This is a genomic window from Chryseobacterium sp. RU37D (assembly GCF_900156075.1).
In the GTDB taxonomy this organism is placed as follows: Bacteria; Bacteroidota; Bacteroidia; order Flavobacteriales; family Weeksellaceae; genus Chryseobacterium.
The window spans coordinates 1-57671 of record NZ_FTMM01000009.1 but is presented as its reverse complement, the minus strand read 5'-3'; the positions used below and the strand labels follow the sequence as shown (position 1 = coordinate 57671).

The following is a 57671-nucleotide window of genomic DNA, read 5'->3' as shown; positions in this document are numbered from 1 at the left end:
TCAAAAATATTGTCGTCCAGCCCTTCGATATCTTCAAAATAGCCAAGATCGTACAATGTTGCCAGATCAATGACCTGATCGCCGATCCTTGTGCAACATCCGATATACTCTTTGTTGAAAACCGCCACTCCGAAAGGAATATTATGTATAGAAAAATCTGAATTTGAGGAATATTCTACAAATGATTTCATAAGTTTAGATTTAATTTGAATGTAAGTTTAAACACAGATTCCACTATTTTGTGAAAATATTGGTGACTTTCGTGTTTAAAATATTAAAATGCTTTATTTTTTAGCCTTGGCTTTAGAAAAAGATGCTTCGTCGATCCATCTGGCTTTGGTGTTTACATCGATCAGATACAAGATATCATCCTGCTTTGTCAGCAGTAAGGTTTTAGCAACAGGAATCGGAACTTTCTTGTTTTCAAGCATATCTGCTCTCAGAGAAACAATATTTTTCTTTCTGATAATATCGCCGGTAAAAATATTCGAGCTGCTTTCCCCGGTTGCCTTATCATCGAAAACTTCTACGTAAGTAGCTGTTTTTCCTTTGATTACAATAAAGTCTCTTTCCGTGTGGTCTGCCTCATCTTTTATGAAAACAAATTTCTTGTTGTCGATGTTTACAGATTCCAGATTTTGGTTGACTCCTTTTCTTTCTTCAAGTCTTCGGAGGATTTCATATAATGAACCGTATTGTGCTTTTAATCCAAAAGTTGCTCCAAGAAATAAAATTCCAATTAAAAATTTTCTCATAATAATGTGTTCCTTTAAAAAAAGTTTTGTCAAGATTCTTCATCCTGACAAAACCCGATATTGTTATTTAAATTAAAGATTTCCTCTTTTTTCCTGTTCTCTTTCCAATGCTTCGAACAATGCTTTGAAATTACCGGCACCGAAGCTTTGAGCACCGTGTCTTTCAATGATTTCAAAGAAAAGAGTAGGGCGGTCTTCTACAGGTTTTGTAAAAATCTGAAGTAAATATCCTTCTTCATCGTGGTCGATAAGAATACCCAGCTCCTGAAGTTTTTTAAGGTCTTCACCGATGTGGCCCACTCTTTCAGGAACCATGTCGTAATATGCTTCGGGCGGAGCTGAAAGGAATTCCACACCACGTTTTTTTAATTCAGTTACAGTGTGGATAATGTCTTTTGTAGCTACTGCAATGTGCTGTACACCTTCCCCTTCGTAGAAATCAAGATATTCTTCTACCTGAGACTTCTTTTTACCTTCTGCCGGCTCATTGATAGGGAATTTTGCATATCCGTTTCCGTTTGACATTACTTTAGACATCAAGGCAGAATACTCTGTGTTGATTTGTTTGTCATCAAAAGAAAGAATATTCACAAATCCCATTACTTTTTCGTACCATTCTACAGTTGGAAGCATTCTATTCCAGTCTACATTTCCTACGCAATGGTCTACGTACAATAAACCAGTTTCTCCAGGATTGTAGTCGCTTTCCCATTTTTCGTAACCAGGTATGAAGGTTCCTGTGTAATTTTTTCGTTCTACAAACATGTGAATGGTTTCTCCGTAAGTATAGATTCCGGACATTCTTACTTCACCGTTTTTGTCTGTCAGAGTTATTGGCTCGAGATAAGGTTTTCCGCCTCTTTTTGTAGTTTCTTCAAATGCTTTATATGCGTCATCTACCCAAAGTGCCAAAATTTTTACCCCATCACCATGCTTTTTTACGTGTTCATTGATTAGTGAATCAGACTTAAGCCCTGTTGTAAGAACCAATCTTATTTTCCCCTGCTGAAGAACATAAGATGCTCGATCTCTCACTCCTGTTTCCGGACCAGCATAAGCCACAGACTGAAAACCGAAAGCGGTCTTATAATAATGAGCAGCCTGTTTAGCATTTCCTACATAAAACTCAATGTAATCTGTACCGTTGATCGGTAAAAAATTCTCTGCTTGAGCAATTTTTTCGGCAAATGTAAGTGTTGACATATTTTCTATTTTTACTTTTAAATTTATAAGTATGCAAATTACAAATTTCTTACTAATACGAAAAATATTCACGAACAAACATTAGCTTGACTTAATAGAAATTTAATGAAAAGTTTATTTAAGTATGCTTAAGTTTATTATGTTTTACCTAAGATTTCTAATTTTGAAATACAAAGACAAGTGAAAAAAAAATATTTCGAAACAGAGAGCCATAGAATTTTCTATGGTTTTCTGTTTTTATATGAATTATTTTATGTTATTTAACCTTCCAGCATCGGGATTGTAATTGTCCCAAATCTTCCAAACATTGTTTATTTTTCGGATGAAATAAATTTGGGTATTAAGCTGATTTACAAAATGCTTTTCACCAGATTCTCCTACTTTAAATAGAAGGTTCCAGAATTCCTGAGATTCTAAGATTTTTTTATCCGGATCATCTGTTAAAATCCTAATATCAAAAACTTCGTAATTTGACCTGTTGTTTTTTGTCACCAATTGAAATTCTCGGTCACACAATTCTTTGCTGAAATGTGAAGCTCGTTCAAGAAATGGAGAGTCATCAAAAACAAGATTTTTAAGAAGTTCCATTTTATAATTGGGGAATTGCTTATAGAATTCGAAAACTGTTGCACAGTAATCATAAATCATTTGAGGGAACTTTTGAACGTCGTTTTCTTCGTCTTCCTGTCTTTTCTCCTTTATAAACTGAATGTAAGTATTCAAATCCCTATATCCAAGGAAAATACATATTTTATCAAGGGTTTTTAAAAATCTTAGATCACTATGGGTTTTGTTCTGATAATCATTTTCGAAAAAACGTTGTAGTGTAACATATGAAATAGTATTTCCTATCTCAAATTTTTTTCTGCCTTTTAATTCCTCAGCTTCAGATAATTCTTTTTTAATGATTTCGGAAAGAATAATATAATGGCTTCTCTTCCATTCATCAACATTTCCTAAAACAGAATTCTTTACTTTAAAATGTTTTATAACTTCTTCCCTTATAGCATTATATATAGTCTTCAATTTCCAATATTTAATAAGCTTTTTATCAAATGTCTTGTGTTTTGCTAAAAGCCTGCGGTTTTGTACTGTTTTTCTTATATTAAAATTACATTTTTTTAAATTAACACAAAACTTATAATGAATTTTTTAACATTAATTACCATTAATTCTTAAATCTTTCATAAGCTGCCCTTTCCAGCATTTCCCTGTCATCAGGATGTGCGATACTGATCAGCTCCTGTGCTCGCTGGCGAAGATTTTTCCCATACAGATAGGCTGTTCCGTATTCTGTAACTACATAATGAATATGACCCCTGGTTGTCACAACCCCTGCACCTTGCTTCAGGTACGGGACGATTCTTGAAGCTCCTTTTTTGGTTCTAGAAGTAATGGCAATAATAGGCTTTCCGTCTTCACTCAGAGCTGCACCTCTCATAAAATCCATCTGCCCGCCGATTCCACTGTACTGTATAGTTCCGATAGAATCTGCGCAAACCTGCCCTGTAAGATCAATCTCTATGGCTGAATTGATGGCTACCATTTTTTTATTTTTCATGATATTAATAGGAAAATTAACGGCGCTTACGTCATTAAAGGCAAAAACCGTGTTGTCATCTACGTAATCATATAATTTTCTTGTACCGAAACAGAAGCTGGTAATCGTCTTATTGTTGTGATAGCCTTTATATTTATTATTGATAATATCATTCTGAATCAGATCTACTACACCGTCACTGAGCATTTCTGTGTGAACGCCAAGGTCCTTATGATTTCCCAGACATTTTAAAACCGCATCAGGGATAGTCCCGATTCCCATCTGAAGGGTGGATCTATCGTCGATCAATTCGGCCACGTTTTTTCCGACTTCCATTTCTTCCGGACCGACTTTTGAACCATAATCTACAGTCGGCAGCTCTTCTTCATGCCATACCAACTTGTGAATTTTACTGATATGAATCATCCCATCACCGTGGGTTCTCGGCATTCTCGGATTGACAATGGCTACAATAATTTTAGCAGTGTCAACGGCAGATCTTGCCACATCCACAGAAGTTCCCAAAGTACAGAAACCATGCTTATCGGGTGGTGAAACGGTTACCAGAGCCGCGTCCAGCGGAAGAATATTTTTTCGGAACAGAATAGGAATTTCACTTAAAAATACAGGAACAAAATCTCCCCATTCAGAATTTACTGCATTACGTACCGGTGTGGAAACAAATAATGAATTAATGAAAAATTTATCCCGATATTCAGGTTTTGCAATTTCCACATTTCCCTGCTGGGTAATGGAAACCATTTCAATATTATCTAAACGGTATGATTGTCTCGCTAATTCATCTATTAAAAAATTCGGAGTACAGGCGCTTCCATGAAAAAAAACACGATTTCCGCTTTTTATAGTATAAATGGCTTCTTCTGCACTGATATAATTATACATATCAAACTTTTTGATTTCTTATCTTAAAGATAGAGTATATTATGTTTATTTATTTCAGCTTTTAAGAAACATTTATCATGTTTTGAAGATTCTAACGAAAAAAGACCGAATGTCTATCATTAAATCCTTTAATTATTTTATTAAAATTTATGTTAATTATTCCTGAGAGCGGTCTTCCATCATTTTATCCTGTTCTTCAAGCCATGAAGTTTTATAAGAAGGGTCTTCCACCTTTAAAGCTTCTTCAGTAATTTTTAAAGGTCGGAAAGGGTCTACCATTACAGCATATTCTTCCGTGAATTTTTTTCCGATACTTCTTTCCATTGCTCCCGGATGTGGGCCGTGGACAATTCCCCCAGGGTGAAGGGTAAAATCCATCAGATCGATATGGTTACGGCTCATGAAATCACCTTCTGTATAGAAAAGAACCTCGTCAGAATCAATATTTGAATGGTTATAAGGTGCCGGAATTGCCATCGGGTGGTAGTCATACATTCTTGCACAAAACGAGCAAACCACAAAATTGTGCCCCTCAAAATTTTGGTGTACCGGTGGCGGCTGATGAATTCTTCCTGTAATTGGCTCAAAATTTTTGATATTAAATTTATAAGGATAAAAATATCCGTCCCAGCCTACAACGTCAAACGGGTGTGTTGCATAAATGAAATCTGTGATCTGATTTTCTTTCTTTACTTTAATTAAAAATTCTCCCTTTTCGTCTTTTGGCTCAACAAAAGTTGGGGTGATGATGTCTCTTTCGCAGAACGGAGAATGCTCAAGAAGCTGCCCGAACTCATTTCTATATCTTTTTGGAGTGTAGATCGGGGAGTGGCTTTCCAGTACAAAGAAAATCGTGTCATCAGATTTTAATTCAACCTGATAAATCGTACCTCTCGGAATGATTAAATAATCACCTACAAAAAACTCCAGATTTCCTACAAAAGTTTTTAAAATTCCGCTTCCGCTGTGGACATACAGAAGTTCGTCACACTCTGCATTTTTGTAAAAGTAATCCATTGATTTTCTTGGCTTTGACAATCCCATTTTCAGGTCATTGTTTACCATTAGAAACTTTCTGCTGTCCAGAAAGTCGTTCTCGGGAGTCACATTCATTCCTTTGAACATCCTCGGAGTAACGTTTTTATCAACGGCAATTTTTGGTGCCACATCCTTTGGCTCGCCGATGGATTTAATCTGAGTAGGGCGGTGAATGTGGTACAGCAATGAAGAAATCCCGTGAAAACCTTCTGTTCCGAAAAGCTGTTCGTAGTAGAATTTATCTTCAGGAGATTTGAAAATCGTATGCCTTTTCTGTGGGATATTTCCCGACTGATGATATCTCATTTTTCTCTTAATCTTGTTTCTCAAATTTAATATTTTTTAATGAATTGGCTAAAAACATTTTTTATCAGGAAAAACTGACTTTGTTTTTTAATCATTTAATTAAATAAAAAATAAAAGTTTTGTTATTCTAAAATTAATTGTTAGTTTTGTCTAACAATTTTATTTCATGCAACGAATATTGTTTTCTGTACTCCTTTTTTCGACTTACTGTTTTTCACAGCAAGCAGACAGTTTAGATATTAATCAATCAAAAATAACTGATTCGGTAAAAATTGTAAACAAGCAGGAAATAAAAACAAAGATGATTGATGATGTTGTCATTACAGGAACAATAAAGCCCATAAGTAAATCAAAAAGCCCGGTTGCCGTAGAGATATACAGTCAGAAATTTTTCCAGAAAAATCCCACTCCTAATATTTTTGAGGCAATTTCTATGGTGAATGGGGTAAAGCCCCAGCTGAATTGCTCTGTTTGTAATACAGGAGATATCCATATCAACGGGCTGGAAGGTCCTTACACCATGATTCTGATTGACGGAATGCCGATTGTAAGCTCATTGTCAACAGTTTATGGGTTAAGTGGAATTCCTAATAGCCTGATCGACAGGATAGAAGTGGTAAAAGGCCCGGCTTCATCCCTTTATGGCTCCGAGGCTATGGGCGGGGTTATTAATATTATTACAAAAAATGCGTTGGCAGCTCCCAAGTTAAGTGTTGATCTGATGACGACTACCTGGAGTGAAAATAACCTGGATTTGTCAACAAAATTTAATTTAGGTAAAAAAGCAGCTTCTTTATTAAGCCTGAATTATTTTAACTATACCAAAAGATTTGACGAAAATAAAGACAATTTCACTGATGCCGCTCTTCAGAACAGAATCTCTGTTTTTAATAAATGGAATTTCCAGAGGAAGGAGAACTGGCAGGCCAGCTTTGCCCTAAGATATTTGTATGAAGACCGATTCGGTGGCGAAATGCAATGGAATAAATCATATCGTGGAAGTAATGAAGTGTACGGCGAAAGCATTTATACGAACAGGATAGAGGCTTTCGGGGTTTATCAGTGGCCTTTGAAAGAGAATATTGTCACCCAGTTGTCTTATAATTTCCACGATCAGAATTCTTTTTACGGAGCCAATCCTTTTACTGCAACGCAGAAAGTAGCTTTTGCACAGACCTATTGGGATAAAAAATTGGGAAATCATGATCTGATTGTAGGATTCACTTTTAAAAAGACGTTTTATGATGACAATACGCCCGGAACCTTATCTGCGGATGGCTTGACAAATTCACCCATGAAATCACCTATTTTTGGAGCGTTTATTCAGGATCAATGGGAAATTAACGAAAAAAATATGCTTTTGGTTGGGTATAGATTTGATTATGATAAAATTCATCATGCTGTTCATTCCCCTCGTTTTGCATGGAAATTTTCCCCCAATCCTTATCATACATTACGATTCAATTTTGGAACGGGTTTTCGGGTGGTGAATTTATTTACGGAAGATCATGCGGCGCTTACCGGCTCAAGGGAAGTTGTGATTAAATCAAGTTTAAAGCCTGAAAAATCGATTAACGGAAATATAAATTATGTGTGGAAAATTCCTGTAGGAGATCGCTTGATCAATCTTGACGCTTCTGCATTTTATACTTATTTCAGCAATAAAATCGTGGGTAATTTTGATACCGATCCTGAGAAAATTATTTATGATAATCTACATGGGTACGGAATTTCAAGAGGTATTTCTATGAATCTGGATTATAATTTTACCTTTCCTTTGGGTGTTAATATCGGAGTGACTTATCTTGATGTTTATCAGAGATTTGATGGAGAAAATGAAAAATCGCAGCAGCTTCACGCGCCAAAATGGAGTGGGACTTATAATTTGAGTTACAAATTGAAGAACAATCTGACGATTGACTTTACGGGACAGTTTTATGGACCGATGCGCCTTCCGGTACTTCCCAATGATTACCGCCCGGAATATTCCCCGTTTTATTCGCTGGCCAATATTCAGGTTTCAAAAAGTTTCAAATCCGGATATGTGGTGTATGCAGGAATTAAAAATCTATTCAATTTTACTCCAAAAGATCCATTAATGCGCCCGTTTGACCCTTTTGACAGATATGTAGATGATCCTGTCAATAATCCTTATCATTACACCTTTGATACAACGTACGGATATGCTCCGATGCAGAAAATCAGAGGTTTTTTGGGAGTGAAATATATTTTGAAATGAAAAGTTTAATCATATTTTTATTTCTAATATCAGTGCCTTATTTTTATTTTTCACAGATAAAAACAAGCACTTTTTCTGATCTTGAACAATTCCATAAAGAAAGTCCGAGACCGACCATTATTCATATATATACAAGCTGGTGCACGGTTTGCAAAATCGAATCTTTTGAACTTAATAAAGATAAAGATTTGATTAAATTAATCAATAACAACTTCTATTTCATCAATTTTGAAGCGGAAAAAACAAAAGAAAAAATCCGTTTTCAGGGAAAAGAATTTAATTATCTGCCTAATGGAAATTCGGGAATTCATGAGTTAGTGCTGGCTTTGTCGAAGAATAAAAATCAGCCTGTTTATCCGTTGTGGATTATTATAGATAAAGACCAGAATTTGGTTGAATATCACGAAGGTCAATTTCAAAGTGAAAAATTAAAAGGAAAATTGTTAAAGGTTTTTGGATTTTAATTATTCTGTAGATTTAGCGGATTATTTGAATTTAATTTTGATTTTTTACTAAATCTGTTTAAACTTTTAATTTTCAAAGATCTTTACTATTGCTTAAATAGGGGACAATAACCATAGCCCCGATTGTAACGGCATCCTTTTGTGTAGCGAAGCGAAACAAAAGATATAGTGAAAAGCGGGAAATTGCTCCTAAAAACTTTAAAAAAGTTTAAATTTATTACAAACTTCTGTATAATTCGCTAAATCTGCGAGATCAAATTTATTTTAAAAGCACAACAACAATAGCTAAAATCGCCGGCAAAGCTTGAACAAAAAATATCTTTTTCGTTGCAGAGATAGCACCGTAAATTCCGGCAATGGCAACACATCCCAGGAAAAATAATGCAATATTCGTCTGCCATTTCGAATCTTCAATTAAAAATGACCATATCAGTCCCACGGCAAGAAAACCGTTATATAGCCCCTGATTGGCGGCTAAACCTTTTGTCGGCTTAAACATTTCTGCTGGCAAGGCAGATTTGAAAACCTCCTTTCCTTTGGTTTCCCACGCAAACATTTCCATCCAAAGAATGTAAAGATGTTCAATGGCTACAATAGCAATTAATATTTTTGAAATGATTTCCATGATTTCCTGTTTTTGTCATTGTAAAACTAAAAAAATAAAGTTAAGTTTGATTAATTAATTTCAAAAATGGAAACTTTCAGAGCACATTTAGATAAATTTATTAGTATAAATGATGAAGAATTTTCTTCAATACTCTCTTTTTTTCAGGTATGGGAAGTTAAAAAAAAACATAATCTAATGCTTGATGGTGAAATTTGTAAATCCATGTATTTTGTTGTAAAAGGTTGTCTTCGAAAGTTCTTCGTTAATGAAAAAGGAGTGGAGCAGACCACAGAATTCGCCATTGAAAACTGGTGGATTACCGATACTTTTGCTTATGAAAGACATTTAAAATCAGATTTTTATATTCAGTCGGTAGAGCGTTCTATCATTTTGGAGATTGATTTTCAAAGCCAGGAAAAATTATTCAGGGAACATCCTTTGATGGAAAAATATTTCAGGATAGTTTATCAGAGGGCCTATGCGGCTTCAGAGAGAAGAATCCGTTTTTTATATGAGATGAGCAGGGAAGAGCTCTATGTGCATTTCAGCACGCATTACCCCGAATTTATCCAGAGAATTCCACAATATCTTGTCGCCTCTTTTCTCGGTTTTACCCCGGAATATTTGAGTGAAATCAGGGCCAAATTACGTTCTTAAACCAGTTTAAGATTTTTACCAATCCCAAATCGGAGCTTTGTCATGTTATTAAAATTCAATATTATGACAGGCAAAAGAAATCTATATTCACAATTATTTTTAAGGATTGCAATTGCTGTGACCATGCTGTCCGCGGTTGCTGATCGGCTCGGATTCTGGGGCAAAAATTCCGCATGGGGAAATTGGGAAAATTTTGAAAAATATACCGGGCAATTGACATTTTTTCTCTCGAAGGGTTTGCAGATTTTCTCAGCATATGCAGCTACATTTTTAGAAATACTTTTGCCTTTGCTTTTACTGATCGGGTTCAAAACCAGGTTAGCAGCCTGCGGAGCCGGATTTTTACTGCTGATTTTTGCTTTATCAATGACCATTGCGTCGGGGGCTAAAGCTCCCTTAGACTATTCTGTATGGGTAGGAAGTGCGGCGGCTTTCCTGTTGGCTAATCAGGAAAAATATTCATTAACTATAGATAATTTAACGAAAAAAATATAAAAATTATGAGCACAAGATTCGATATGGCAACGACCGATAAGGCAGCCTACAAAGCAATGCTTGGACTGGAAAGTTACTTACAGAACGTTTCACTAAGTCCTATTCAGAAAGAATTAATCAAAATAAGAGCTTCTCAGATCAACGGGTGCGCGTTCTGCCTTGATATGCATACAAAAGATGCCCTCAAATACGGTGAAACTCCTCAGAGAATTTTTATTTTGAGCGCCTGGAGAGAAGCGAAAAACTTTTTCACTGAAGAAGAGCAGGCGCTTTTGGAAATGACTGAAGAAATCACTCTCATCAGCCAGAAAGGCCTTATGGAAGAAACGTATTACAAGGCAAAACAGCTTTTTGACGAGCTCACCATTTCACAGATTATCATGGCAATTATCACCATCAATGCATGGAACAGAATCGCAATAAGTACCTATGCTCCGATTGAAAAATAAACTCAACTATCTAATAAAGTTATTTACAAAAATCGCTTCCTAATATTGAGAAGCGATTTTCATTCTTATGAGGTTTATATAAGCCAGATTTTTGTAAGATTAAATATTTATTGAATTCATTTAAAATAGCTTCACCAAGACTTTTTGCAGATTGAGGGTTTTGCCATGTGATTACTCTTCGGTCGGTTACAACGTGATTCTGCCAAAGACATAATTTTCAAATTTTGCCTCTCTTTCTTTTAATTTATCTTCCAAAAGGAAAGGGGCTTTAATATACGGCTGTTGAGACAAATTACATTGAAGAAATTGATCATATCAAAGTTTTATTTAGAAAAATGATGAATAAAAAGAGTTTGGCTTATTAAAATCCGGTTAACGTTTCATGGAATATCAATTGGAAATTTAATCATTATCTGGATGAAGTTTAAAAGCAGGTAAAAATGGTAACAAGAAATTCAAAAATTTTATCGGAAATTTGTTAGACTTTACATTAAAATTTAATTATGGAACAAAAAAAATACACAGAACAGCCAGTAATTACATTGAATAACGGTATTGATATCCCCGCATTGGGTTTTGGGGTATGGCAGATGGAGGATTTGAAAGAATGTGAAAATGCTGTGATCAAGGCTATTCATACCGGATATAGAATGATTGATACTGCTGCAATTTATCTTAATGAAAATGCAGTGGGAGATGCAATCAGAAATAGTGGTGTGGATAGAGACAAATTATTTATCACGTCAAAACTTTGGGTTCAGGACACAACATACGGAGAAGCAAAATCTGCATTCCAGAGAACGCTAGACAGATTACAGCTGGATTATCTAGATATGTACCTCATTCACTGGCCTTACGCGGATTTCACAGGAGCCTGGAAAGCAATGGAAGAATTATATGAAGAAGGAAAAATTCAAGCAATTGGCGTTTGTAATTTTACGATTGAAAAAATGGAGGAGCTAAAGGCAAATGCAAAGGTTCTTCCGGTAATTAACCAAATTGAATTACATCCGATTTTTCAGCAAAAAGAACTTCAGATGTACAATAAAGAAAATAATATTATTACCCAACCCTGGAGCCCGCTTGGAAACGGAAATGCAGGCCTCTTGGATAATGAGAAACTAAAATCTATCACAGGAAAATACAGCAAAACTGTTGCTCAGATTATCCTTAGATGGCATTTACAGGAAGGGTTCTGCGTGATCCCGAAATCTGTAACATCATCAAGAATTGAGGAAAATTTCAATGTTTTTGATTTTGAACTTACAGACGATGAAATGAATACTGTCCGTTCTCTGGATACTGGCAAAAGGCTATTTTTTGACCCGAAAGATATAGCTTGGGAAAAGAAAATGTTGAGCTCAGTAGCGGATATCTGATAGAATAAATATTAATTTTTCTCTCACAGATTTGGCGGATAACGCAGATTATTACTTTAAAAGTCTGCGTTATCTGCCAAATTTGCGAGAGATTTTCTTTGGATGTAATTTTTTAATCATATTTGAAATAAATTTTAACCTTAATCAATCATATCTAAAAAATTAATACCATGTCAGAAGAAGGGAAACTGACAGAAAATGCTGTTCTAATGTAAAAAACGACAAAAGTACAAACGAAAAGACGCAGACTACTGTAAACAATCTACCTGAAACTCCGGCTTTCGCTTTTGGAAGTGCCACCCATTCTACAGGAATTATGTTTGAAAAGGCTATCAATACTCAAAATCAGCAGAATATTCTGGGGCCAGGCTGCGGCAACAGGGTGTGAATCAGACTTATAATCAGGAAACTGTTAATGATAATATTTCGATAGTCAATATGATGAATCCGGATTTAGCCATTCGTCTCCCACAAAATCGTCCGCTTCCTAATGATAAAGATGATAAAAAATAAGAAGAGACTGTCTCAAAAGTACCACTCTCTCGGGCTCCTGTCTGACAACTTTTGTCGTTTAGGAGGCTCTCACAGCATTATTTTACCTTTTGAGACATCCTCTTTTTTATAGTGAAATTTATTTGGTCAAATCCAGGCCGCCGAAATTTCCGGAGCTCATCATCAGATAAACGCCATTCGTTTTATCCAACGTATTCCAGTAAGCGTGAAGATCTTCTGCATTGGTAAAGACCCTGAGATTTTTATTTTTAAATTTTTCTTTGATCAGCTCAGGAGATATAGGCTCCATTCTTTTGATTTTCAAAGCATCTTCAGAGTAGAAAACTACTGCCTCGTCAAGCCAGTCCATTGCATGGTCATATTGTTCAAGAAAAACAGGATTCAGGCTTGAATAGGTATGAAGTTCCAGAAAGCCGTATTTTTTTTCATCTTTAAATTGTTCCTGAAAAGCCTTTACTGTTGCTTTTACCTTGCTTGGAGCATGGGCAAAATCTTTATAAAGTGTTCCTTTGTCTTTTCTTTCTACTTTTTCAAGACGCTTTGAAGCTCCTTTAAAGCTCATGATTGCTTCATAGAAATCTTCGTCCATAATTCCCAATTGCTGGCAGATGTGTCTTGCCCCTTCCATATTCAGCAGATTGTGTGCTCCGAAAACGGAAAGAGGAATATCGCCCATTTCGGTTTTTAAGTGAACTTTTCCATTGATAATCAGATATTCAGGCGTTTTGTAAGGTATTTTTCTGAAATAATTTTCAGCATCTTCAACAACTTTTACCACCTCAGCATCTTCTTCATTATACACTAAAACCCCGCCTGGCGTAATGCTTGCTATAAATTTTCTGAACTGCTTTACATAATCATCAAAAGTTTTAAAAACATTGATGTGATCCCAGGCGATACCGCTCATCAAAGCAATATTTGGCTGATACAGCAAAAATTTTGAACGGAGATCAATGGGTGAGGAAAGATATTCATCTCCTTCCAAAACCATAAAATCGTTGTCTTTGGTTAATTTAACCATACAATCAAAACCTTCCAGCTGAGCTCCTACCATGAAATCCACATCTTTCTGATGAAAATTCAAAACATGAAGAATCATGGAAGTAATTGTGGTTTTCCCGTGAGAACCTGCAATAACAACTCTGGTTTTGTTTTTCGATTGTTCGTATAAAAATTCCGGATACGAATATATTTTCAGGCCAAGTTCCTTAGCTCTTGCCAATTCAGGATTGTCCTGGTGGGCATGCATACCGAGAATTACGGCATCAATATCCGAAGTGATCTTTTCCGGAAACCAGCCCATTTCTGCGGGTAAAATTTCTTTTTTTTCAAGTCTGGATTTTGACGGCTCAAAAATGGCATCATCCGAACCTGTCACCTGATATCCTTTATCCTTTAATGCAATGGCTAGATTGTGCATGGCGCTTCCGCCTATGGCTATGAAATGGGTTTTCAATTTTATCTATTGTTTTTTACATTATTATTAATAATTTCCTGAAAGACATTTGTGATGTTTGTCCAATTGGATTTATAATTTTCCATAATTGAGCTTGCATCTGTTTTGCTGCCCTCATTTACTCCTTTTTTTATATTAATAGAAACGGATACATTGTCATAGATCTTCTTATGATCTTCCTGTATTTTTCTAAAATTATTTTGGAAAAGCGTATTGTTCAAATTTTTAAGATCTTCGTCTGAGATCTTAAAACTCTGTTTATACTTTTTTCTTTGGCTTTCGAAAGAATAATGTACATTATTTCCTTTAATTAATAAATTTTCATAAATCGGAACATGCCCCCCGTTTTTAGAGTAGCTGATCTCAAAATTCGAATATACTTTCTGGCTGTTACATGATACTAATACTATGATTGCGAATAAGATTCCTATTATTCTTTTCATATGTAATTTACTTTAATTATCTGAATCTTTTTGTTCTAATTTTTTAGCTTTAAGTTCTTCATCATAATTGTGTAGTAAATTGAAATCTTCTGTCTGCTCTATGGCTGTCATGATTTTATATAGGATTTCCTGAGCATTCTCTTTATCATAATCAATATTCAGAGGAGGCTTAAACTCCATGGTAGGTTTTACGCCTGTTACCTTTACGCGGAGGCCTTTTTTGTCGAACGCTCTTCGGAATCCGTTGATTTTAATTGGAATCACGATCGGACGCTGATTTTTTACCAGCTTCGCCGTACCTCTTCGTCCTTGTGCAAAAGCAGATGTAGTACCCTGAGGGAAAGTAGCTACCCAGCCGTTGTCTAAGGCTTTCATAATATTATCCACCTCACTCATATCCACCATCCTGTTGACATTTTTGCCTTCAGCCCTCCATGTTCTTTTTACGGTTACAGCCCCTGCAATTTTAAAAATTTTTGGAAGAATTCCTTTGTTCATGGTTTCTTCAGCAGCTACATAGTAAAAATCAATCTTCGGGTTAAGGAGATAGATCGGGTTTTTAATGGTATTTAAATATCCGTTGTTTACGGCACAGAAGGCATGATACATTGCAGCCACATCTGCAAAATAGGTCTGGTGGTTTGATACAAAGAGCACATTAGAATCCGGAAGATCCACAAGGTGTTCCGTACCGGTTATTTTCAATTTATTAAAGCCATTGAATCTTCTGTAAGAAACAATCCCTAAAATAAAAATAATCAGTCTTTTTAAAAAATAAGGAGTACCGAATGCATCGGTGAAAATATTTTTCTTCGCCATCTTTCAATTAAACACGGTATTGCAAAGTTACATTTTTTTCAGCAACTGGCTGAATTCACTTAATATCATAGCTGTAGCGCCCCAGATAATGTATCCGTTGAAATTAATTACAGGAACTTTATTCCCACCAGCGCTTGGAAGGACCATGATTTCCGGCTTGTCCGGCAAATTTAAAAATGAAGTGATGGGAAATTCAATAATTTCCACGGCTTCGCTCTGTTGCAGAATAAATTCTGGGTTCTTTTTCGTGTATGAAATGTACGGATATACATAAAAATTGCTTGGAGGTATATATATCGGAGACATGTCCCGTATAATTTTCACATAGTTTTTTTCGATTCCGATTTCTTCTGATGTTTCACGTATTGCGGTTTCAGCAAAATCCTCATCCCTCTCTTCGCGTTTCCCTCCGGGTAAAGATATTTGTCCGCTATGTCTGTCGTGCTCATTGATCGTTCTCTGAATTAATGGAAAATGCCATTCATTATTTTTTAAATATAAAACAATGTTTACGGCAGCAAATTTTGGATTATAAGCCAGCACTTCTTCATAGGTGAAAACAGGGCGTAAAGGTGGTGAAAAAATTCCATGAGCATTTTCTCCCGGCAATTCAATGCTTTTAATTTTTCTTAATAAATCTTTTCCAAAACTCATATCTCAAATTTATGAATTTCTTTTAAACTTTCGGGATTAGGGATTTGAGTTGTGGTTTTAAAGTTAGGTATTATTATGGTAGCATTATTCCTCTCCTTTGGAGGAGGATCAAATTTTTGATCGGGTGGTTTAAAAATAAATCTTTAAAAACTAAAAACTCAGAACCCGAATTCTGTAACTCGAATCCCAACCCGTATTTTCCCGTAATCAATTCTAATGATACCACGAAAACCAGAAACAGTGACAATTAATACCATAATCCGTGATTTTGAGAATTTACACTTTTCTCGTGGTTCGTTTGGTAGGTTTAGTTTCTACCTTTGTCTCACTATATAACCAATTAATTTTTACTAAGATGAAAAACTTACTTACAGGTGTTTTTACACTAATGGCCATAAGTTTCGCTTTTGCACAGGCAAACAGCGACATGAGTACTCAAAACGGGAATATGAATACTGCAACTGTTGATCAGACAGGTCTAATGAATAGTAACATTTTAATGCAGAACGGAAACAGAAATACTGCAGATATCGACCAGGTAGGAAGTTTAAACACTAATGATGCTGAAAGTATCGGAAATAGAAATTCAATCGACGTAGATCAATTAGGTCTCGGAAATTCAAATGAGGTAAGCCAGCAGGGAAATAGAAATGAAGCAACAACATGGCAGGTTGGGTCATATAATTCTACAGAACAAACGCAAATCGGAAGAAGAAATGAGGTAACCTCTACTCAGCAGGGTAATAATAACTCAGTATGGCAGTATCAGGACGGTAGAAGAAATAATGCTTCATCACTACAATTAGGGAATGGAAATGTAGCAGCCCAGGTTCAGGTTGGAAGGAGAAACGATGCTACTGGAGTTCAGATCGGTGGAGGTAATCTGCTGGTACAATATCAGGAAGGAAATGATAATGCTGCAACACATTATCAGATTGGTGATGATAATATTGCTTCTGCTGTTCAAGTGGGAAATGATGATTTGGCATTTGGGAATCAGACTGGGTCTAATAACCTATTAGTACAATTTCAGGTCGGAGACGGAAATACAGCTATAGATAATCAGATAGGTGATGGAAATATTGCATTAGTAAACCAAAGTGGAGACTCACATGTTCATATGGGTAATCAAATTGGAAATAATAATTCTTTAATGGTTAATCAATCAAATTAGTTACTTCTGTAATCTGAAGTCAAGGAGAAGTGTTGTATCGCTTCTCCTTTTTTTTTTGAATTTTTCATCAGAAGATACCAGAAAACCATGATTTTTAAAGGCTACCTGCAATTCGTGTTTTTTCCAGCAAACTAATCAAGTATCTTTAGTAAAAATTAATAACATGTCTAATCAGAAATGGGGTGTATTTACACTTTTGTTTTCTATATCTGTGAGCCCACAGCAGATTGATTGGGATAAGATCAACAGTAATACAATTATGAATGTTATTAGTGTTGGGAATCCTGATCCTACAGTTTCTTATTCTAATATTATGCAAATAGGAAATAACAATTATACGGGACTTTCTATTAATGCGAACACTGATATTGCTATAAAACAAGCCGGAGATTACAATACACTTCTTTATATCAATTCATTTAATCATGAGGAGACTAAAACCGTAATATCTGAACAAGGGAATAATAACATTATTGATATCACCGGAAGCAACAGTATTTCTGACGGAATGCAGATTCATGTAAAAGGTGATAATAAAACTATTTTCATAAGGAACTATTAAAATACAAATGATGAAAAACTCATACCCTTTGATTTGGTGTACTTTTTTTGTCTTCTTGTCTATCTTGGTGTATGGACAGGAGGATAAAAAAGTCACTGCAAAAATTGAAAGCAGTATGGTGGAAAATCAAATCAAATTAAAAGCAATCGTGACAAATGGTACCCCCATTTATAAAGAACTTAATTATCTTTTAATTTCCATTAAAAAAGACTTTGGAGGAAATCTTTCCAATAATAAGCAGAGCGGAAAATTTTCCATTAATCCTAACGAAGTAAAAACGCTGTCCGAGACCAATATCAATCTCGAGAAAAAAGATGCTTTGAAAGCTTTTCTTTTCATAAAAGATGAGGAAACCCAAAAGCTGATTGCCAAAGACAGTCTTGAGCTTAATAATGATCTCTTCAAAAAAAAAGTTGCAAAAATAGAAGAAGAAGTTTTCTACGAACTGAGTGGCCTTACGATTGATGAAACCAAAAGCAAAGTAGGAAAAGATTTTTATGATCTTTTTTATATCCAATATAGCCAACTTCCGGATAAAAGCAATTCTGTAGTCACTATTTCCGAGCTTCCTATTCGGGGAACCAACGGACAGATCAATGTAGAAATTGATGATAAGATCGTTTACAGCTTCCTCACAAACCCCAGTGAAGATTACCTGAAAGAACAGCTCTCAGCTACTTTTAAATATATCAAAGACTTTAATGCTAAAAAAAACTTAATAAAAAATGAATTTATATACTAAAAAAATCAGCCATGAAAGCTTTTATACTTATTCTGACTTTTGCGGGAATATTCTCTGGAAAATCCCAGCAGCTCGTGTATAAGCCAGTAAACCCTGCATTTGGAGGAGATAGTTTTAATTATCAGTGGCTTTTGAGCTCAGCCAATGCCCAAAATCAATTTGATCAGAAAAATGATTTCAGTGGATTATTGGATAACCTGAATTCCCTGGACAGCTTCAGCCAAAGCCTTAACCGGCAGGTGCTGAGTGAATTGTCAAGAAAGCTGTTTGAGAATCAGTTCGGGGAGGGAAGCATTCAGCCCGGAAATTATCTTTTTGGAACAATGTACCTGCAAATCACCACTACAGTGCAAGGGTTGCTTATCAATATTTTGGATACCTCTACAGGAGATCAGTCTGAGGTAATTATTCCGAAATAATATTTAAAAAAATAAATCAATTAACCATAACGATGAGAACTTATATCTACACCAGAATCTTTTTCTGTACCATACTGTTATGTATATTGCAGGCCTGTAGCTCCTGGCTAGGATTACCTTCTAGTCCCGAAAAATCTACAATGGGCGAAAATACAATGTATACTACAGAGTTGAAAAACATGCCTCTTCCCAAAGAGAAAATAGTAATAGGTGTTTACAAATTCAGGGATCAGACCGGACAGTACAAACCTTCTGAAAATGGAAACAACTGGAGCACAGCCGTTCCGCAAGGTACCACCACCATCCTGATCAAGGCTTTGGAAGACAGCAAGTGGTTTATCCCCATCGAAAGAGAAAATATCGCCAATCTTCTCAATGAAAGACAAATCATCCGATCCACAAGACAGGAATATCTAAAAGATGCCGATAAAAACAGCCAATCTTTGCCGCCACTTTTATATGCAGGAATTCTTTTGGAAGGAGGGGTAATTTCTTATGACAGCAATATCATGACCGGCGGTCTGGGGGCAAGATATTTCGGGATTGGTGCTTCTACCCAATACAGACAGGACCGGATTACTATCTACCTTCGCGCAGTTTCTACTTTGAACGGTGAAATTTTAAAAACGGTTTATACTTCAAAAACTATACTTTCGACAAGTCTTAACGGAAGCTTTTTTCGGTATATTGATACAGAAAGACTATTAGAAGCTGAGGTTGGCTTAACACAGAATGAGCCGGTTCAGCTTGCTGTGACCGAGGCTATTGAAAAAGCTGTAAAATCTTTGATTGTAGAAGGAATTAAAGATAAAATCTGGGGAAAATCTATAGATAATCCGGCTAATTATCAGGCTGTAATTGATGAATATGACAGAGAACAAAAAGAAAATGCCGGTAGGGCTGTTGGAAATAAATTCCCGGACAATTATAGGCAGAAATTTGCAGTTTTTGGGAATATGGAAGTTCAGAAAATTAAAGATGATTATGTAAATCCGAAGATGAATATCGGAGGAAAAATAGGATTTAAATATTTTTTAAATCCGAATTTTAATGTTGAGCTCAATTCAAGCCTTTTTATGCTTGAAAATGAAAATATTGTAAAAAGAAATTTTCTCGTTACGGAAATAAACCTTGAATATCTACTTTTCCCCAAATATAAATTCACTCCATATATCTATGGTGGAGCAGGAGCAATGTATTCAGAAATTAAACCTAAATATAAGAGTCAGTTTGGAGGTGGATTTGAATATATTTTCGCTAAAAATATTGGTTTGAGGGCTTCTTGTCAATATGACCTTGGTTTTAAAGACGATTGGGAAGGCCTTGTGAATGGAAAACGAAAAGATCAGGCGCTGCGTTTTGCGTTGGGACTTAATTTTTACATAGGAAATAAATAATCTTTTTGATTTAAACTTTTAATTATTCAAAGATTTAAAAAGTATGAAAACTTTATTAAAAATCATCAGCATATTCATCCTTTCATTCTGTTTATTTTCCTGTGACGAAGAGCTTGTAGATCAGGCACAGACAGGAACTATGAAAGGAAAAGTAGTAAAAAGAGGAACCAACCAGCCTATTGCCAATGTGAAGATATTCACATCCCCGTCAACCCAGACGGTTTTCACGGGAACGGATGGTACTTTCGAAATTACAGGAATGCCCATCGGTAATTACTCGGTAAAGGCTGAACTGACGGGTTATGTTTCCAATTATCAGGGGATTAATTTTCAAACGCGAGATCAGGTGGTAACTGTAGTTTTTGAGATGGAAGATGATGAATCATTAAATTCTCCACCTACTGTACCGAAATTATTAAGCCCGATTGACAATGCAGTCGATCAGCCTTTAAGCATGGAGCTTACCTGGAGTGCTACAGATCCTGATGCAGCCGATGTTTTAAAATATAATTTAACGATAAAAAATAACCTTAATACGAATGTCATTCAGGTAAATGATCTTACAGCGACACATTATACACTTTCAAACCTGAATTATGGAGTAAGCTATTTCTGGCAGGTTTCCGTTTCGGATGGAATTCATCCTGAAGTTCTGAGCCCTATCAGTAAATTTACTACTAATGCAGTTCCTACCAACCGCTATCACTATGTTCAGAAACAGAACGGAAATCTTGTAATTGTTTCGAGCAGTGCTTCAGGGATGAATTTTCAATTCACCAGCTCGTCTTACAACTGCTGGAGGCCTAGAAAAAATAATAATTCCGGCTTGATCGCTTTTTTAAAAACAGAAGGTGGAAGTAATCATATTTATACAGCAAATCCAGATGGATCGAATCTTTTTAAGGTGACGACCGTTCCTGTGGCAGGTTTCAGAAATGATGTGCTTGATTTTTCGTGGAGTACAAACGGGCAGGAGCTTTTGTATGCTAATTTTAATAAATTATATAGAATTAATAAAGACGGAAGTGGTTTAAGCCTTGTCTATACAACACCAGATGGAAGCATGATCTCAGAGTGCGACTGGAGTTATGACGGAAGTAAAATTGCCCTTAAAACGAATGATTTCAACGGGTACAACTCAAAAATTTATGTTATAGATATGGTTGGGAATGTATTAAAAACAATCCTTACAGGTACTTCAGGAGCAAGTGGTGGGTTGAATTTTTCTGTTGACGGGCAAATGCTGGTTTACACAAGTGATGTTTCCGGGTATCAAGATAGTTCAGGAAATTACAGGCAGCTTGATTCTCATATTTTTATTTATAATTTGACGTCCAACATGACATACGATATTTCTTTGGAAAGCGAAAAACCAATGGGAACTAATGACCTTGATCCAAGATTTTCGCCCAACAATGCACAAGTAATCTTTATGAATACTTCAAATGATAACATTTCTCAGAAGAATGTTATGGTTATTGATTTGAACGGCTCTATGACTGATCTCACTAGAGCTGTTCTCTTCAACAATGCTGAAATGCCTGATTATGAGTGACTTAATATAATTGTGAATTTTCAATAGTATTTTATTGACAATTATGGCTATTTGAGATTCTTCGGCTTTGCTCATGACAGCACTGGCAAATTATTCTAAGTAATTTACAGTTGGTATTAACGATGCCTTCCTGAGTACAAGCTGCTGAAGACTCTCTTTAAATAATAAAAAATAAAAATTCCAAACCCGTAAGTTTGGAATTTTTAGCTAATTAAAGTTGGTTAATGTCTCAATCGATAATATGGTTCTCAATGGCATATTTTACCACTCCGACTGAATTTTTTACGTTGAGTTTTAATAAAATTCTTTTTCTGTGTGTTTCTACCGTGTTTATGCTTATAAAAAGTTTTTCTGAAATATCTTTGCTACTGAGCCCTTCGCAGATAAGCTTTAAAATTTCCATTTCACGTTTGGTGAGTGGGTCTTTGATATGGATTTTGCTTTGATGCTGTTCATGGCTTATGAAATTGAGCATTTTGTTTTTGGCGTGATCACAAATATAAATTTCATTATGAAGCAATGCCTGGATGGATTTTATAAATTCATCGTAGCGGCTGTTTTTATCTAGATAGCTTTTTATTCCTTTGTTGAATAATTTTCTAATGTCTATCACATCATAATCATTGCCAATAATAATAATCTTTATCCCTTTATTATTTGAAGTGATATCTTCTATGGATTTATAGAGTTCCGTAAGAATCAGCATATTGGAACTTATCATAAGGAATTCCGGAGGGTCGTCTTTGAGGACTATAGCAAGTGCCTGTGGACAATTGCAAATATGTACGTTGGTGAATATTCCGCTTTGCTCTAAGAGTTTTGACAGCCCTTCTGTATATAACAGTGGTTCATCAAAGATGGTTAATCTTGGTCTCATCATGATTAGTTTTAATTATATAAAAATATGAAAAAAACTTTATATTTTACATAAAATAATCAAAAAAACAACATTTTTATTGGGTAAATGTTTAAAATAACTTAATATTTAATGATTATTTCGCAAATAATTCTCTCAAAGTTGAATTTTCAATGGAAAATTTAGAGTTATTTTTTTAAAATTATAGTATTTATGGTATTTTTCAGAAGGTTAAATATTTTTTGATTTTATTTAACTAACACTATGGGGATATGTTTTACAGGAAAGTTGACAGAATTAGCAATAAAACAAAATTCATTTGCTTTGTGATGAAGTTCTTCTGCTTTTTCAATCATTGAATGATCTGTCACTGTAATGTTTGGATGTAAAGTAACTTCTATAAATTGCCCACTGCCATTTTCAGCTTCCTGCATAATTCCTGTGACGTGATCCGTATATTCTGTTACAATAATCCCTGCTTCAGCGCAGAAATGGAGATACCAAAGCATATGGCAGGATGATAGTGATGACAAAAGCATTTCCTCTGGATTATATTTTGTTTTGTCACCCCTAAAAGCAGGATCGGATGAACCTTCAATAGTAGTCTTATTTTCAACGGAAATGGTGTGGCTTCTCTCATAATCGCGGTAACCGCTGGTTCCTGAGCCTTTGTTGCCGGTCCATTGGATAGTGGTTTTATAGTGGTGGTGTTTGTTCATAGGTTGATTTTTGTTGAAAATAAATACTTATTCTTAATTATTATTTATCGAACCTATAATATTTCATTGCTTTTTGCTTCAGTGGATTTGTGCTCCATTCCTGCCATTCTCCGGTGTAGGGATTATAACCACACTTTAGAGGTTTTGAAATATCAAGTCCTTGATCATTTGTATGAGTTTGTTCCGTATAGGCTCTACAGTCTGTACATATATAGCGGAATTCACAGTCTTTACAAACTTCTACTGAATCTTTTGTAAGGTTCCAGTATTTTTTAAATTCTTTATGATTTAGTGCTTCTTCCAAACTTGTATCTTTAATGTTTCCAAAACTTTGTGGCATGGATGGGCAGTTTTTGATGTTGCCATTAATGTCTATTGATATTTTACCACCAAGGCAAGAATTAAAGCAAAAAGATTCATTATACATATAAGTATTAAACGAGAAATACTTAGGGGTTACAATTCCACAATTTTTAAAAGAAATATTTTCTTTAGAGTAAATTAAAATTAATGATTCAGAATTAATTGTTTTCTCAATGGGCGATGAACTTATAAATATTTGTCCTAAAATTGGATAATTTACTCCAAGATTTAACCAAGTATTTTCATTTAATTCTTTATTATATAGTGATAAAATAGACACAAATGAGATTGATGTTATATTAATAATCTGATTAAGTATATCATTCAATTCATTTATATCTATTTCTTCATAAAAGTTAATATGTAAAGCATCAATGTTTAAATCTTTTAGTTGATAAATTATATTTTTACTTATTTTAGAAGAGAACTCAATTATAAAATTGTTTGAAGGTTTATTAATCTTATTTTGCTCAACGTATAAAAATTGATTTGCTTTATCAGTAATAAACCCAAAGTCATTTTCCACTAAAAATTCTAAATAAGAATCAAAAATAGAAATACTTGCATCTTCAATTTCATTTTTTACCTCATTAATTGATTTACATTCTAAATCTTTGATTATTGTATATAAACTATTGGGAATGTCATGATAAAAATTTCTTTGAGTATCTATGATTATTGATTTAACATTACCCTTTACTATTTTACAATTTGTAAATAATTTAAAGTACATTTCCTAAATAATTTTCAATACGGGTTTATGGTAAGTTCCTACAAAAATTTTTTTATTATTTTTTGTAATTGCTTTTAAGTTATTAACAGGAATTTTTTTTGCTTTCTTCAAAACTATGGAACTATCAATCTTCATAATCATTTTTTATTAAATATTTTGCTATATCTGATTCAATATTTAATCCATAATCAGCCATTCCTCCAAATTGTCCTTGTGGATTAACTTCTAGAAAGTAGAATTCTCCATTAGAATCTTTAATTAAATCAATTGATCCAGTGTCTAAATTTAAACATTCCATAAAACCAATTAATTTTAATTTTATATCATTTGGTAACTCATACTTCATAATTCTATCAGGGTTTTTAAAATCATAAACCCTGTAATCCGTATTGGTGTTATAGTTATTTGTTGAAAAGATTGCATAGCTGTAAAATTTTTTTAAAAAATAGAATATTCTTATCTCAATATTCTTTTCAATATTTTCTTGAAATAATGAAGGGAAAAACAATTCATTTTGATTGTCAATATCTTCTTTTCTGACGATAGTTGTATAAGTTGAATACAAATCTTTTTCGACTTTAAAGACGTATGAATCACATATGTTTTTTGTTATAATTTTTTCTTTTTGAGCAAAATAAAAATTATTAAGAAAGATATTATTATTAATGATTTGAGTATCGGGTATTTTCAAACCATACTCAAATGCTTTTTTTAATTGATGTGCCTTAGAAGGATATGGATTAATATATTTTGGAATATTTAACCACTTTTTAGTGGGTAAATTTATCATGAAATATGATGATAATGTTTCAAATTCTTTTTTTAAATATATTTGTTCATCAGGGTTTGTAGAAAATTCAAAATTAATATTTAGCCATCGTCTTGACCAAGTAATATTAATATCTTCAAATTTTTCATCTCCTAATTTAATAATTTTATTTTTCACATCTATTAACAAAGGCTTTTCCAGAAGATCAATACCGTAAATAACTTTAAAATTTGCAGTTTCCTTTTCTAGTTCTTTAATAACATTTTGTGCTGGATGGTCGAATTTTTCAGTTAGAATCAGAATCATTCAATGTTTTGATTAATTTAAATTCGATATTTTTATCATTGATAGTAGTAAAAATCATACGTACAAAACCATACTTTTCATTATAGTGGAAAACAGAATTTGTTTTTCCTATATTCGGAATAGTTGTAGTTGCTTGAATTTCTATACATTCAATTTTTTTATCTCCTAATATAAATTCTACAGGAGTTTCTGATTTGGTATAATTACTTGTAGAGGTCTTAAAACCCTCCCATGTTACCCATTTTTCATTTCCCCATTCACTTCCAAAAGTGATTGACTTTATCCACGTTTTAGAATTTTTCTTATAATATGGGAAAGCATTTAATTCTAGGATTCTAAAACTCTCAAATCTTGGTGGATGTATCCATGTCAGATCACTTTTAGTAATTAAGCCTGTAATCTCATCATGTATTTGAATAACTTTACCATTTTCTAATTTTTCAAAACTTCTTTCACATTCATCTATAGATTTGCAATAATCATACGAAATAGCAGTTTGTGTGGTCATTAACATTTTTGAATTTCCAAATATTTCTAATCTCAGAATTTTATTTTCTGAAATACTGCTATCAGTTATTATTTCATATAGTCTAATAGTCTTATCTGCCTTACTATCATTTATTACTTGTCCAAATGAAAATATATTGATTAACAAAAAAGTAAAAGAGAGGAAGCACATTGTGTTCCTCTTTAATGAATTAATGTTCATAATAATTTTAATCCCAATCAAGACTAATATTATCTCCACTTGATGTAGAAGTTCCATCTGGATAAATATCAAGATGACAATTGCCTGTACATGTTTGAGTTGTTGGCGCCCACGATGGAGCTACATATCCACCAGATCCAGCTAATACAGTTTTATTTTTTTCATTGTTTAATTGGAATTTCTTTAGCTTTTCTAAACTTTTTTTCTTTTTTTCCATAATTCGAATTTTAGTTCTATGCCACTATTGACAAACCAAAAATATCAAACAGCTTTGAATTAAACATAAGTTTTTTATGTGAATTTTATGTGAATTTCAGCACATTAATATTATATTTGTATCAGCACAAAAGAAACATAATGATAAAACAAAAATTGATTAAAGTTCGAAAGGCAAAGTACACTCAACAAGACATGGCTAAATATTACATATGACTCAATCACAATATCAAAGAAGAGAAAAGGGAGAAATCAAAATCTCAGATGAAGAATGGGAACGTATGGCAAAAGCTTTAGGGACGACTGTAGAAGAAATTAAGGAGGACGAATCTTTAATGCATCAAATAAATAATTATGACAATCATTCCGGTAATTATTCGGCAAGTAATAATTATTTCTACAATATCCCGGAATTTATACTTGAAAATCAGCAGGAATATATCAATATACTAAAAAAAGAAATTGAATCTTTAAAAGAAGAAATTAAAGCTTTAAAATCTTAATAAAATATAAAAAGGCTATCTCAAACATGAGGCAGCCTTTTTTAAAATTTCGTATCAATTAGAATATCCGATCAATTCTTCTTTTTTCGAATTATAAATTCTGTATTCTAAGTATTTAAAAGAGTCCCTTGGGATAACGGTTACCCATTTTTTGTATTTCATGAACCATTTCATCTGGAAGCTGTTGATGCCCTTGGTAAGGTAAGCTTCTACAAACGGATGTACATGCAGGTAAAGCTTTCCTTTTTCCTTTTGCATGATGGTTCTCAGGGTTTCACCCATTCTTTCTACGATCACGATCGGAGCGACGATTTCTCCGTCTTTATTCGGGTTTTCTTCTTTGGTGTCTATCTGTTTTTCCGGGCGGTTCCTTTGTCTGGTGATTTGTATCAATCCGAACTTGCTCGGTGGAAGAATCTTGTGTCTTGCTTTGTCGCGTTTCATTTCTTCCTTCAGATGTTCATACAGATCTTTTCTGTGTTCAGGGTTTGGCATGTCTATAAAATCGATCACAATGATTCCACCCATATCACGGAGACGCAATTGTCTTGCGATCTCGGTGGCTGCCATTTTGTTCACTTTCAGTGCGTGTTCTTTATTGACAGCGGTTCCGGTTGTGATATTATTTCCGGAGTTTACGTCGACTACATGCAGTGCTTCGGTGTGCTCTATAACGAGGTAGGCGCCTTTTGAGCTCGGAATGTTGACGTGTTTTCCAAAGCTCTGTTTGAGTTGTTTTTCAACATTATAATATTCCAGAAGAGGAATATGCGAGTTGTAAAAATGGACAATGTTTTTTCTTTCGGGAGCTATCACTTCCAGATAGTTCTTCATTTCATTCACCATTTGTTCGTCGTCACAGGTGATGCTTACGAAGTCCTGGTTGAAGTTATCCCTTAAAATAGCTGAAGCTTTGTCATCCTCGCTTAAAACTCTGAACGGAACTTTATTTTTCTGTATATTTTTAAAAGTGCTTTCCCATTTCTGAATCAGCTGATTCATATCATTGTGCAGGTCGGCTACTTTTTTCCCTTCTGCTACGGTTCTGATGATGACCCCGAAACCTTCAGGTTTGATGCTTTCGATCAGGGTTCTCAATCTTTCTTTTTCCTCATTGCTTTTCACTTTTTTGGAAATAGAAACTTTATTGTCGAAAGGGATTAAGACTAAAAAACGTCCGGTAAGAGAAATCTGGGTAGATATTCTCGGTCCCTTTGTAGAGATGGGTTCTTTGGTGATCTGTAGTAGAACAAGGTCATCTTTTGCGATTACTTTGTCTACGGTTCCGCTTTTATCTATTTCGGGCTGTATCTCAAAATTTTTTAAGCTTGAAGTGCTTTGTTTTTTAGAAATAGTATCTTTTAGAAATTTTCTATAGGTAAGATACTGTGGGCCTAAGTCTTGATAATGCAGGAAAGCATCCTTTCCATATCCGATATTTACGAATGCGGCATTAAGATTGGGAGCCAGCTTTTTTACTTTTCCGATAAACAAATCTCCAACTATAAAATCGCTTTTGTCCTCTTGCTCATGAAGTTCACATAGTCTTCCATCTTCCAGCAGTGCAATCTTTGTAAGATCATCTTCATGCGAAACTATTAGTTCTTTCTTCATTTTGTTGTTAGATAAAAATTTTTAAGATTTTTGGGGAATGTCATAGCTATGGTGGGGATAATTTTTTTAAGTTAATAAATACTTTTTAAAGAATAACACTTTTTGTTAAAAAAATAAATACCAATGTATATTCCTGCGTAATCTTATAGATTTAAAATAAAATATAGTCGGTGAACCTTTAAAATTTAAAATCACCAACTATATTATTATATTGTAGATCTCGAAAAAAGAGATTATTTTTTCTTGTGTCTGTTCGCTCTTCTTCTTTTCTTTCTTTTGTGTGTTGCAACCTTGTGTCTTTTTCTTTTCTTTCCGCTTGGCATAATTATAATTTTTTAGTAACTAGTTAATATTCAGTTAATGTCTTATTTTACGGTAACTTTCGTTTTTACTTTCTCCACAAAAGATTTTGATGGTTTGAAAGCAGGAATGTTGTGTGCAGGGATTTCAATGGCAGTGTTCTTAGAAATGTTTCTTCCCGTTTTCGCTGCTCTTGTTTTAATGATAAAAGATCCAAAACCTCTAAGATAAACGTTATCCCCATTATACATAGAAGTTCTGATTTCTTGCATAAAAGCTTCTACAACTTTCTGTGTCTCATTCTTTTCTGTTCCCAACTTATTTGAGATGGTGTTTACCAATTCTGCCTTTGTCATTTCCTTTTTTAATTTTAAATTTTAGGTGTGCAAATTTAGTTAAAAAAATTGAATATTAGCAAATTAGTGGTAAAATATTTTTTGATAAAGAGTTGAAAATAGAATGTTTAATTTGTATTAATATTGTGTTAACTCGGCTTTATATGCTAGAATTATAGTATCCTTCTCTACACAGAAGCAGATGAGGTGTAGTTTTGTTTTCAACCCAAGTTTTTCCGTAAGGCGGTTGATATATTTGTCAATCGTTCTTTTGTTGAAATAAAAAACCAATAATCATATAAAAATGACTATTGGATTGAAAAAAGTATTCAATCGACTACAACAAAAATATTACCGAAGACAGAAATTACGTCAACGGCCTTAAATATAACGAATGCAATTATTCATCGAATGGCCAGGTTGATAAAGTTGAGAAATATAAAATGGATAAGGTTATAAAAGTTTTTTATTCTTTAAAAATATTAATTAAATCAAACTTAAAATATTGTGATTTGAATGTATAATTTATTTTTTGTTGAAAATAATAATAGTGATTTAAATATCATATATTTTTATTTATTTTTAAAGTTGGCAAGTCTATTTTAAATTTAAAATTTTGGCATTTATATTGTTGCGATTCAATAACTGTAAATAAAATTTATGATTAGAAAAAATATTATCAATCTTTGTCTTGTTGCCAGTCTCTCCGTAATTTCCTGTAAAAAAAATGAAACACGTCCGGAAACAAAATCTTCAGATTCATTTTCTGTTTCTCAGTCTATGAATGCTGATACAGATTCAGCAAAGAATTCAGATTCGGTGACAACAAAATCTTCTGATAAAGAATCAGCAAAAGCAGACTCTGCTAATGTTGCAAAGAGCTCATTTGAAGGTAAATATGTTGGTACAAGTCCTTGTGAACCAGGAAGGTTCTCTATTGAGATTAAATCTGAAAATGATCAGCCTAAATTCAAAATATTTGATAAAGCCAAAGTAATTGCCTCTGGAAATGCTTCTATAGGAAGTGACGGGACTGTTTTGATGGGCGAAATCGGTGCACAAATCACTGGAGATAAAATGTTGATCCAAAATATGGGTAATTCTATGAATGCTTATCAGCATTTTGATTGTCCGGAAAAATATCTGAATTTCATTAAACAGAAATAGATTTTTAAATTTTTTTAATAAAACAGCATACAATCTTTTTGCGTGCTGTTTTTTTATTAAATTATTTATTAATTATAAACCCGTTGTACATTAGACTTTAAAAAGAAAAAGTTACTCATTCTATAGTGTAGGATTTGATATTGAGGAAAACTATACCCAGTGGGAGATTTTTCTGAAATTATTTCAGATTCTGGAAATTGGATTTAAAAATTTCATCAGTTAAAATTAATTTGAAAAAGTTAATTAATGTTATAAAAAATCTCCCAAAACAGAATTTTATTATCTTTAATAAGGAAATAAAATTACTAAAGTATGGAAGCGTACAACTTTGAAACAACGATTAAACCCTTTTTTTGGGTAGCCTCAGAAAAAACGTATTCAGTATGTTTAAATGCAGGAACTTACAAACCGGAAATTTTCGAATGGAGAAAAGACGAAGGCTTTGAAGGAAACGGGTATGATTGGTCATCTTTGGCAAAAGTTTTCATCAGTGAGAAGAAACCCGCCATGTCTGATGACATCAAGTTTGATCCTGAAGCAGATATGTTCTGTGCCTATTCGTCAAACCCGGAAGTTCTCAAAGAATTTATTACAGATTTTAAAAAAGCCTGCGAAGACGAAATGTTAATTCAGGATCTATTCTCAAAAGCAGAATTAGATTAAAATATTTAATACAAATGAAAGCCCTGTAAAGAGGCCTTTTTTCGGAACTATTTCACGCTTTCCGCACTCGCTATTTTCTTGGTTTTGGTGCGGGGTGGGCCGAAGGCCCACCCCGCACCAAAACCAAGAAAATGAACTCAAACAAATGCTTCAATCGCGACTGGGAAAATGAGACCGTGTGCCAATTCCGTAAAATAAAAAGCTGACGATTTAAGTATTCAGCCTTAGATTATTTATTATACCATTCTGTCAAAAATATTTTGAATTTTCGCCAGAGGCTGTCTCCTATGTTTGCAAAGTCAAAACTTGAGATTGGTTTCTTATGTTTTAAGGCAAAAGAAAAGATTGTATTTCTTATATTTGTTCTTTATGGAAAATATGGGCACAACACAAGATAAAAGGCTATTTCTCATCGACGCTTATGCGATGATTTTCAGGGGATATTATGCATTGATCAGGAATCCGCGGCTTACCAGCAGAGGATTGGACACTTCGGCGATTTTTGGATTTACCAACTCTCTGATAGAACTGATCAGAAGAGAAAAGCCAACACACCTGGCGGTGGTTTTCGATGTTGGGGAGGCCAGTGTGAGAACAGGTGATTTCTCTGATTATAAGGCAAACAGAAGTGAAACCCCTGAAGCCATTAAAATTGCCATTCCATATATACATAGGATTTTGGAAGCAATGCACATCCCTATTTTGGGTGTTGAAGGTTATGAAGCGGATGATGTGATCGGAACCATTGCCTGTAAAGCTGAAAAAGAAGGCTATACAACCTTTATGGTGACACCTGACAAAGATTTTGCGCAACTGGTTACCGATAAGATCAAGATTTATAAGCCAGGTCTAAAAGGAGGGGACATAGAAATTTTAGGCGTTGAAGAAGTAAAAGCCAAATATGAAATTGAAGATCCGAAGCAGGTGATCGATTTTCTGGCGATGATGGGGGATGCTGTTGACAATATTCCCGGGCTGGAAGGGGTTGGTGAAAAAACAGCCATGAAATTCCTGAAAGAATTCGGAAGCATTGAAAACCTGCTGGCCAATACAGATCAGCTAAAAGGAAAGCTTAAAGAAAAAGTAGAAGCCTCTGCAGAACGGGGGATTTTATCTAAAAAATTAGCAACCATCATCTGCGATGCTCCCATTGAATTTCATCAGGAGCAATATGATCTTGAAACACCTGATTTTGAGAAAGTAAAAGAAGTTTTTGATGAGATAGAGTTCAGAAGACTGTATGAAAATCTTTACAGAGCTTTTGCTTCGGCAGTGGTTACTACGGCCATTACAGAAATTGAGGTGACCGTTACAGAAACCACACCGCAGCAAAAAGTCGCACAGGCAGTCGGCCAGCTTGATCTTTTCGCAACCTATGAAGAGCTAGATCAGGCCACTTCCACAAAATCAACCATAGAACAGAACGATCATCTGTATCATTTTGTAGCCAATCCGAAGGCTCATAAAATATTGGTAGATAACTTGCTACAGCAGAAAGTAGTATGCTTCGATACCGAAACTACCTCTCTTAATGAGCTGGAAGCCGAATTGGTGGGAATGAGTTTTTCTTATAAAAAAGGCCTCGCTTACTACATACCTCTTTCTGAAGATAGAGGTGAAGTACTTCAGACATTGGAAATTTTCAGGCCATTTTTTGAGAAAGAAGATCTAGTAAAAGTAGCCCATAATTTAAAATTCGATTATAAAATCCTGAAACAATACGGAATTACGGTAAAAGGAGCCATGTTCGATACCATGATTGCCCATTACCTTTTAAATCCGGATGGCAGACACGGAATGGATTATCTTTCAGAAGTTTATCTTAATTATAAACCTGTTTCCATTGAAACCATAATCGGTAAAAAAGGGAAAAATCAGGGTAATTTCAGGGATGCCGATTTAAGGACACAGACAGATTACGCGGCGGAGGATGCAGACGTCACTTTCCAGCTGTATGAGCTGTTTGCACCTCAGTTAAAAAAAGAAAATTTAGAAGATTTATTCTTCAGTATTGAAATGCCTTTAATGGAAGTTTTGGCTAAAATGGAGCTTGCTGGAATTTCCCTGGACGAAAAATGGCTGGCTCAGGAGAGTGTTGATCTGGAGAATGATTTAAAACAACTGGAATCAAAAATTTTTGAGCTTTCCGGAGATGAATTTAATATGAACTCACCGAGGCAGTTAGGGGAAATTTTGTTTGAAAAAATGCAGCTCGACCCAAAAGCCAAAAAGACAAAAACCGGACAGTACGCGACCTCGGAAGATATTCTTCAAAAGCTTGCTTCTAAGCATGAGATCATCAAGCATATTCTGGAATACAGAACATATCAGAAGCTGAAATCAACATATGTAGATGCTTTGCCGTCGCAGATTGATAAATTTGATAACCGTGTTCATACCAATTTTTCGCAGACAACGGCTGCAACAGGTCGTCTGGCAAGTGTAAACCCGAATCTGCAGAATATTCCGATCCGGACATTGAGAGGGCAGCAAATTCGTGGTGCGTTTGTTTCAGGTGAGAGAAAAAAGATCATTTCTGCTGATTATTCGCAGATCGAGCTTCGTCTTATCGCTGAAATTTCCGGTGAAGATAACATGATCAAGGCTTTCCAGGACGGTGAAGATATCCACGCTTCTACAGCTGCAAAATTGTTTAAAATTCCGCTGGAAGAAGTCTCAAAAGTCCAGAGAAGCCAGGCGAAAACAGTAAACTTCGGGATTATTTACGGGCAGGGCGCTTTTGCACTAGCTGAGCAGACCGGCTTATCCAGAACGGAAGCCAAGCAGATGATCGAAGCTTATTTTGAAACCTATCCTAAGCTGAAAGAATACATGGCGGAGCAGGTAAATAAGGCTCGCCAGCAAGGTTATGTAGAAACGCTTCTAGGAAGAAAACGACATTTGAAGGATATTAATTCCAATAATTTTGTAGTTCGCGGCCATGCAGAAAGAAATGCTGTGAATGCACCGGTTCAGGGAAGTGCAGCGGATGTAGTGAAAATTGCGATGATCAAGATCCAGAAAGAGTTGGAAAAAGAAAAACTGCAGACAAAAATGCTGCTGCAGGTTCATGACGAATTGGTTTTTGAAGCTCCAATCGATGAAATTGAAGTGGCTACCAATATCATCAAAATGGAAATGGAAAGCGCCATTGAAACGCAGGTTCCTTTACTGGTAGAAGTTGGAGTAGGGAATAACTGGCTGGAAGCGCATTAATTTTATCAAGTATAATTAATAAACCCTTTTATAACTTTTAAGGAATTTGTTGAGTGAATAAATCACAACCTAACAGGCTTTAAAACCTGTTAAGTTTTTTTGAACCGATAAAAATAAGATAGTTTTTTTATTGAATCATAAAGAATAATCAACAGTAGAATATTTTTCAAAAAAAAAAATTAAAATAAAAAACTTCCAGTAATACCGGGAGTTTTTCTGTTTTTTACGTAAATAATAATTCATTAAATATTAAAATAATTCTACATTTTAAAAAATATAATTAAATTAATTTCTAAGCGTAAATATTTCATTATCAATGGCTTTTTGTTATTTTGAAAAAATATAGTATGTTTGCTGAAAATTAATTCAAACACAAATGAGACTTTTGAAAATTGCGCTTCTACTTGCGCTTTGTTTATCTGTTTTATCTGCTGTTGTATATCTTGCAATTTATCTGTTGTCACAGGCATACGGTTAGCCGTTCAGCATACTCCTTTTTTATAGTGGGAGGTTATTGGTTTTGATAGAAACTTCCGCAATTAGCGGAAGTTTTGCTTTATATGGCTTAAATTTTTAGAATCTACTTAAAAAGAGAATAGACTTAATTTGTTTAGGTTCAAGAAAATTAAAAAAACTTTTAAAATAAATTACCTGATTTCAATTGCCATTTTTGTTATTTATATGAAATATTTAATTAATCAAAATACTCTATCCCGCCTAGATAAATTAAAGAGAAGCGATACATTTTCCACAGAGACAGGTCTTGGAATCTGCTCATGAGAGGATTCAGAGATTAACTCCCCGGAAAGAAACACTGCGGGTAACATTTTCAAGAACAATTGCGGAGTTTACTTCTCCGGTATGAAGGTTCAGGAAGGTTGAGATTATGTTTTTTTTGATATTAAATATATTTTATTAATGATAAAAATAGTTGTAAAAAATTTAAAATTTTATATGAAAATAATTGATTTTTAGGATGTAAAAAAGATATGATAGAACATTGTTTCATCATGCTTTCTGCTAATATACATTTTAAAATTTAATTTCAAAATATCTCAGATTGCAGGATAATGTCCTGCCAGGATCTAGTACTTGAATAGATTTAAATAAATTTAAAATGGAAAGATTTTCTTTCGATTCCTTACATTTGTAATGCATTCTGTTTTTAGAATGAAAATAAGTTATTTATGATGGTAAAAAGATACAGCGAAACAATTCATACAGATAAAAGCAATTACGAATACATCACTATTTCTCACGACGAAAATAAGGTAAGAATTTATACTTTGAAAAACGGCTTAAGGGTTTTTCTTGCTCAGAATTTTGACGCTCCGAGGATTCAGACTTATATTCCGGTGAGAACAGGAAGCAATAATGATCCGGCTGACAATACAGGTTTGGCGCATTATCTTGAGCATATGATGTTTAAAGGAACCTCAAAAATCGGGACTCAGGATTGGGAGAAAGAAAGGGAATTATTAAATCAGATTTCTGATTTATACGAAAAACATAAAACCGAAAATGATCCAGAAAAAAAGAAAAAAATTTATAGAAAAATAGACGAAGTTTCTCAGGAAGCCAGCCAGTATGCTATCGCCAATGAATATGATAAGGCCATTTCTTCCTTAGGTGCTACGGGGACAAACGCCCACACGTGGTTCGATGAAACGGTTTATAAAAACAATATTCCCAACAACGAGCTTGAAAAATGGCTGAAAGTTGAAAAAGAACGTTTTTCTGATCTGGTTTTAAGGCTTTTTCATACAGAATTGGAATCGGTTTACGAAGAATTCAACCGAGCGCAAGACAATGATACAAGGCTGGTGCAATATGAATTAATGGACGCCCTTTTCCCTACCCATCCCAACGGGCAGCAGACTACGCTGGGAAAGGCAGAGCACCTGAAAAATCCTTCTATGAAGGCTATTCATGAGTATTTTGATGAATATTATGTTCCTAACAATTATGCAATGGTCCTGGTGGGCGACTTTGATTTTGAAGAAACAATTCAGCTGGTAGATCAATATTTTGGAACAATTCCGTATAGGGAATTGCCGAAAAAAATGCAGGTAGTTGAAAAACCGATTACCGAAATTGTAAAAAGAACAGTGAAAAGCCCGACCACTTCAAGGGTTCAGCTGGCTTGGAGAACCGAAAGCTACGGCACGAAAGAAGCAATGATGGCTGACGTTGTTGTGAATATCCTGAGCAACAGAGGAGAGGCCGGGCTGATGGATTTAAATATCAATCAGACTCAAAAACTGCTTTGGGGGCAGGCCTTTTCAGTGGGATTGAAAGAATATGGCTATTTCTCAATCGTTGCCGTTCCTAAGGAAACACAGACGCTGGATGAAGCAAAAGATTTGGCTCTGGAACAAATTGAGCTTGTAAAAAGGGGTGAGTTCCCAGATTGGATGCTTCCGGCCATCATCAATGACTTTAAAGTCCAGAGAATGAAGATACTGGAAACAGCGGACGGATTGGCAACTAATCTCTACGATACCTACATAAAAGGCAGAACCTGGGAGCAGGAACTGAACGAAATGGATGAATATGCTGCATTTACAAAAGAAGATGTTGTAGCTTTCGCGAATGAATTTTTCAAGGATAATTATGTGATTATTTATAAGGAAAAAGGTGTCAATGACAAGCTGATCAGGGTAGAGAATCCTGGAATTACACCCGTCAAAATTAACCGTGAAGCACAATCTGAATTTTTGCAACAAATTTTAGCCGAAAAAACAGAAGATATAAAACCGGAATTTATTGATTATCAGAAAAAAATAAAAACAGTCTCCGTTAAAGATAAAAAATTAAGTTTCGTTAAAAATAAATATAATGACATTGCACAGGTTCATTTCATTTTCCCTTTTGGAAGTGATCACGATCGCGAATTGGGGATTTCCACTCAGGTTTTGCAATACCTAGGGACTGAAAAATTTACACCGGAAAATCTTAAAAAAGAATTCTTTAAAATCGGGGTTACCAATGATTTTAAAACCACCAATGATCAGCTCACCATATCTTTAACCGGTCTGGAAGAAAATATTGAAAGGAGTATTGAGCTGCTTCAACACTGGCTGTATGAAGTGAAACCGGATCAGGAAATTTATAACCAGTTTGTAGATACCGTATTGGAAAACCGTGCAGTGATGAAGAGGGATAAGGGAAGGATTATGACTGCATTAACCAATTATACCAAATTGGGTGAGTTTTCTCGCTTTACGGATATTATTTCGAAAGAAGAGCTTGAAACGAGTAGGGTGGAAATTTTTACGGATAGAATGAAAAAATTATTCAAATTTCCATATGAGATATTTTTCTATGGAAAAGATTTTGAAAATTTTTCATCATATATCGGGAAATACATTGAAAATGCAGTGTGTCAGATTCCGGAGCCTAAGGAATATCCGGAAAGAGAAACTAATGGAAATGTGTATTTTACCGATTATGATATGGTTCAGATGGAAATGAGCAAAGTGGGAAGAGGACATTTGGTTAACACTGAAAACTTTGGGAAAATTAATGTTTTTAATGAATATTTCGGCCGTGGTCTGTCTTCGATTGTCTTTCAGGAAATCCGTGAAAGTAAGAGCCTCGCGTATTCTGCCTATGTTTCTTATGCCGCTAATTCTGAACTTAATCATCCTGATTATATTACCACCTACATTGGGACACAGCCGGATAAATTGCAGATCGCCGTTGATACAATAACTGAACTAATGACCGATCTTCCAGAAGTGCCGATCCAGTTTGAAAATGCAAGAAATGCAGCTTTGAAACAGATTGCCTCCACAAGGATTACAAGAACGAATATTTTCTTTAATACCTTAAGATTGAAAAAATTAAACATTCATCACGATTTCAGGAAAGATATTTATAAGCAGATTGAAAGTCTGAAGTTTGAGGATCTGAAAGAATTTTATAATAATTACGTAAAATCAATTCAATTTAATACAGCCATTATTGGGAAAAAAGAAAACCTGAATATGGATGCTGTTCTTCAAATGGGAACATTTAAAGAAGTAAGCCTTAAAGATATTTTTGGACATTAATAAATGGTATGGAGATGCTTCGACAGTTTTAGCATAACGTTTCTAATACTAACAGCTTTGACGCTCGCTTCGCTCGCGCTTTTATTTTTAATTAATAAAACGAGAGAATCATTGCTCATAAAAAAATAAACCCCGAAAGAAAATTTTCGGGGTTCCATATTGTTTTGATTTAAAATTATTTCACAATTTTCATTTCATCAATTAGCCATTTTGAATCAGCGTATTTATCAATGATGAAAAGGATATATTTTGTATCCACCATTATATTTCGGCTGAAACGAGGATCGTAATTAATATCGCTCATGGTTCCTTCCCATTGTCTGTCGAAGTTCAGCCCGATAAGATTCCCGTTTGCATCAAGAGCCGGGCTTCCGGAATTTCCTCCTGTGGTGTGATTTGTCGCTGTAAATCCTACGGGAACATCACCGGTTTTATCTTTGTAAATTCCAAAATCTTTTTTATTGTAAAGATCAATCAGCTTTTTAGGAACATCAAACTCATAATCTCCCGGAATATATTTTTCCATCACCCCTGCCAGATGCGTCTGATAATTATAAGAAACTGCATCTCTCGGTGAAGAACCTTTTACTTTTCCGTATGTTACACGAAGGGTAGAATTGGCATCCGGGAAGAATTTTTTGTCTTTATCTGTTGCTATTTGCTGGGCCATATAAGTTTTCTGAAGCGCATCAATTTTCGACTGTAAAGAGGTAAATTGAGGATCAACTTTTGTCATATAGGTATCCCTCATTAATATAAAAAGCTGATAAACAGGATCTTTTTTCAATGATTTGATTAATTGGTCCTGATTAGAAAATGCTTTATCAATATCCTGGGATATTGACGCGCCATTCACTTCACTTCTTCCTGTAATGATTGAGTTTTTGGAAATTTCTTCAAAATACTGGATATTCTGGGCTTCGTTTTTGTATTTTTCAAAACCTGTCGGTAAGAATTGTGGAGCGGTCTTATTAGCATAAAGCGCTAGCAACTTTGCTGTGACCTTTGCGTCTAGCTCTGCGCTGTAATCTTTATAGAAAGGAACCAGCTTTTTCTTTAGAGCTGCAGTCCCTTTTTCGTCCATTCTTCCGGCTTCCACGGCGGTTATATAAGTATAATAATCATTTGCAAGCTTCAGTGTTTCTGCGTTTTTGATTACTTCCGTGTAGTAGGTATTATTTAATGCAAAAGGTGTCTGGTCGTTATATAGTTTGTTTAATTGGTCTAGTGTTGATTTAATTTCATGATTTTTAGCCTTCAATGAACCTTCATACATTGCTTTTTTCTCAACGGCGTTAGATTTTTTCAAGCCTTCCACCTCACCGATCCATTTTTTCCAGTAGTTGGCTACGTAAGCGTATTTTGAAGCGTATTTGATACGGGTTGCATCATCGGTACGCATTTTTTCATCCAACGTTTTCAGTGCGATATCTCTTACTGCAATCCTCGCAGGATCAATATCTTTCGTTATTTTTTCCACGGCAATGGCAGGAAGATATTCCGTTGTTTTTCCCGGAAATCCAAAAACAAAAGTGAAGTCATTCTCATTTTTATCTTTAATGGAAACAGGAAGGAAATATTTCGGAACGTATGGAACATTTTCTTTGGAATATTCTGCAGGCTTGTTGTTTTTATCGGCATAAATCCTGAACATAGAGAAATCTCCCGTATGCCTCGGCCAAACCCAATTATCCGTATCAGACCCAAATTTCCCGATGCTTTGAGGCGGTGCTCCTACCAATCGGATGTCTTTATATGTTTCGATGGTGTAAGCATAGAATTTATTTTCGTAATACATTGATTTTACGGAAATTGACTGGTAAGGTTCTATTTTTTGAGCGTTTTTATAACTCTCAATATTATTGGCTATTTTCTTTGAAAGCTCGGGTTCAGTAAGATGTTCCGTACCGTCTAAAATTTGATTAGTAACTTCTTTAATATCAATAATAAAGTCTACAGTTAGACCCGGATTCGGAAGCTCTCCCTGAGGGTTTTTTGCCCAGAAACCGTTTGATAATAGGTCATTCTGTATTGTGGAATGTGCCTGAATCTGTCCGTAGCCACAATGGTGATTGGTTAATAACAAACCTTTTGGCGAAATAATTTCCGCGGTACACCCCCCATTGAATTGTACTACAGCATCCTTTATGCTCGCTTTTTGAGAATTGAAAATGTCTTTTACAGAGATTTTTATTCCTAAGTCTTTCATTTCCTTTTCATTAAGCTCTGTTGGAATCCACATTCCACCGTATTGTTGTGCAAACGTCATTATAGCCGGCAAAAGAAATACAGATAAAAGTATCTTTTTTGTCATAATCAAAATTTTGTCCTAATTTACAAAGAAAATATGAGTCTATCGACAGACCGAATAAAAGCCTCTACGTATTCAAGAAAAAATAAAGGTGTTATTCCTTTATTTTTTGTTTTAAAATTGGTAAGCTATAATTTTCTTATCCTCCATCAAACTTTTCATTAAAGCCAGATGATTGGCATTTTTTCCTGTAACAATCCAAGATGTGGCCAGATTACCCTGTGTATATTGTTGTTTCGACATTTGAAACCTCAAATGATGTTTTTTAAAAATCTCCTCACAGTGGGCAATATCGTGATAATTGACCACAGCAATTTTATACTCACGGATTTTATGTTCTTTATCAATAAGTTTTTCAAAGTATGTAAGCGAGTTTAAAATAACCAAGACTAGTAGCGTACCCAAAAAAGCAAGATAAACATATCCTGAGCCTACTGCCATTCCGATGGATGCCGTTGCCCAAATGGTTGTGGCTGTGGTGATTCCGTTGATTTTATTATCACCTTTGAAGATAACCCCAGCACCTAAGAAACCTATTCCAGTGATAATATTGGCAGCGATGCGATCTGGATCATTAACCCCTATTTTTATGGATAGAATTGTAAAAAGGCAGGATCCGAAACAAATGAGAATAAAGGTACGCAAGCCAGCTGATTTATTGCGGTATTCCCGCTCTGCACCAATCAGAATCCCGAGAACTACCGAAATGAAAATCAGCAGCAATTCATTTTGTGTAGAATGATCCTTTAAAAATTCCATGTTTTAAAATTTTAACTTCTTAGAATAAAGTTACTATAAAAATACTTTTGTTACTTATGATTTAGATTATTTTACAAAAAAGACTGCCCGAAAAGACCGTCTTGTAATTAATATTTAAATTCAATTAAATCTAAAAACTGCTGTTCATCCAGAATATCAATGGTGCCGATATCCTGAGCTTTCTTGAGCTTACTTCCTGTTTTTTCGCCTACCACAAGATAGTTCAGGTTTTTGGAAACGGCTGAAATGTTTTTTCCGCCATGCTTTTCTACCATTTCTTCAGCGGCTTCTCTTGTAAATAAGGATAATTTTCCGGTGAAGAGGAATGTTTTTCCTTCCAGAACATTTGACAAAACTTTGTTAGTAATTTCTCCTTTTTCAAGCTGGACACCGTAAGATTTTAATCTTTCAAGCATTAAAACATTCTCAGAATTATTAAAGAATTCAACAATGCTCTGCGCTATTTTCATTCCGATGTCTTCCACCTGACAAAGTTCTTCCACAGTTGCGTTTTTCAGATCTTCAATGGTTGGGAAATTTTTCACTAATTTTTTCGCAACCGTTTCTCCTACATGCTTTATTCCGATTCCGTACAGGACTTTTTCAAACGGGATTTCTTTGGATTTTTCGATTCCCGAGATGATATTCTGTGCAGATTTTTCTGCCATCCTTTCTAATGGGAGAAGCTGTTCTTTGGCTAAGGCATAAAAATCGGCAGGATTTTCAATCAGTTTTTCCCTGTAAAGCTGTTCGATGGTTTCGCTGCCTAAATTTTCAATATTTAAAGCCTTTCTGGAAACATAATGAATCATTCTTCCTACCACCTGCGGCGGACAATGAAGCTCATTTGGGCAGAAGTGGATCGCCTGATCTTCAATTTTTACCAATTCAGTTCCGCATTCAGGGCAGTGTTTGATGTATTCGATTTCTTTGCTTTCGGCAGTTCTTTTTTCTGTATTTACCCCAACAATTTTCGGGATAATTTCACCTCCTTTTTCTACATAAACGGAATCGTGTTCATGTAAATCCAGTTTTTTGATTATATCTTCATTATGCAGAGATGCTCTTTTTACGATGGTTCCGGCTAATAAAACCGGTTTTAAATTTGCAACGGGAGTAATCGCTCCGGTTCTTCCAACCTGATAAGAAACTCTTTGCAATTCTGTCTCAACTTTTTCAGCTTTAAATTTATAAGCCATCGCCCATCGTGGAGATTTTGCTGTATATCCAAGCTGTTTTTGCTGTTGTAAAGAATTGACTTTTAAAACAATACCATCTATTTCGAAAGGTAAATTATGCCTTTCAACATCCCAAAAATTGATAAACTCCTTTACTTCATCCAACGTTCTGCACAATTTTGCTTGCTGAGAAGTCTTAAACCCCCAAAATTTTGCGTTTTCCAATAACTCCCAATGCGTTTCTACAGAGATATCTTCTGAAATGAACTGATATAATACCGATGAAAGCCCTCGTTTTCTCACTTCACCGCTGTCCTGCATTTTCAAGCTTCCGCTGGCTGTATTTCGTGGGTTCATAAACGGGTCGAGGCCCTCTTCCTCGCGAAGCATATTGATCTTGTCGAAATTTTTTCTTGTTAAATAAATCTCTCCACGCATATAAAAGTGTTCAGGAAAGTCTCCTTTTAATTTTAACGGAATATCCGAAATGGTTCGTACATTTCCGGTAATTTCGTCTCCCTGAAAACCATCTCCACGAGTCACCGCCTGAGTCAGTTTCCCGTTTTCATATAAAATGGAAATGGATGCGCCGTCGTATTTTAATTCAGCAACAAATTCTACGGGGTCGTCAATGGTTTTAATGATTCTTTTTTCCCAGTCTTCGAGATCATTAAAATCATAGGAATTGTCCAGAGAATACATTCTGAATTTATGCTGAACCGTAGGAAAAACTTTGGTAATGCCCCCTCCAACACGCACGGTCGGGGAGTTTTCGTCATAAAATTCCGGGTATTTTGCTTCCAGGTCACGAAGTTCCTCAAGCAACATATCAAAATCGAAATCCGATATCGTAGGGGTGTCATGAAGATAATAATTTTCGTTGTGCTGATGGAGCTCTTTACGGAGCTGTTCTATTTTTTGTTGAATGTTTTCGGACATTGAATTTCTATCTTTTTAGCAAAAATAATTAAAGTAATTCCAATTTAGAAAATAAGAGAATCAAATATTTTGATAAAATTAAAATTACTTAATAAATTCTAACAAACTGCTTATCTGCGAGATAATTTTGATGTTAAAAATAGTTTAACATAATGTTTTAATATAATTTAAAAAATCTTTAAATTAATTATTTCACATTGGATAATGAAAGATTAATAGAGAATACTTCTTATAACGGTTTCTTTTTAATGGTAGGTGAAAACATAAATGGAGATTTCGTTGATACCAACAATCAGGTGTATATTTTCCCATATTTTACCCAACTTTAGTTGATAATCTTGAAGTAGGAAAAGCATTAAAAATTATATTACAGACTATTATAATCAGATCGGATGAAGAAATGGTATAAAGAACGGATTTTATAGAGTTTGGGATTTATATGCTGCAAAGAAAATCAAATTTGAAAAAATCGGTACATTTGAGCTTTCGGTATATTTTTTTAATGTGGCGAATTTGCTGGACAAAGAAAAAGGAATCGACAAATCTACGGAAATATGACTTTATAATTACAGGGTTCTATTCGGTTACGAAACAGCTTAAATACAGCTTAAACACAAGTGGACTGGAGCCGTTATCCGAAAATCTTTACCAGATTCAGATCAAAGTGAATGCACAATTGACCATTTACATTAGTTTAATTACTTTTAATAAATAATAAATTCATATTATGAAAAATTTTATCTTAGGGTTAGCATTTTTAAGTACAGTTTTAATGAAGACACAAACCCAGGTTATCGCACACAGAGGCTATTTTCAGTCGCAGCCTCCGACAACGGAAAATTCTCTGAAGTCGTTGGAAAATGCTCAGAATTTAAAAATTTACGGTTCAGAATTCGATGTAAGGATGACGAAAGACGGAGTTTTGGTTGTGAATCATGATGAACATCACGCGAAAATGGAAATTTCTGAAACTGATTTTAAAGAACTGAAAAAGGTAAAATTATCAAATGGCGAAAATATTCCGAGGCTGAAAGATTATTTAGAACAAGGTCAAAAAGACAAGTCACTAAAGCTTATTGTTGAAATAAAACCTGATAAAACCAAAGAAAAAGAAGATGAGCTAACGGCGAAAACAATCAAAATGATTAAAGATATGAAGCTGGAAAATCAAAGCGAGTTCATTTCTTTCAGCCTGAATATCTGCAAGGAAATCAAAACACTGGAGCCGACTTTTAAAGTTCAGTATTTGAAAGGGGAGCTTTCTCCTCAACAAATCAAGGATGAAGGTTTAGACGGGATCGATTATCATTACAGCATTTTCCAGAAAAATCCGACTTGGATTACCGATGCAAAAGCTTTAGGATTAATTACAAATGCATGGACGGTGGATGATGTAGGTATTTATGAAGAATTGAAACAGCAAGGTATCGGATTCGTTACAACTAACATTCCGGATCAGCTTAAAAATAAATAACCTATTGTTGAAACAGAACTGAAGCTGCTGGAGGAAAGAAGTAACGATTGTCAACAGGTAATGGTAATCTGTTTGATTTTTTAAATATTTAAGCCGATAATAACTTTTAACTTCATTCTTCCATCTCTATTAGTTCACACTAGTCTGTCTCTTTGGAGGTGAGCTTTTTTGTTGATTGCTTAAATAATGATTAAAATTTAATCTTTAATGAGATATACATATGGTATTTGTCATTTTATCATGAAAATACTGACACCGGCTTTGGAATAATAATTACAAATGGCTGAAACAGATTTATGATCTTAAAAGAGCAAATTTTCTTTTCGTTACCACAAAACCGTTAACAGGATCAATTTCCGATAAAGGATGTTGGGCTGAAAGCATCCAAACAAAATTTAAAGAGAATAAAATCTTCTGTTTATTGAGATTGCTTCGTCGCTTTTGAACTTCGTTCGCAGACCTTCAATCCATCCGTAATGACACACAACTGCTTTTTACTAAACTTTACGTTCTTTGCAAATATAATATTCCAATAAATCAAAAAAGTAGTTTTATTTTTGCAACAAATTATTCATATGCAAAATTATTTAGAATTCAATTTCAAGATTTCTCCGCTTCAGCCTTGGAACGAAATATTAATGGCAGAACTTATAGAAATAGGTTTTGACAGCTTTACGGAAGAGATTGATGGTATTTTGGGATATATTCAGAAAGAGCTATTTAATGTGGAAGAGCTGAAAGCACTACCGCTTTTTGAAAACGAAAATGTAAATATAAAATACACTTTCCAGGAAATGCCAAACATCAACTGGAACGAGGAGTGGGAAAAGAATTTTGAACCCATTAATATTGATGATAAGGTCCTGATCAGAGCAGAGTTCCATGAAACTGTTCCGGGAATGCATGAGATTGTTATTCAACCAAAAATGTCTTTCGGAACGGGGCATCACCCGACAACTCATTTAATGATCCAGCAAATGATGGATATTAATTTCAATGGTAAAAAAGTGCTTGATATGGGTTGTGGAACTTCGGTTTTGGCCATTTACGCAAAGCAAAATGGAGCCGGTGACACAAAAGCCGTAGACATCGACGAATGGTCGGTAGAAAATTCAAAAGAAAATGCTGCTAGAAATAAAGTAAAGCTGGATATCGAACAGGGAACTGCCGCAAGTTTAGGAAAAAAAAGTTATGATATTATTTTAGCAAATATCAATAGGAATATTTTAATTTCAGATATTCCAACATATGTTTCTGTATTGAATGATGGTGGGAAATTATTGCTTTCAGGACTATGCTTCTTTGATGTGGATGATATTTTGGAAGTTTGCAAAGAAAACAGTTTAACGCTTAAAAAACAGCTTCAGCGTGAAGAGTGGATAAGTTTATTACTTGAGAAATAAAAATAAGCTATTAATGAAATTCTATTCATGATTTTAAAAATTATTTCTGAAGTGGATTTTTTCATTATTAATTAAATCTGTTTAAATTTTTTATTTTCTGTAGATCTTTCCCCTTGCTTAAATGCGACAATAACCATAGCCCGATTGTAACGGCATCCTTTTGAGTAGCGAAGCGAAACAAAAGATATAGTGAAAAGAGGGAAATTGCTTCTAAAAAGTTTAAACAAGATTATTAAAAAAAATCATAATAAAATAAAAACTGGTGTATATTTTTTATAGTGTTTTTTTTACTGTCTTTTTGCCGGATAAAATTTTTGAAAATGTGGCATATCTTTTGAGAGAGATTTATTAGTTAAAAAAACAAATATGAAAAAATTAAATTTAATATCACTAGCTACTCTAAGCTTAGGAGCTTTGTGTTTTATCGTAAAAATGATCACTGAATCGTTCGATTCTACGAAATCAAGTATTACTTCAGATGGATATCTTCATGAGCCTTTCTTCTTTTTGATTCCTATGGGTTTTGCACTAATTATTGTTGGGGTTTTCTTATTTCTTTTTAAAAGTATTTCGGGAAGATTCTCATCAAAGGTGAAATAATTTTCAATTAATTTTAAAAAAATAATAAACAGCCTCTTAGGGCTTCATGGTCGGAAGTAATTTTCTTTCGACCATGATTAGTAAGTATTGTATTCTTTTTGGATTTACAAAAAAATGGCACCATTTGTCTTCCAATGGTGCCATTTAGCATTATCGTGAGCGCGAAAGGATTCGAACCTTTGACCGTCTGCTTAGAAGGCAGATGCTCTATCCAGCTGAGCTACGCACCCTAAAAAATTTGATTTTTGCTTAGTTATTATAATAAAAAAGCTTTAAGTCGGGGCGGCAGGATTCGAACCTGCGACCTCCTGGTCCCAAACCAGGCGCGATGACCGGACTACGCTACGCCCCGATTGAGATCATCTAAACAGGTAACATTACCTTGTTTTTTGTGGGTGCAAATGTAGATTTTTTTTTTTAAATAATGAAAATAAATAGTGAATAATTTTTTATGAATATTTTTAACTGAACTTTTATAAACTTTACATTACTAATAATCAGATAGTTAAATGGTATCCTGGAAATAAAAGAATTGTTCTTGCTAAAGTTAATCATTTGGAATTTGAGAGTGGAAAAATTTAAAATATGTATTGTCAAAAGCCAAAAACAGAAAAACTCATAACAAGGTTATGAGTTTTCGTGAGCGCGAAAGGATTCGAACCTTTGACCGTCTGCTTAGAAGGCAGATGCTCTATCCAGCTGAGCTACGCACCCTAAAAATTTTTGATTCCGCCTAATTTATTATAATAAAAAAGCTTTAAGTCGGGGCGGCAGGATTCGAACCTGCGACCTCCTGGTCCCAAACCAGGCGCGATGACCGGACTACGCTACGCCCCGAAAAAGATATAATAAGAAAGCGGAGGGTAAGGGATTCGAACCCTTGCGACACTTTCGCGTCGACAGTTTAGCAAACTGCTCCGTTAACCACTCCGGCAACCCTCCTGTTTATCTTCGTTTTTTAATGATCGCTATTCCTTTATTGCGAGTGCAAATATAGAATAGATTTCTTTATTTACCAAATATTTTTCAAGAAAAATTTGTGTATTTTTGAGCTTATAAATGATTAAAAAAATAAACAAATGCGTAAAACATTATATATCATCGGATTAAGTGCTATAGCTTTTTCATGTACTTCCCAGCCAAGTACGAAAAACACCCATTATATCCCGAAAACACCGGTAGCAAAGCCTAAAACTGTTGTGAAAACTCCAATTTCCGAAAAGCCAAAATCACAAATCACCAACGATCGCGGAGTAGAATTTTATACTACTAATATTGCGGATCCTACAAAGAATGACAATACGATAAGTTATGGATCAATCGTTTCTGCAAAACCTGCAGGATATAAAGTTGTGAAAACCTATTTTCCGGCTATTGCCCAGAATTTCAGACAAAGATATCTGATCCTGCATTACACGGCTCTTCCGGACGATAAATCTGTTACCGTTCTTACGCAGCAGGCGGTAAGTGCACATTACCTGGTAAATAATACCGGAGATAATGAAATTTATCAATTGGTTGATGAAAATAAACGCTCTTACCATGCAGGAGTAAGTGCCTGGAGAAATGATAAAAACCTTAATGATACATCAATAGGGATTGAAATCGTTAATACCGGATTCACTACAGATGCTTCAGGGAAAAGAATATTTGCTCCTTTTGATGATGTTCAGGTAAGAAAGGTGGCCGCTTTAGCGAAAGATATTATCACGAGATATCAGATTCCGGCTACCAATGTTCTAGGACATTCTGATATAGCACCCACAAGAAAACAGGATCCTGGGCCAATGTTTCCATGGAAAAAATTATATGATGAATATCAGATCGGGATGTGGTATGATGAAGCAGCGAAGAAAAATTATTACGATTTAGAGACTTCAACGGATTTTCAGCTGAAATATAATGATCCTACATTTATCATCAATGTACAGACTCAGCTTCAAAAATTTGGGTATGGAATTGATCTGAGTGGTAAATGGGATGACACTACCAAAAAAACAATCGAAGCGTTCCAGTATCATTTCCGTCCACAAAATTACGACGGGATTATGGATGCTGAAACATTTTCAATATTACAGGCTTTATTGCAAAAATATCCTGTAAAATAAATCACTAAAGCGCATCGGTTTCGGTGCGTTTTTGCTATATTTAAAAACTTTAAAAATCTTAAAAAATCTGTAATGGAAAATTTCAGAAAAGAAAGTGATTTATTGGGCGAATTGGATGTTCCGGTAAATGCTTATTATGGAGTTCAGACACAAAGAGCTATCGATAATTTCAAGATTTCAGGGCAGCTTTTGTCTTCTTACCCGGAATTTATTAAAGGACTGGCTTTCGTAAAAAAGGCCGCTGCAAAAACAAATTATGAACTGGGTTTATTTGACGAAAGCCTATATTTTAAAATTGCTGAAGTCTGTGATGAATTGCTTGACGGCCAGCTTCACGATCAGTTTCCGGTAGACATGATCCAAGGTGGGGCAGGAACTTCCATTAACATGAATGCAAACGAAGTAATTGCCAACAGAGTTTTAGAAAAATTAGGAAAAAATAAAGGGCAGTACGAGTTTTGCTCACCTAATGACCATATTAACCTTTCTCAATCGACCAACGATGCTTATCCTACAGCTATCAAAATGGGATTACTTCATATGAATGTAACTCTGGTCGAAAAACTGGAAAAAATTGTTGAAGCTTTCCGTGCAAAGGGAAGAGAGTTTCAAGATGTAATAAAAATGGGACGAACACAGCTTCAGGATGCTGTTCCAATGACTTTAGGACAGGAATTTGAAGCTTTTGCTGTAACTCTTGAAGAAGATATTTCTAAATTAAATAACAATGCCAACCTTTTCGTAGAAGTCAATATGGGAGCCACGGCTATTGGTACCGGAATCAATGCTCCGATAGGATATGCGGTACTTTGTGCCAAAAACTTAGCGCAGCTGACTGGTTTTCCTGTGATTTCCGCACCAGATCTGGTGGAAGCTACCCCTGACACGGGTTCTTATGTGATTTACTCTTCAGCAATGAAGCGTCTTGCCGTGAAATTGTCAAAGATATGTAATGATTTAAGGTTGCTTTCCTCAGGCCCGAGAGCCGGTCTTTTTGAGATTAATTTGCCTCCGATGCAGCCGGGATCATCTATCATGCCCGGAAAAGTAAATCCTGTAATCCCGGAAGTGGTTAATCAGGTCTGCTATAAAGTAATAGGAAATGATCTTACCGTAACGTTTGCAGCAGAAGCAGGACAATTGCAGCTGAATGTAATGGAGCCGGTACTTTCCCATGCCATCATGGAAAACATTAACTTTCTTTGCAATGCATTGGATACGCTTCGTGAAAAGTGCGTTGTAGGAATTACTGCAAATAAAGAAGTCTGCTTAAATATGGTAAAGCATAGCATCGGAATTGTAACTGCACTAAACCCGTATATTGGCTATAAATTTTCAACAGAAATTGCCAAAGAGGCCTTAGAAACAGGAAAAAGTGTTTATAATCTGGTTCTGGAAAAAGGAGTTCTTTCCCAGGAAAAGCTGGACGAAATCCTTGATCCTAAAAATATGCTGAAACCGCATAATAAATAGTTGTTAGTTACTAGTTCATAGTTCTTAGTTATGATTTAATATATTTAGTTTAATGCCAGACAGACTAATTTCAGAAATCAGAAGCTAGCAATTATGAACAGGTAACCAGTAACCAAAAATCAACCACGTTCATTTTGAAATTCCTGATCATCATTCCTGCACATAACGAAGAATCTAATCTCTCGTTCACACTTGATTCTTTACTACGGCAAAGTGGTAAGGATTTTAAAGTAGTGGTCGTCAATGACGGTTCTACAGATCGTACGGAGGACATCATCAGGAAATATGTTGATACAGATTCACGTTTCGAGACGGTTAATCTTCAAAAATCTGTACATCAGCCAGGCTCAAAAGTGATCAATGCCTTTAAAAATGGCTTAAATACTCAAAATATTAATGAGTTTGATATCATCTGTAAATTCGATTCAGATATTATTCTCCCCGAAAATTACCTTGACACTATAGCAAAATCATTTGAAAATACTCCGGAAAATGGCTTAGTTGGTGGGCTTTTATATATTGAGGAAAATGGGAGCTGGAAATATGAAGGGAATTCCAACAGGCATCATGTGCGTGGGCCAATGAAGGCTTATAGAAGGGAAAGTTTTATTCAAATGCGTGGCTTGCGAGAGTCTTTAGGCTGGGATAATATTGATTCAATTTTGCTTGAAAATCTGGGCTGGAAAGAAGTTGTTTTGCCAGATCTTCATGTGAAATTAATTAAAACAAAAGGGGCAGATTATACTTTAAGGCCTGCAGAATATTATGGCAGGTATTTTTATTTTTTGGGATTAAACCGTTTTCTGGCTTATGTAGCTTCATCCAAAGAAGCCATGAAAAAGAGGTCGGTTTCTTTTTTCTTTGCTATTATTTCATCTTACGAAAACTGCCGGTCAAAAAAACTTGAATTAAAAATATCAAAAGAAGAACAAAAAATCATCAATGACCAACGCTGGAAAATGCTGAAGAAAAAATGGCTGAAAATGTAGACAGATAAATAGGGAAGGGCAAATAGGAAAGAAAGCAGTAAGCAAATAAACCTAAATCATTATTCCTTATCAAACATACAATTTATAAAAAATATTGAAAAAAATTGCCTATATAGAAATCGATAACCACCACGCAGAAGTAGCTTTGGCGTTCATGGATGTTATGGATGATTCTGAAGAGTTTGAAGTAGATTATTATTTTTCTGAAAAGATTAAAAATCAGGTGGGAAGGGGTGATTCCGTTTTTATTTCCGACAGCTCCATGATTCTGGATCAGCTAAAAATGAAAGCATATGACCTTATTATCATCGGAACCATACATCGTTACTTTAATACTTTTCTCGCTATTACGGAAAAATATAATACGGCTGTTATTGTTCATAACCTTAATTTCATTACAACTTCAAATTGGGTTTTAATAAAAAAAATTTTCAAGGCTGATGTTCTTTACAGGCTGAAATTATTATGGAAAGAAGGTTTATTAAATTCATCAAAAATCTACAAAAAGGCTAAAAATATTTTAGTTCTTGATGAAGAATTGACATCGGAAAAATATAAGTTCTTACCTGTTTTTTATACTAAAAACTATAAAAGGGTAGAAAATAAAGTGCTGACGATTGTAATTCCGGGCGGCGTTTCGCAGAAAAGGAGGGATTACGAACGTATTTTTAAAATTATACAAAATGCCAGGATTGATGTAAAATATGAGTTTGTGTTTTTAGGCAGGGCAAAAGACCATGAGCTGGAACAACTGCAAAAATTATCATCACATCTGCCGGAAAATACATCCATCCGTTTTTTTCCGGAAAGAGTTTCCGCAGGAGATTTTGAAATGTGGATGCAGAAGGCAGATATTCTTTGGTGCCCGATTCGTCAGGAAATTGATTTTTTCAGCCAAAAGGAAATGTATGGCATAACAAAAATGACAGGAAACTTAGGGGATACAATTAAATACGGTAAAATAGCCATTTTTCCTGAAAATTATTCATCCAAATTAGAGTTTATTTTTCCTGAGCAGAAAAATATTTTAGAGCAATTTAAAGAGCTTAAAAACAGACGTTTTGATTTTCAGATAAAATATAACAAAAAGACCGTTCAGGAAAATCTGGAAAAAATTTTGGAAGGTTTAATTATTACTTGAATTTAAATATACTTTTAAGAAAATTTTTATTTAAATAATCCTCGATCGGAAAGACTTTAGTGAAATAATTTCCAATAAAGATCAAAAGCAAAACAACAGAAGGTTTATAGATCATATTGATGAAATTATTATTGAAATCCGGTAAAACAATGGCTACAGTAACGGCCAATGTACAAATAATGGAAACGAAAATCATCTCAATGCTTAACGGAGAAACCTTGAACATAATGTAATTGAATACAATTTTGATCACATTATAAGTAGTTAGGGAAATAGCTGTAGACAGGGCAATTCCGATAAGTTTCAGATCAGTATTTTTGATGAAATAAAGGTTTAAGCTTATGGTCAATCCGGCCAGCAAAAGCATCACCAGAATATTGAATTTGTAGTACTTGGACAGGGAAATAATATTTCCGTTAAAGCCCGTCGCCAAATCCACCAAAACTGCTGATCCCCAAATCCATATTACAGGCTCATATTCTCTGAGCATTATTCCGTTTTTGGGCATAAACTGTGTCAGAAAAGGAAACCCGACCATAATGCAGGAAAATAAAACAGCGCCTAAAAAATATAAGCTCAAGGATGTTTTTTTGTGAAATCTGTCAAGTTCTTCCATATCACCGTCTGCAAGATTCTTACTGATGATCGGTGCTGAAACATTAAATAAACCAAGCTGCGGAATAGAAATTAGCGAAATCAAAGCGTATAAGACAGCATAAATTCCGTTTTCTTCCATGCCCATAAATTCACCGATCATTAAGCTGTTAATCGCAAGATAATTCCCGAAAGTTCCTAGGAACCCGAAAAAGCTATAATTAAAAAACTCTTTCCAGAAAACATCCTTTTTAAAGTAATCGGTGCTGAAATCAAGATTGATTTTCTTTAGCCTGTTGGTGTAATAAATATATCCGAAAAGCATCAAAGCAAACATTCCGAAGAAAAATGCAAATGCAATCTCCTGAGAAAGAGCAAAATAAAAAAACAGGCAGAAAGCCCCAAGATTTGCTATTTTCGGAAAAAGATTATCAAAAATGTTGGAAATTACTATTCTTTTATAATTGGAAGTATATTTATTAAAAATCGTACAAAATGAAAGAATCAAAACCATCGGTAAAATAACCTCTTTGGCTTTCCAGGCTTCAGAATGTCTGAACTTTGGGTATAGATAAGGGAGCACAAAAAATACCAAAAGAAAAATCAGGAAATTAATAAAGACAAAAAGCAAAGATAAAGAAAGCATATTTTGCTCTTTACCGTCTTTTTCTACCGTATGAAAAAATTTCACATTAGAATAAGAAATTCCCAAGACCACAAACGGAACCAAAAATTCTGCGCTGGGAAGGATGTAGCGAAGCTTTCCGTAAAATTCAAAATCGTTTGGGAAAATGAAAATTGCAGAAATGGTACCCAATAAAAAACCCAGATAACCAATGATGGAGTACTTGAATCCCTGTCTTGCTACTACACTCATGATTTCTCAGTTGTTTTTAGGTATAAAAATGATATTATTAATGTATTCTTTTTTATTTTTCTCGTCGTTTGTGTTTTTCAAAAGTATTTCTTCCGTTATCTTTTCAAGATTAAAATCTGCTCTGTTGAGATATCTTGCTTCATATCCCCAAGATTCTACCTCAGAAATTTCGTTCCAGATCGGGGTATTATGATGCCTTTGCTCCATTTCAACCATCAGAGTGGGGGAAAACCGCCGGATAACTTCCTTTGCCCCAAAAAGAGTCTTTATCTCATTTCCTTCCACATCTATCTTTATGAAATCCAGTCTTTTAAACTGTTCTATGGCTGCCCATTCATCGAGTTTTATCACTTTTACTTTTTCGGTGTAACTTTTCTGCTCGCCCTTCTCTTTGTAGTTTATATTCAGTGTACCTCGAGATGCCACCATTTTTCCGTTGATGATGGGGACTTTAAACTCCGCAGTGATATTTTCATCCGAAAGCGCCAGCGGAAAAATTTTCATTCCCGGAAATAGCCTTTTTAGCCGGAGGTACAATTTTTTATTAGGTTCAAAACCGTAAATGTTTTCATGATTCAGTTTGTTTTCCAGTTGATACAAAAATGTACCTACATTGGCTCCAATATCCAGTATCACCGCATTTTTTGGTAAATATTCTTTAATCCAAACCAGCTCCGGCTCTACATTTCTTTCCGAAAAATTATTTTTAGTAAGCTTATTAAGCTTTTTAAAATATCTTTTTTTATAAAAATTCGGACTGATATATTGCAGTTTTTCGGCTATTCTTTGGTATAGGGACATTGTTAGCTTTTTGACGAATAACAAAGATAAGCAAAAAGGTTAAACTAATATTAAAATTTTAAATTTGTAATATTTTGATAATCAGTTATTTTTAGTAATTCTGTTTTTGAATTTATTGATTTTTAGAGCTATTTCCGCTATCCACCATACTTCTCATATTAATGTTTTCTATGCTCAATCCTATTCCCTTGTCATCTTTGTTGGCGAGGTGTCGTTCCTCTTTGGGCTATGCATGAATGTACTAATTTGTTGATAATGAGGGTTATTTATTCTTCATCTTTTTTTGTTTTTTATCATCGTAAGGTTAAAAAAAGTTTTTTTGCAATAAAATCATTTAATAAAGGTAAACAAAGGCATTTGGCTACGTTGAATCTTGGTTTCATTTAAAAAGTAAAACAGATTATAGATGTAATATCCTATATAATGATCAAAATCATTTAAGCCTCCCAAAAAATGCTTTGTTTATATAGCTTTATGATGATGATTTTCCTGTGCTAAGATCTCTGTTATTTTCATTTTAATGGTAATAATAAGATTTCTGGCGATGGGAAAGCCGCCAGAAATCTTTAAATTATAAAATCAATAGAATCTATTCTGAAATACAGCGGACGCTGAAGCCGTAATTACGACTGCTTAGGTAAACTCCTGCGATGTTGTTATTGAAGGTCAAGCCATTCGCATTTGAGATGGAACTCTGTTGTGTACTGCTCCAATAGTATCCGAAGTTACCATGGTCGACAAGCGTACCAAAGTCCAGTTCGCGGTTACCCGCAGCTGGCAACAATAAGGAAGCTCCAAACTTAATGGCTGTGGAATAATTCGTTGCACTATTAATCCATGTTCCCACTCTTGTTGCCGCGTTATTATTCATAACGCTTTGCCACTGAGCTGAAGTAGGCACCCTGTATCCCGCAGGACATGGGTCATTTACGGTTTTAACACCATCCTGCCAAGTATTATCAGGTAATCCAAATATACTCCCTGCATTCCATCCTGTAATAGATCCTGCATTCGCTTGATCATTTGCTTGGGAATAATATCTTCCTGTTTGTCCTGTTGTAGCTCCCCACTGGTATTTAGCTCCTTGTATAGATGCTGATGGTGTAAAAGGATCTGCACTCACATCAGCACCTAAGTTGTGACACATAAAGTCTTTCCATTGTCCCGGAGCAATATATGCTCCACATTTTGCAGCACCTACATTAACATTAAATGTACATGACTGACCTCCAAAATTTACTGTAAAATTAGCTGTTCCAGATGATGATGGTGTTCCTGAAATAGTGTATGTTAAACTTCCCGACCCATTAGCTAATGTACCTGCGTTTAAAGTCGCCGTCAGTCCCGTTACTCCTGTTGAGAGTATAGTTTGCCCTATGTAAGCTACTCCGTTGCCTCCTGCATAAGGTAAGTTAAAAGTACCATTACTAGATGTTCCTGAAGTAAAGCTGCCATTAAGGGCTCCACCTCCACAATTAAGCAGAATAACTTGAGGTTGGGAAGAGCTTACATTAACATTAAATGTACATGACTGACCTCCAAAATTTACCGTAAAATTAGCTGTTCCGGATGATGATGGTGTTCCTGAAATAGTATATGCTAAACTTCCTGAACCATTAGCTAATGTACCTGCACTTAAAGTCGCCGTCAATCCTGTTACTCCTGTTGAGAATATAGTTTGTCCTGAGTAAGCAACCCCATTACCTCCTGCATAAGGTAAGCTAAAACTACCATTACCAAATACTCCCGAAGTAAAGCTGCCATTAAGGGCTCCACCTCCACAATTAAGCAGAATAACCTGAGGTTGGGAAGAGCTTACATTAACATTAAATGTACATAACTGACCCCCAAAATTTACTGTAAAACTAGCTGTTCCGGATGATGATGGTGTTCCTGAAATAGTATATGCTAAACTTCCTGAACCATTAGCTAATGTACCTGCACTTAAAGTCGCCGTCAATCCTGTTACTCCTGTTGAGAATATAGTTTGTCCTGAGTAAGCAACCCCATTACCTCCTGCATAAGGTAAGCTAAAACTACCATTACCAAATACTCCCGAAGTAAAGCTGCCATTAAGGGCTCCACCTCCACAATTAAGCTGGGTAACGATTGGGGTTCCACCTGAGCATGGGGTTATATCTCTCCATAAGCTATTTGCATATCCTTTAAAGCACTTTTCATCTTTAACATAAACTATCATACCTTCAGCAGGAGAAGTGATAACAGATGTATTGGCCACACGATTGGTTAATAAAGCCTTATCAGGAGCACTTAAATCTAAGCTGGACTGTGCATTTGGAGTTGTCGTTCCAATTCCCACATTACCATTATTTTCATCCGTTAAATATAAAAGTTCATTCAATTTTTTTCCTACACTGAATGAAAGATAGCGACTTCCTGAATTCATAGAAGTACCTTTATCCCCGAAATTAATACGTGCTATGGATCCTGTTTCTGATGACGATTTTGTTCTCATTAAAATTCCGTAATTCTCAGTCCGGTTTCCATAAGTATACCCATCATCTCCAATATTAATGTCAATTGCTTCTCTACTTGTAAGATAAGTTTTTGAAGCATTTATTAGCTGGTTTCCTTGTAGATCCAATTTTGCAGCAGGATTGTATCCCCCCATTCCTATTCCCACATTACCTGAAGAAGAAATTCTTAGCCTTTCCTGATTGTTTGTTTTAGCTATGAAATCTACTGCATCAGTCGTCCCTATGAAATTAGT

The 57671-nt window shown here is 34.8% G+C and carries 51 protein-coding genes and 5 tRNA genes (1 of these 56 running past the window's edge); 26 read left to right on the top strand and 30 right to left on the bottom strand.

The features are described 5' to 3' along the window. The 6 genes from fahA to BW926_RS06205 form a co-directional block, all read right to left on the bottom strand. Positions 1–191, bottom strand: partial view of a fumarylacetoacetase gene (gene fahA / locus BW926_RS06230; protein WP_076445232.1) — the 5' end (the start) only. Its footprint begins 1057 nt before the window's first position; only the first 191 of its 1248 coding nucleotides appear in the window; the start codon lies at positions 189–191; its stop codon lies beyond the left edge, outside the window. A gap of 93 nt (positions 192–284) precedes the next feature. Then, positions 285–755 (bottom strand): hypothetical protein, encoded by a 471-nt coding sequence (locus BW926_RS06225; protein WP_076445231.1) that lies wholly within the window; start codon positions 753–755, stop codon positions 285–287. 72 nt (positions 756–827) lie between these two features. Beyond that, the gene (gene hppD, locus BW926_RS06220) at positions 828–1958 is read right to left on the bottom strand and encodes a 4-hydroxyphenylpyruvate dioxygenase (RefSeq protein WP_076445229.1); all 1131 of its coding nucleotides are present in this window, start codon (positions 1956–1958) and stop codon (positions 828–830) included. A 246-nt stretch (positions 1959–2204) separates the two neighbouring features. After that, positions 2205–2984, bottom strand: coding sequence for a hypothetical protein (locus BW926_RS06215; RefSeq protein ID WP_076445227.1), 780 nt, complete (start codon positions 2982–2984; stop codon positions 2205–2207). Positions 2985–3126: 142 nt separating this feature from the next. Continuing rightward, positions 3127–4401, bottom strand: a complete 1275-nt coding sequence (locus tag BW926_RS06210; protein ID WP_076445225.1) for an acetyl-CoA hydrolase/transferase family protein — start codon at positions 4399–4401, stop codon at positions 3127–3129. Between the two features lie 156 nt (positions 4402–4557). Beyond that, the gene (locus BW926_RS06205) at positions 4558–5745 is read right to left on the bottom strand and encodes a homogentisate 1,2-dioxygenase (protein WP_076445223.1); all 1188 of its coding nucleotides are present in this window, start codon (positions 5743–5745) and stop codon (positions 4558–4560) included. Between the two features lie 166 nt (positions 5746–5911). Here BW926_RS06205 and BW926_RS06200 point away from each other — a divergent pair, with 166 nt between their 5' ends. Both BW926_RS06200 and BW926_RS06195 read left to right on the top strand, forming a co-directional pair. After that, complete coding sequence (locus BW926_RS06200; protein ID WP_076445221.1) at positions 5912–7984, top strand: TonB-dependent receptor plug domain-containing protein; 2073 nt, start codon at positions 5912–5914, stop codon at positions 7982–7984. Beyond that, positions 7981–8448, top strand: coding sequence for a thioredoxin domain-containing protein (locus tag BW926_RS06195; RefSeq protein WP_076445219.1), 468 nt, complete (start codon positions 7981–7983; stop codon positions 8446–8448). Before BW926_RS06200 ends, BW926_RS06195 begins: the two co-directional genes overlap by 4 nt. Before the next feature lie 259 nt (positions 8449–8707). Here the strand turns inward: BW926_RS06195 and BW926_RS06190 are convergent, their stop codons facing one another. Further along, complete coding sequence (locus BW926_RS06190) at positions 8708–9073, bottom strand: DUF1304 domain-containing protein (RefSeq protein WP_076445217.1); 366 nt, start codon at positions 9071–9073, stop codon at positions 8708–8710. A gap of 66 nt (positions 9074–9139) precedes the next feature. Here BW926_RS06190 and BW926_RS06185 point away from each other — a divergent pair, with 66 nt between their 5' ends. The 5 genes from BW926_RS06185 (at position 9140) to BW926_RS14625 (ending at position 12548) form a co-directional block, all read left to right on the top strand. Next, positions 9140–9712, top strand: a complete 573-nt coding sequence (locus BW926_RS06185) for a Crp/Fnr family transcriptional regulator (protein WP_076445215.1) — start codon at positions 9140–9142, stop codon at positions 9710–9712. A gap of 63 nt (positions 9713–9775) precedes the next feature. Beyond that, positions 9776–10207, top strand: a complete 432-nt coding sequence (locus BW926_RS06180) for a DoxX family membrane protein (protein WP_076445330.1) — start codon at positions 9776–9778, stop codon at positions 10205–10207. A 5-nt stretch (positions 10208–10212) separates the two neighbouring features. Then, complete coding sequence (locus BW926_RS06175) at positions 10213–10656, top strand: carboxymuconolactone decarboxylase family protein (protein ID WP_076445213.1); 444 nt, start codon at positions 10213–10215, stop codon at positions 10654–10656. Between the two features lie 503 nt (positions 10657–11159). Further along, positions 11160–12035 (top strand): aldo/keto reductase, encoded by an 876-nt coding sequence (locus tag BW926_RS06165; protein WP_076445211.1) that lies wholly within the window; start codon positions 11160–11162, stop codon positions 12033–12035. Between the two features lie 384 nt (positions 12036–12419). Beyond that, on the top strand, positions 12420–12548 hold the full coding sequence (locus BW926_RS14625) for a hypothetical protein (protein ID WP_262484486.1): 129 nt from the start codon (positions 12420–12422) through the stop codon (positions 12546–12548). Between the two features lie 118 nt (positions 12549–12666). Here BW926_RS14625 and BW926_RS06160 read toward each other — a convergent pair whose 3' ends face one another. From BW926_RS06160 to BW926_RS06145, 4 genes are read right to left on the bottom strand one after another with little or no spacing between them, the layout of a single operon-like run. After that, entirely contained in the window at positions 12667–14004 is a 1338-nt protein-coding gene (locus BW926_RS06160; protein ID WP_076445209.1) for a UDP-N-acetylmuramate--L-alanine ligase, read from the bottom strand. Between the two features lie 2 nt (positions 14005–14006). Then, positions 14007–14447, bottom strand: a complete 441-nt coding sequence (locus BW926_RS06155; protein ID WP_076445207.1) for a hypothetical protein — start codon at positions 14445–14447, stop codon at positions 14007–14009. 12 nt (positions 14448–14459) lie between these two features. Further along, on the bottom strand, positions 14460–15266 hold the full coding sequence (locus BW926_RS06150) for a lysophospholipid acyltransferase family protein (RefSeq protein WP_076445205.1): 807 nt from the start codon (positions 15264–15266) through the stop codon (positions 14460–14462). A 27-nt stretch (positions 15267–15293) separates the two neighbouring features. Then, positions 15294–15920, bottom strand: a complete 627-nt coding sequence (locus BW926_RS06145; protein ID WP_076445203.1) for an NUDIX hydrolase — start codon at positions 15918–15920, stop codon at positions 15294–15296. Positions 15921–16275: 355 nt separating this feature from the next. On the opposite strand from BW926_RS06145, the gene BW926_RS06140 reads away from it, so the two are divergent. The 6 genes from BW926_RS06140 to BW926_RS06115 all read left to right on the top strand — a co-directional run bounded on the left by BW926_RS06140 (position 16276) and on the right by BW926_RS06115 (position 21769). Beyond that, complete coding sequence (locus tag BW926_RS06140; protein ID WP_076445201.1) at positions 16276–17094, top strand: hypothetical protein; 819 nt, start codon at positions 16276–16278, stop codon at positions 17092–17094. Positions 17095–17257: 163 nt separating this feature from the next. Beyond that, a complete protein-coding gene (locus tag BW926_RS06135) occupies positions 17258–17656 on the top strand; it encodes a hypothetical protein (RefSeq protein WP_076445199.1) in 399 nt (132 codons plus the stop codon). Positions 17657–17666: 10 nt separating this feature from the next. Further along, positions 17667–18398, top strand: a complete 732-nt coding sequence (locus BW926_RS06130; protein WP_076445329.1) for a CsgE family curli-type amyloid fiber assembly protein — start codon at positions 17667–17669, stop codon at positions 18396–18398. A gap of 11 nt (positions 18399–18409) precedes the next feature. Further along, positions 18410–18817: a curli assembly protein CsgF gene (locus BW926_RS06125; RefSeq protein WP_076445197.1), complete on the top strand. Its 408-nt coding sequence runs from the start codon at positions 18410–18412 to the stop codon at positions 18815–18817. A gap of 140 nt (positions 18818–18957) precedes the next feature. Next, the gene (locus BW926_RS06120) at positions 18958–20214 is read left to right on the top strand and encodes a CsgG/HfaB family protein (protein WP_228403409.1); all 1257 of its coding nucleotides are present in this window, start codon (positions 18958–18960) and stop codon (positions 20212–20214) included. 43 nt (positions 20215–20257) lie between these two features. After that, positions 20258–21769, top strand: a complete 1512-nt coding sequence (locus tag BW926_RS06115) for a carboxypeptidase-like regulatory domain-containing protein (protein WP_076445193.1) — start codon at positions 20258–20260, stop codon at positions 21767–21769. 229 nt (positions 21770–21998) lie between these two features. On the opposite strand, the gene BW926_RS06110 is transcribed toward BW926_RS06115, so the two are convergent. The 6 genes from BW926_RS06110 to BW926_RS06085 form a co-directional block, all read right to left on the bottom strand. Further along, positions 21999–22646, bottom strand: coding sequence for a response regulator transcription factor (locus BW926_RS06110; protein WP_076445327.1), 648 nt, complete (start codon positions 22644–22646; stop codon positions 21999–22001). A 227-nt stretch (positions 22647–22873) separates the two neighbouring features. Then, the gene (locus tag BW926_RS06105; RefSeq protein ID WP_076445191.1) at positions 22874–23344 is read right to left on the bottom strand and encodes an OsmC family protein; all 471 of its coding nucleotides are present in this window, start codon (positions 23342–23344) and stop codon (positions 22874–22876) included. A gap of 40 nt (positions 23345–23384) precedes the next feature. Next, the gene (gene gwsS / locus BW926_RS06100) at positions 23385–24440 is read right to left on the bottom strand and encodes a grasp-with-spasm system SPASM domain peptide maturase (RefSeq protein WP_076445188.1); all 1056 of its coding nucleotides are present in this window, start codon (positions 24438–24440) and stop codon (positions 23385–23387) included. A 124-nt stretch (positions 24441–24564) separates the two neighbouring features. After that, the gene (locus BW926_RS06095; RefSeq protein ID WP_076445186.1) at positions 24565–25515 is read right to left on the bottom strand and encodes an ATP-grasp domain-containing protein; all 951 of its coding nucleotides are present in this window, start codon (positions 25513–25515) and stop codon (positions 24565–24567) included. After that, the gene (locus BW926_RS06090) at positions 25496–26224 is read right to left on the bottom strand and encodes a hypothetical protein (protein ID WP_143756506.1); all 729 of its coding nucleotides are present in this window, start codon (positions 26222–26224) and stop codon (positions 25496–25498) included. The genes BW926_RS06095 and BW926_RS06090 overlap by 20 nt, the downstream gene beginning before the upstream one ends. 7 nt (positions 26225–26231) lie before the next feature. Continuing rightward, positions 26232–26441 (bottom strand): hypothetical protein, encoded by a 210-nt coding sequence (locus BW926_RS06085; protein WP_076445181.1) that lies wholly within the window; start codon positions 26439–26441, stop codon positions 26232–26234. A gap of 211 nt (positions 26442–26652) precedes the next feature. Here BW926_RS06085 and BW926_RS06080 point away from each other — a divergent pair, with 211 nt between their 5' ends. Continuing rightward, positions 26653–26943: a helix-turn-helix domain-containing protein gene (locus tag BW926_RS06080; RefSeq protein WP_228403408.1), complete on the top strand. Its 291-nt coding sequence runs from the start codon at positions 26653–26655 to the stop codon at positions 26941–26943. 54 nt (positions 26944–26997) lie between these two features. Here BW926_RS06080 and BW926_RS06075 read toward each other — a convergent pair whose 3' ends face one another. Both BW926_RS06075 and BW926_RS06070 read right to left on the bottom strand, forming a co-directional pair. Continuing rightward, entirely contained in the window at positions 26998–28557 is a 1560-nt protein-coding gene (locus BW926_RS06075) for an Rne/Rng family ribonuclease (RefSeq protein ID WP_076445180.1), read from the bottom strand. 365 nt (positions 28558–28922) lie between these two features. Next, complete coding sequence (locus tag BW926_RS06070) at positions 28923–29213, bottom strand: HU family DNA-binding protein (RefSeq protein ID WP_027388329.1); 291 nt, start codon at positions 29211–29213, stop codon at positions 28923–28925. Positions 29214–29852: 639 nt separating this feature from the next. Between BW926_RS06070 and BW926_RS06060 the strand changes: the two genes are divergently transcribed. From BW926_RS06060 to BW926_RS06040, 4 genes are all read left to right on the top strand, one after another. Continuing rightward, on the top strand, positions 29853–30359 hold the full coding sequence (locus BW926_RS06060) for a hypothetical protein (RefSeq protein ID WP_076445179.1): 507 nt from the start codon (positions 29853–29855) through the stop codon (positions 30357–30359). A gap of 312 nt (positions 30360–30671) precedes the next feature. Next, positions 30672–31022, top strand: coding sequence for an immunity 51 family protein (locus BW926_RS06055; protein WP_076445177.1), 351 nt, complete (start codon positions 30672–30674; stop codon positions 31020–31022). 378 nt (positions 31023–31400) lie between these two features. Further along, a complete protein-coding gene (gene polA, locus BW926_RS06050) occupies positions 31401–34238 on the top strand; it encodes a DNA polymerase I (RefSeq protein WP_076445325.1) in 2838 nt (945 codons plus the stop codon). Positions 34239–35425: 1187 nt separating this feature from the next. Then, positions 35426–38293: a M16 family metallopeptidase gene (locus BW926_RS06040; protein ID WP_076445172.1), complete on the top strand. Its 2868-nt coding sequence runs from the start codon at positions 35426–35428 to the stop codon at positions 38291–38293. Between the two features lie 175 nt (positions 38294–38468). On the opposite strand, the gene BW926_RS06035 is transcribed toward BW926_RS06040, so the two are convergent. From BW926_RS06035 to ligA, 3 genes are all read right to left on the bottom strand, one after another. After that, complete coding sequence (locus tag BW926_RS06035) at positions 38469–40607, bottom strand: S46 family peptidase (protein WP_083672275.1); 2139 nt, start codon at positions 40605–40607, stop codon at positions 38469–38471. 111 nt (positions 40608–40718) lie between these two features. Then, entirely contained in the window at positions 40719–41363 is a 645-nt protein-coding gene (locus tag BW926_RS06030; RefSeq protein ID WP_076445170.1) for an MgtC/SapB family protein, read from the bottom strand. A gap of 107 nt (positions 41364–41470) precedes the next feature. After that, entirely contained in the window at positions 41471–43480 is a 2010-nt protein-coding gene (ligA, locus tag BW926_RS06025) for an NAD-dependent DNA ligase LigA (protein WP_076445168.1), read from the bottom strand. Positions 43481–43677: 197 nt separating this feature from the next. Between ligA and BW926_RS14620 the strand changes: the two genes are divergently transcribed. From BW926_RS14620 to BW926_RS06005, 4 genes are all read left to right on the top strand, one after another. Then, a complete protein-coding gene (locus tag BW926_RS14620) occupies positions 43678–43809 on the top strand; it encodes a hypothetical protein (protein ID WP_262484485.1) in 132 nt (43 codons plus the stop codon). A 398-nt stretch (positions 43810–44207) separates the two neighbouring features. Beyond that, the gene (locus tag BW926_RS06015) at positions 44208–44954 is read left to right on the top strand and encodes a glycerophosphodiester phosphodiesterase family protein (RefSeq protein ID WP_076445164.1); all 747 of its coding nucleotides are present in this window, start codon (positions 44208–44210) and stop codon (positions 44952–44954) included. A gap of 575 nt (positions 44955–45529) precedes the next feature. Continuing rightward, positions 45530–46357, top strand: a complete 828-nt coding sequence (gene prmA, locus BW926_RS06010) for a 50S ribosomal protein L11 methyltransferase (RefSeq protein ID WP_076445162.1) — start codon at positions 45530–45532, stop codon at positions 46355–46357. 366 nt (positions 46358–46723) lie between these two features. Continuing rightward, positions 46724–46957, top strand: a complete 234-nt coding sequence (locus tag BW926_RS06005) for a DUF3955 domain-containing protein (RefSeq protein WP_076445160.1) — start codon at positions 46724–46726, stop codon at positions 46955–46957. Between the two features lie 156 nt (positions 46958–47113). On the opposite strand, the gene BW926_RS06000 is transcribed toward BW926_RS06005, so the two are convergent. The 5 genes from BW926_RS06000 to BW926_RS05980 all read right to left on the bottom strand — a co-directional run bounded on the left by BW926_RS06000 (position 47114) and on the right by BW926_RS05980 (position 47899). Further along, positions 47114–47187 (bottom strand) — tRNA-Arg (locus tag BW926_RS06000). A 47-nt stretch (positions 47188–47234) separates the two neighbouring features. Further along, positions 47235–47309 (bottom strand) — tRNA-Pro (locus BW926_RS05995). Between the two features lie 288 nt (positions 47310–47597). After that, positions 47598–47671, bottom strand: a tRNA-Arg gene (locus BW926_RS05990). 48 nt (positions 47672–47719) lie between these two features. After that, positions 47720–47794, bottom strand: a tRNA-Pro gene (locus BW926_RS05985). A 20-nt stretch (positions 47795–47814) separates the two neighbouring features. Then, positions 47815–47899: transfer RNA gene (locus tag BW926_RS05980), tRNA-Ser, on the bottom strand. A gap of 137 nt (positions 47900–48036) precedes the next feature. Between BW926_RS05980 and BW926_RS05975 the strand changes: the two genes are divergently transcribed. The 4 genes from BW926_RS05975 to BW926_RS05960 all read left to right on the top strand — a co-directional run bounded on the left by BW926_RS05975 (position 48037) and on the right by BW926_RS05960 (position 52668). Beyond that, on the top strand, positions 48037–49065 hold the full coding sequence (locus BW926_RS05975) for an N-acetylmuramoyl-L-alanine amidase (RefSeq protein WP_076445158.1): 1029 nt from the start codon (positions 48037–48039) through the stop codon (positions 49063–49065). Positions 49066–49137: 72 nt separating this feature from the next. Beyond that, the gene (gene aspA / locus BW926_RS05970) at positions 49138–50538 is read left to right on the top strand and encodes an aspartate ammonia-lyase (RefSeq protein WP_076445156.1); all 1401 of its coding nucleotides are present in this window, start codon (positions 49138–49140) and stop codon (positions 50536–50538) included. Between the two features lie 134 nt (positions 50539–50672). Beyond that, a complete protein-coding gene (locus tag BW926_RS05965) occupies positions 50673–51527 on the top strand; it encodes a glycosyltransferase family 2 protein (RefSeq protein ID WP_076445154.1) in 855 nt (284 codons plus the stop codon). Between the two features lie 94 nt (positions 51528–51621). Continuing rightward, positions 51622–52668 carry a hypothetical protein gene (locus BW926_RS05960; RefSeq protein ID WP_076445152.1) on the top strand — a complete coding sequence of 349 codons (1047 nt, stop codon included), beginning with the start codon at positions 51622–51624 and terminating at the stop codon, positions 52666–52668. On the opposite strand, the gene BW926_RS05955 is transcribed toward BW926_RS05960, so the two are convergent. From BW926_RS05955 to BW926_RS14340, 3 genes are all read right to left on the bottom strand, one after another. Beyond that, positions 52661–54139, bottom strand: coding sequence for a lipopolysaccharide biosynthesis protein (locus BW926_RS05955; RefSeq protein WP_076445150.1), 1479 nt, complete (start codon positions 54137–54139; stop codon positions 52661–52663). The two genes, BW926_RS05960 and BW926_RS05955, sit on opposite strands and share 8 nt — an antisense overlap. A gap of 6 nt (positions 54140–54145) precedes the next feature. Beyond that, positions 54146–54940: an FkbM family methyltransferase gene (locus BW926_RS05950; protein ID WP_076445148.1), complete on the bottom strand. Its 795-nt coding sequence runs from the start codon at positions 54938–54940 to the stop codon at positions 54146–54148. A gap of 589 nt (positions 54941–55529) precedes the next feature. Next, positions 55530–57671: FISUMP domain-containing protein (locus BW926_RS14340; RefSeq protein WP_076445146.1), on the bottom strand; the 2142-nt coding region annotated here is incomplete at its 5' end.

Coding starts and splice junctions, on each gene's coding strand:
- BW926_RS06225 (WP_076445231.1), bottom strand. CDS start 755: ATGAGAAAATTTTTAATTGGAATTTTATTTCTTGGAGCAACTTTTGGA.
- hppD (WP_076445229.1), bottom strand. CDS start 1,958: ATGTCAACACTTACATTTGCCGAAAAAATTGCTCAAGCAGAGAATTTT.
- BW926_RS06210 (WP_076445225.1), bottom strand. CDS start 4,401: ATGTATAATTATATCAGTGCAGAAGAAGCCATTTATACTATAAAAAGC.
- BW926_RS06205 (WP_076445223.1), bottom strand. CDS start 5,745: ATGAGATATCATCAGTCGGGAAATATCCCACAGAAAAGGCATACGATT.
- BW926_RS06200 (WP_076445221.1), top strand. CDS start 5,912: ATGCAACGAATATTGTTTTCTGTACTCCTTTTTTCGACTTACTGTTTT.
- BW926_RS06195 (WP_076445219.1), top strand. CDS start 7,981: ATGAAAAGTTTAATCATATTTTTATTTCTAATATCAGTGCCTTATTTT.
- BW926_RS06190 (WP_076445217.1), bottom strand. CDS start 9,073: ATGGAAATCATTTCAAAAATATTAATTGCTATTGTAGCCATTGAACAT.
- BW926_RS06185 (WP_076445215.1), top strand. CDS start 9,140: ATGGAAACTTTCAGAGCACATTTAGATAAATTTATTAGTATAAATGAT.
- BW926_RS06180 (WP_076445330.1), top strand. CDS start 9,776: ATGACAGGCAAAAGAAATCTATATTCACAATTATTTTTAAGGATTGCA.
- BW926_RS06175 (WP_076445213.1), top strand. CDS start 10,213: ATGAGCACAAGATTCGATATGGCAACGACCGATAAGGCAGCCTACAAA.
- BW926_RS06165 (WP_076445211.1), top strand. CDS start 11,160: ATGGAACAAAAAAAATACACAGAACAGCCAGTAATTACATTGAATAAC.
- BW926_RS06155 (WP_076445207.1), bottom strand. CDS start 14,447: ATGAAAAGAATAATAGGAATCTTATTCGCAATCATAGTATTAGTATCA.
- BW926_RS06150 (WP_076445205.1), bottom strand. CDS start 15,266: ATGGCGAAGAAAAATATTTTCACCGATGCATTCGGTACTCCTTATTTT.
- BW926_RS06145 (WP_076445203.1), bottom strand. CDS start 15,920: ATGAGTTTTGGAAAAGATTTATTAAGAAAAATTAAAAGCATTGAATTG.
- BW926_RS06140 (WP_076445201.1), top strand. CDS start 16,276: ATGAAAAACTTACTTACAGGTGTTTTTACACTAATGGCCATAAGTTTC.
- BW926_RS06135 (WP_076445199.1), top strand. CDS start 17,258: ATGTCTAATCAGAAATGGGGTGTATTTACACTTTTGTTTTCTATATCT.
- BW926_RS06130 (WP_076445329.1), top strand. CDS start 17,667: ATGAAAAACTCATACCCTTTGATTTGGTGTACTTTTTTTGTCTTCTTG.
- BW926_RS06125 (WP_076445197.1), top strand. CDS start 18,410: ATGAAAGCTTTTATACTTATTCTGACTTTTGCGGGAATATTCTCTGGA.
- BW926_RS06120 (WP_228403409.1), top strand. CDS start 18,958: ATGGGCGAAAATACAATGTATACTACAGAGTTGAAAAACATGCCTCTT.
- BW926_RS06115 (WP_076445193.1), top strand. CDS start 20,258: ATGAAAACTTTATTAAAAATCATCAGCATATTCATCCTTTCATTCTGT.
- BW926_RS06110 (WP_076445327.1), bottom strand. CDS start 22,646: ATGAGACCAAGATTAACCATCTTTGATGAACCACTGTTATATACAGAA.
- BW926_RS06105 (WP_076445191.1), bottom strand. CDS start 23,344: ATGAACAAACACCACCACTATAAAACCACTATCCAATGGACCGGCAAC.
- gwsS (WP_076445188.1), bottom strand. CDS start 24,440: ATGTACTTTAAATTATTTACAAATTGTAAAATAGTAAAGGGTAATGTT.
- BW926_RS06095 (WP_076445186.1), bottom strand. CDS start 25,515: ATGATTCTGATTCTAACTGAAAAATTCGACCATCCAGCACAAAATGTT.
- BW926_RS06090 (WP_143756506.1), bottom strand. CDS start 26,224: ATGAACATTAATTCATTAAAGAGGAACACAATGTGCTTCCTCTCTTTT.
- BW926_RS06085 (WP_076445181.1), bottom strand. CDS start 26,441: ATGGAAAAAAAGAAAAAAAGTTTAGAAAAGCTAAAGAAATTCCAATTA.
- BW926_RS06080 (WP_228403408.1), top strand. CDS start 26,653: ATGACTCAATCACAATATCAAAGAAGAGAAAAGGGAGAAATCAAAATC.
- BW926_RS06075 (WP_076445180.1), bottom strand. CDS start 28,557: ATGAAGAAAGAACTAATAGTTTCGCATGAAGATGATCTTACAAAGATT.
- BW926_RS06070 (WP_027388329.1), bottom strand. CDS start 29,213: ATGACAAAGGCAGAATTGGTAAACACCATCTCAAATAAGTTGGGAACA.
- BW926_RS06060 (WP_076445179.1), top strand. CDS start 29,853: ATGATTAGAAAAAATATTATCAATCTTTGTCTTGTTGCCAGTCTCTCC.
- BW926_RS06055 (WP_076445177.1), top strand. CDS start 30,672: ATGGAAGCGTACAACTTTGAAACAACGATTAAACCCTTTTTTTGGGTA.
- polA (WP_076445325.1), top strand. CDS start 31,401: ATGGGCACAACACAAGATAAAAGGCTATTTCTCATCGACGCTTATGCG.
- BW926_RS06040 (WP_076445172.1), top strand. CDS start 35,426: ATGATGGTAAAAAGATACAGCGAAACAATTCATACAGATAAAAGCAAT.
- BW926_RS06035 (WP_083672275.1), bottom strand. CDS start 40,607: ATGACAAAAAAGATACTTTTATCTGTATTTCTTTTGCCGGCTATAATG.
- BW926_RS06030 (WP_076445170.1), bottom strand. CDS start 41,363: ATGGAATTTTTAAAGGATCATTCTACACAAAATGAATTGCTGCTGATT.
- ligA (WP_076445168.1), bottom strand. CDS start 43,480: ATGTCCGAAAACATTCAACAAAAAATAGAACAGCTCCGTAAAGAGCTC.
- BW926_RS06015 (WP_076445164.1), top strand. CDS start 44,208: ATGAAAAATTTTATCTTAGGGTTAGCATTTTTAAGTACAGTTTTAATG.
- prmA (WP_076445162.1), top strand. CDS start 45,530: ATGCAAAATTATTTAGAATTCAATTTCAAGATTTCTCCGCTTCAGCCT.
- BW926_RS06005 (WP_076445160.1), top strand. CDS start 46,724: ATGAAAAAATTAAATTTAATATCACTAGCTACTCTAAGCTTAGGAGCT.
- BW926_RS05975 (WP_076445158.1), top strand. CDS start 48,037: ATGCGTAAAACATTATATATCATCGGATTAAGTGCTATAGCTTTTTCA.
- aspA (WP_076445156.1), top strand. CDS start 49,138: ATGGAAAATTTCAGAAAAGAAAGTGATTTATTGGGCGAATTGGATGTT.
- BW926_RS05955 (WP_076445150.1), bottom strand. CDS start 54,139: ATGAGTGTAGTAGCAAGACAGGGATTCAAGTACTCCATCATTGGTTAT.
- BW926_RS05950 (WP_076445148.1), bottom strand. CDS start 54,940: ATGTCCCTATACCAAAGAATAGCCGAAAAACTGCAATATATCAGTCCG.